We start from the raw sequence: 57,671 nt of genomic DNA on the forward strand, positions 1-57,671 counted from the left end.
AACCGCTGAAGGCATCTAAGCGGGAAGCCCCCCTCAAAACAAGGTATCCCTGAGGACCGAGGTAGACCACCTCGTCGATAGGCCAGAGATGTAAGTGCGGTAACGCATTCAGTTGACTGGTACTAATGGTCCGATAGGCTTGATTTGATCCAGTAAAAGACAGACTTTTACCAGACACATCAAAAGCATACACACAACACAATACAGTCGTACATGACTTGGACACCAACGATATCAAGTGAAACCAACCAGGGTGCTCAAGTAGCCCCCCGGGCGGTAGCACAAATATCATGAGGCCGTTTACTCGGTTTGGTGATCATAGCGCGAGTGAAACACCCGGTCCCATCCCGAACCCGGAAGTTAAGCACCGTAGCGCCGATGGTACTGCATCTTAAGGTGTGGGAGAGTAGGTCATCGCCAAACCTAATAAACGACCTCAAAACGTATCTCTCTACGATGATAAAAGAATACCTTCAGAACAAAATAACGTCCTGAAGGGCGACAGATCTCAAAAACCAACCGGTCAAGAGATCAAGTAGGCCTCAAGTAGCCCTCCGGGCGGTAGGCCAACTAAAAGCGTCGCGGGATGGAGCAGCCCGGTAGCTCGTCAGGCTCATAACCTGAAGGTCGTAGGTTCAAATCCTACTCCCGCAACCAATAATGTCGAACTAGCCACCTTCGGGTGGCTTTTGGCGTCTTGGGCCACCCCAGATCCGACGACAAGTGATCCCTAAGATCACGTAAGGAACCTCCTCACCTCGACACGCTCAAAAATACCCGCGTGCGCACAATCAATCACAGACCATGGCTACGGCATGGTTTGGCATGAGCCGTCTTGCTTGGACGCCTTCTTCGAAACTTCGAGCCCGTCATGCCGCCATGGGGGCGACGGATGTTTTTTTCGCCGGTCGGTAAGGCGTCTCGAGCGGGGTAACCTGGTAATTGTCCCTTCCGGCCTGATCGGTAAGTTCGCCATGAATATCCCCCTCATCCCCAAAACACTGCTGGACCACTTCAGAAGAGAGGAAGCAGCGCAGGTCGGTAGGGTTTATCCGCGCTTTGGTGGCGGCAATTGCCGTTTGACAGTGGTGCAACTGGGGGCCGCATGGGCGGGGGGGCATCACCCGCCGCCTCGCTTCGATAATGTGGAATACTTCCGTATAATCGTCACATCCCGGCAGAGCTTTCGCTGCTTCAGCGATCATTCATGAGGTTGGGCGGATGCCCGATGCCAGATGATCGCTGTTTTTACACCGGGATATTAGCAGCAAGGCTTGATTAGTTGGCTTTCGAGTGTATAACCGAACAAGTATCGAATATCCGAACTATGGCATTGAAGCTGACTTAATTGGAGGATCGCATGTCCAATCCGATGGATTTAAGTGGACGAAATATACTTGTGACGGGTGCTGCCCAAGGCATTGGTGAAGCTGTGGCGCGTATGGCGCACGGCATGGGTGCCAAAGTGATCCTCAACGACATGCAGCAGGACAAGCTGGACGCCATTGCCTGCGATCTTGGTGATAGAGCTGAAGTGCATGTTGGATCAGTTGCGGATTATGACTTTGTGCAGAGCATGGTGGCCTCGGCGGTTGCAACAAACGGTGCCATTCACGGGCTGGTCAACAACGCCGGTATCGTGCGCGCGGCGATGGCCAAGAACATGACGCAGGAGACCTGGCAGCAGGTGATAGATGTCAACCTGAGTGGCGTGTTCTATTGCCTGCAGGCGGTGGGCCAGCACATGTTGCAGCGTCGTGAGGCTGGGGATACTTCGCCCGCGTCGATCGTCAATATCTCGTCTGATGCCGGGCGGCGCGGCACCATTGGTCAAATCAACTATGGTGCGGCCAAATCCGGCGTGATGGGCTTGACCATGTCGTCAGCACGCGAGTGGTCGCAGTTTGATGTGCGTATCAATTCGGTGCTGTTTGGCGTGGTGGAAACACCAATGACTGAAGTGATCCGGTCAGACAAGTTCCGCGACGGGGTGATGGCGCAGGTGCCGATGGGTCGGTTTTCAAAACCCGAAGAAAGCTGCCAGCCAGTTTGTTTCCTGCTGAGCGAGGCGGCAAGTTACATCACCGGCCAGCATTTGTCGGTGAATGGGGGCTATACCATTGGCGTTTGATTTCTCTGAAACACAACAGATGATCCGCGACACCATCGCCAAGGTCTGTGAGCCCTTCGACGATCACTACTGGCTGCAACGCGACACTGACGGGCAGTTCCCGGATGAGTTCTGTGACGCCATTGCAGGTGCGGGGATGTTGGGCATCGCCATGCCTGAAGACTACGGCGGTTCGGGACTTGGCATCACTGAGGCGGCGACCATGGTGCAGGCGATCACTGAAACCGGGGCAGCCAATGCGGGATTTGCCTCGATTGCGATCAATATATTCGGTCTGAACCCGGTGGTGGTCTTTGGCACCGATGAGCAAAAAAAACGCTGGTTGCCGCCGATCATCAGACGCGCGGACACCGCCTGTTTTGCGGTCACCGAACCGAACACCGGGTTGGATACCACCCGGCTGAAAACCCGCGCGGTCTGGGACGGCAAACACTATGTGGTGCATGGCCAGAAGACCTGGACCTCGACAGCGCAAAAAGCCAACAAAATGCTGCTGATTGCCCGTACTCACGAGACCGAGCGCCCGATTGATGGGCTCAGCCTGTTCTACACCGATTTCAATCGAGACCATATCGAGGCGCGGGTGATCGACAAGATGGGCCGAAAATGTGTGGACAGCAATCAGGTCTTCATCGACGGCTTGAAGATTCCTAAGGAAGATCTGATTGGTGAAGAGGGCAAGGGTTTTCGCTATCTGCTGCATGGTCTGAATGCGGAGCGCATCCTGATCTCAGCCTCGCTGGTCGGGATTGGCCGTTGCGCGCTGGACCGCGCCGCAACCTATGCCCGCGACCGCGAGGTGTTTGGCCGTCAGATCGGCAAGAACCAGGGCATCCAGCATCCGCTGGCCGAAAGCTGGGCTGAGTTGGAGGCGGCCAATCTGATGGCCTTCCGTGCTGCGGAACTCTACGATTCAGGTCGTGAATGCGGCAAGGAAGCCAATGCTGGCAAATACCTGGCAGGTGAGGCGGCGTTTAAGGCGACCACCAATGCGGTGATGACCCATGGCGGCATGGGCTATGCCAAAGAATTCCATGTGGAACGCTATATGCGCGAGGCGCTGATCCACCGGATTGCCCCAGTCAGCCCGCAATTGATCCTGTGTTATCTGGCCGAGAAAGCGCTTGGCCTGCCAAAATCCTATTGAGGGAAGCATCATGAGCAGATCAGCAAAAGCCTATATCGCGGGCATCTATGAGCATCCCACCCGCAAAGCCGTAGACAAGACGGTGCCTATGTTGCACGCCGAAGTGGCCCGTGGGGCGTTGGCGGATGCGGGATTGACCAAAGACGACGTCGACGGGTTCTTCTGTGACGGTTCGGTGCCTGGCTTGGGCGGCATGGTTTTGGCTGAATATATGGGGCTGAACCTGAAATACACAGATTGCACCGAAACTGGTGGGTCATCTTACATCATCCACGTGGGTCACGCCATGGAGGCCATAGCTGCTGGCAAGTGTAACGTCGCTCTCATCACACTTGCGGGCCGTCCCCGTGCCGAGGGTCTTCAAGCCCTTGGTGCGCGGGCGCGGGGCGAGGACTCACCTGAACGTGGTTTTGAAGTGCCCTATGGGCCCATGGTAACCAATCTCTATGCCATGGCGGCTATGCGGCACATGCACGAATACGGCACCACTTCAGAACAGCTGGCCTGGGTCAAGGTGGCTGCCAGCCACCATGCCCAGCACAATGAACATGCCATGCTGCGCGATGTGGTGACGGTCGAGGACGTGGTCAATTCACCGATGATCTCGGACCCGCTGCACCGGCTGGATTGCTGCGTAATATCTGACGGTGGCGGTGCGCTGGTGGTGGTGTCGCCAGAAATTGCCAAAACTCTTGGGGATCGCTGTGTCAAAGTTCTGGGGCAAGGCGCTGGCGTAAAACACCTAAACGGTGGCCGCTTTGATCTGACATATACAGGCGCGGCGATTTCGGGGGCCATTGCCTTTGACGAGGCAGGGCTGACTCCTGCGGATATGGATTATGCCAGTATTTATGACAGCTTCACCATCACTGTGCTGGAAACGCTCGAAGACCTAGGTTTCTGCGAAAAGGGGCAGGGTGGTGCCTTTGTCAGCGACGGAAATCTGATTTCCGGTGTAGGCAAGCTGCCGTTTAATACGGACGGTGGGGGGTTGTGTAATAACCACCCGGCCAATCGCGGCTCGATGACCAAGGTGATTGAAGCGGTGCGGCAGTTGCGTGGTGAAGCACACCCAAAGGTGCAGGTGCCAGATTGCCAACTCGCCTTGGCCCACGGCACAGGCGGACAGATTTCTCAACGCACTGGAGCGGCAACGCTGATTATGGGGGTGAATGACGCATGAGTGCCAAGATGTATATCGATCCGACCATCACGATGGAATCCGAAGCCTATTGGCAGGCTGCCAACGAGGGCAAACTGCTGGTCAAACGTTGTGGCGATTGTGGTCAGGTGCATTTCTTCCCGCGGGCGATCTGTCCTGAGTGTTTCTCCAGCAATACAGAATGGCAGGAAGCCAGCGGCAAGGGGCGGATCTATTCCTATTCCGTTACGCGACGCGCCGAGGTGCCCTATGCCATTGCTTATGTGACGTTAGAAGAAGGTGTCACAATGCTGAGCAATATTGTCGAGGCGGACCTGAATGCGCTGGCCGTGGACATGCCGGTTGAAGTGGTGTTTGGCAAAACAAGAAATGGTCAGGCGTTGCCGCTGTTCCGCCCAGTAGAGGCGAGCACATGACGCGGCCTCTAGATGGGATCAAAATTGTTGATCTGACCAATATGCTGATGGCGCCTTATACCACACAGGTTCTTGGGGACATGGGCGCCGACGTGATCAAGGTGGAGCCGCCGGAGGGCGACCCGATCCGCAAGATCGGTCCCTATCGCAATCCCGGTATGGGGCCGATTTTCCTCAACACCAACCGGTCGAAACGGTCAATTGTTTTGGACCTGAAAACTCAGGACGGCCACGCCGCAGTGATCGAGCTGATCAAGCGAGCGGATGTGCTGATCTACAATCGGCGCCCGCAGGTGATGGAGCGGCTGGGACTGTCATATGAGGTGGCTAAAGCAGTTAATCCGCGCATCATCTATGCGGGTATTTTTGGCTATGGGCAGGAGGGTCCTTATGCGGCCAAACCCGCCTTTGATGATCTGATACAGGGGGCGGTGGCAATACCTGCATTGGCGCAACAGGCCAGCGGTGGCGATCCGGTTTATTCCCCGGCAGCGATTATCGATCGCGGAGTTGGGCTTTGGGCCGTCGGGCAAATCAATGCGGCGCTGTTCCATCAGTTGCGTACGGGGGAAGGTCAGCGCATCGACATGCCGATGTTTGAAATGATGGCGACCTTTGTGTTGGGCGAGCATTTCTCAGGGCAGACTTATGAACCCGCCATCGGCCCGCCGGGCTATGCGCGGCTGTTGTCTTCGGACCGGCGGCCTTATCCCACCAAGGACGGCTATGTCTGCGTGATGGTCTATACCGACAGGCACTGGCAGGCTTATTTCGATGCACTTGGCACGCCCGAGGTGTTTGAAGGTGACCCGCGCTTTGCCAGCATGACAACCCGTACCGAGAATATCGACAGCATTTATGCGGAATTGGCCGAGACCCTGCTGACCCGTTCCAGCGACGAGTGGCTGGCGTTCTTTGATGCGGCGGATATTCCGGCGATGCCATTGAATACGGCGGAAGATCTGATCAGTGACCCGCATCTAAATGCGGTTGGATTTTTCAAATCGGTTCAGCATCCCAGCGAGGGCAGCATTTACGATATGGAGGTGCCGTCGACTTGGTCGGCAACACAGCCCGCGCCAGACAAGCTGGCACCGCGGCTGGGCGAGCATTCCACTGACATTCTGCAGGAAATTGGTTTTGACGCGGAGCAGATTTCTCAAATGATGACGTCGGGCGCCACTGCGGCCCCGAGCAACTGACAGGACACCACATAGATGCGGATAATTCGATCCTGGCTGTTTGTGCCAGCTGACAGTGAGCGAAAATTGGCCAGGGGGCGGGAGAACCCAGCAGATGCGCTGATCCTTGATCTGGAAGATGCGGTGGCGGACGACCGTCAGGAGATCGCCCGCGAGTTGGCGCAGGCTTATTTGAAGAAACATGAGAACCGCAGCCGGCAGCAGCTCTGGGTGCGGGTCAATCCGCTGGATCATGACTTCTCGCTGCTGGATCTCGCTGCGGTGATGCCGGGCGCGCCGGATGGGATTGTTCTGCCCAAGGTGAACTCGGCCGCTGACATCAACCGGCTGGCAGAACGATTGGCGGCGTTGGAAGCGTCCAATGGCATTGAGATCGGTGCCACCAAGATCCTGTCGGTGGCAACTGAAACCGCAGAGGCGCTGTTGACGTTTCATACCTATCTGCAAGGGGTCAGTGACCGGCTGGTGGCGCTGACTTGGGGCGGCGAAGATCTGGCGGCTGCGTTAGGAGCCTCGACAAACCGGCATCCGGCAACGGGCGACTATGACTATCCGTTCCAGCATGCCCGCACCATGTGCTTGACCACGGCCCGCGCGGTGGATGCACAGCCAGTTGGTGTAGTGGTAACAAATTTCCGCGACGACGAGCTGCTGCGCCGCGACTGCGTATATGACCGCCAGTCGGGGTTTATCGGCAAGATCGCCATTCATCCTGCTCAATGCGAGGTGATCAACCAGGCCTTTACCCCTACGGAGGCCGAGGTCGAGTGGTCGCAGAAAGTGGTGGCGATATTTGAGCAAAACCCTGGGCTGGGCACCATCGGACTGGAAGGCAAGATGCTGGATATGCCGCATCTGAAACAGGCGCGAAACCTGCTGGAGCTGGCGGCGCAGATCAAGTTGGTTGGAGGATAAACCATGGCAGGCGCTTTGGATGGAGTTCGGATTGTCGATCTAACTACTGTTATTCTAGGTCCCTGGGCGACCCAGATGCTGGGAGACATGGGGGCAGATGTGATTAAGGTGGAAACCCATGTTGGTGATACCACCCGACACACTGGCGACCGGCGTAATCCGGAAATGGCGGCATTTTTTATGGCCACCAACCGCAACAAGCGCTCGGTGGTGTTGGACCTGCGCCAGGAGGAGGGGCGCGAGGCGCTGTTCAAACTGGTGGGCACGGCAGACGTCTTTGTGCACAATATGCGCCCATCGATCGCGACCAAACTGGGGCTGGATGACGAGAAGTTCCTGAAAGCCTACCCCAAGCTGGTCTACGTCAAGACCTATGGCTTTCGCGGTGACGGGCCGATGGCCAATAAACCGGCCTATGATGATGTGATTCAGGCCGCCAGCGGAGTGACCGACTTGAATACGGTGATTTCTGAAGGCGGCGAGCCTCGATATGTGCCGACGATCATGGCAGATAAGACCAGCTCGTTTCATGTGGTTTCGGCGGTTTTGGCGGCGCTGTACCACCGGGAAAAGAGTGGCGAAGGGCAGGTGATCGAAGTTCCGATGTTTGAGGCATTGGTGGATTACCTGATGGTTGAGCATATGAATGGCGCAGCGTTTGATCCGCCGATAGCGGATATGGGCTATGCGCGGCTATTGAACAAAATGCGTAAACCATACAAGACACAGGATGGGTATCTTTGCGTGCTGCCATATACCGATCAGAACTGGCAGGACATGTTCAAGATTGCCGGGCGTGAAGATCTGATGGAGGATCCGCGTTTTGTTGATCTGGCGACGCGGACACGCCATTCCGGTGAGATCTACGGCATACTAGAAGACTTGGTGGCGACGCGCAGTACTGCAGAACTGGAGAAAACGCTAAATGCGGCGGCAATCCCAGTGCAGAAAGTCAACACAAAGGAAGACTTGCTGAGCGATGAGCAGCTGGCGGCGACAGGGTTTTGGCAGTTTGCTGATCACCCAACCGAGGGGCGTATCCGCCTTACCGACCCGCCGGTGCGGTTTTCCAAGTCACCCAGCTCGATCCGCCTATTGCAGCCGCGCCTGGGCGAGCAGAGCGCGGAGGTGTTGGGCGAGGCGGGCTTCAGTGAGGAAGAGATTGCCGGGATGTTTGCCGCCGGTGTGAGTAAGGACGGGCGTTAAGCCGGTTCTCCCAGTCAAACCTGCGCTAGGGGAGGCGTGAAGCGCCTTCCCGTGGGAATGTCAGGCGCTGCCCGGCATAGCCGGGCACTGGCCATTGCCAATTTCAGGCATTAACTGACAGCCCGCTTCCATACCAGCACATGCTCATAGCGGGTGCCGGATTTACTTGTCTCCACCTCAGTGCGCAAAGTCATAAGATCTCCTTTGCGGTCCACATTGCGGATCAGCTTGCGGCCAATCCAATGCGGCAACGAGGAAAAGCTGACCTGATGGGCGATCCTGCCCTCGGCAAAGCTCCATTTCCCGCCATAGGACAGGCAGGTCTCGGCAGCAGCAGGCCCGTTTTTTGCCGCAAAATCAGCGCGCATCAGAAAGGCGCACATAAAGCCGTCTTCGGCATAGATAATCTGGCCCTCTGCGTCCTCGCCCATGGGGTAGCCCGAGGGGGTGCCATTTTTTAAGGCGGTCCAGCTTTGCAGCTGCCAGGTGCCGGTGAACGGGGGGGTACTCATGAGCGATGTCCTTAGTTGAGGATAAAAACGAGAACCGAAGATGCTGTCAGGACGTAGAGTGTGAAGGGCAGGTTCCATTTCATGCCTACGTCCAGAACCGGGCGATTGATGCAGCGGGCAGTCAGGCGAATGGTGGCGCCAAAAGGGGAAATGCCAGTCGATAGCGCCCAGGCTGCAGTTCCAGCGAAGGCCAGCGCATAAGGCGTGAAGGCAAAGCCTGACAGCCGGGCCAAAATCTCAATGCTGACCGAAACCGTGATGATTGGGTTGAGGCCGATGGGGGCGGTGAAGGTGATCAACCACATAGTCAGCACAAGTAGCCATGGTTCGGTAATGCCCAGGCCGGCGATGAACAATCCCAATGCCTGAGTGTCGATTTGTGTTGGCAGTACCACCGCAATAAAGCCGGCTGAGGCGAGTATGGCGATTTCGGAACGGGCGGTCACGATGTCGGGCAGCACCTGCCGATGCAGGCGCCTCTTGGTCAGGATCAAGGCCCCCATCGGCCCGGCGCGGCGGTTTTGCAGGGCAATCCAGCAAAGACCGAATAGCGGCACGCAGATCAGCAGGGCGGCAATGGGGCGGATTCCTGTCGCTGCGGCCAAGGCAATTGTGATGAGTAACACGCCAAAGGTCAGCGAGATCAGTGGGATCAACGACAGCAAGATGCTGCCCAAGGGGGCAGTCGCTGGAGCGCGTGGTGGTTGACGGTACGAGACTCTATCCAGGATCCAGCCAAATAATAAAAAACCCGCAGCTGTCGAAATGCCAAGTGGGAAGAACTGATACCAATCTAAATTGGGCACGGCTGACACCACCACAACCACGGTCACCGTGGTTGGTGCCCAAAGAGTGACAGCGGCAAAACCTCGTATCAAAGCCATGGTCATGCGTCGAAGTCTGATCTCTCTGATATGGGCGGGGTCGTTTGTTGGGCTGGCGTCAATGCTGCGCTGATTCATAGTGCCCAACAGGTTGATGGTGCCCACGCTTAACAGGAGTGCAAAAATATGTGCGCCAAGACTGATCATTGCATAGCGGCGACCAGGAGGTTGGCTGACGATGGTTTTGCCGCTGTCGAGCACCATGGCTGAGCCCATCGCAGCTGTGCGGAGAATATCGAGAGCAATGACAAACAGAGTGAAAAAGGCACTGCGTTGAATGGCGCGGTGCAATATGTCGGTGGTCAGCGTGCCACGCAGATAGTAGTAGGCACCGAGTAACAGGGCGGCGAGCACAGTGGCGCGAGCAATCCCCGCCATTGGGCGCCACTGCAGGACGGTGACAGTCAGCAACGCTGCACCAGCCAGAGGCGCGGCGGGTTGCAAGCTATGAAACTCAGCGCCGATGGCAAAACCACTGACCATAAGTAGTAGTGTGGCGCTGAGCATATCGCGGCGCTGCGTCATGGGCTGGGCCGGGTTTGATGGGCCGAGCGTTCAAGGGGCTCGCGATGCTGTGGTGCGGCAATTGCAGTCAATTCTTTGGCCCGCTGGGAAACTGTTTTACCGCGTAAATCAGCCACGCCATGCTCGGTGACCACCAGATCAACATCGCTGCGGGCGGTGGTAACTTGGGGCCCGGTTAGAGTGGCGGTGATACGGGTGCGGTCGCCGTTGGAGGTTGTAGAGGGAAGCGCAATAACTGACAGGCCATTTTCAGAATATGTGGCGGCGTGCATGAAATCCGGTTGCCCGCCGATGGCCCCTAGATACCGACTGCCGACCTGCTCCGCGTTGACCTGCCCCAGAAGATCAACTTGTAAAGCCGAATTGATCGCGACCAGATTGTCCAGCTGCGCCAGGACGGTGGCACCGTGCGTTTCATCGGTTTGCACCATGCAGAATTCGGGATTGTCTTGTAGGAAACGGGACAGTTTAGGCCCGCCGATGGCCACCGCACCAACGCCGATGCCGGGACGGTGGGCCTTGCGGCCATTGGTCAGCGCGCCAGAGTGAGTGAGATCGATAACTTCGTCGGTAATCAGGCCAGAATGTATTCCAAGATCGCGATGGTTGTTAAGGGCCCGCAGAATAGCCGAAGGTATGGTGCCGATGCCATATTGCAAGGTGGCGCCATCAGGGATGTACTCCGCCAGGTGTTGAGCGATGCGAGTTTCAACCGTACCCGGAGTGGGAGTGGCAAACGTGGGCAAAGTGTGGCTGCTGCGGATCGTGGCGGTGACTTTGCTCTCGTCCAATGGCCTGTCCATGCGGACCCAGGGCACTTCCGGATTGATCTCGGCCAGCACCACCCTGGCATGGTCGATCATGGTCGGCAGAACATCGTTACACCACCCCAGTGAGTGGCTGCCATCGGGACCCGGTGGGCTGATCTGAATGAACAGAACATCGGGCCGCAGGCTGCCACGGCGTATCAGTCCTGGCAATGCGGAATAACGGCATGGGATTATTTGCAGCAATCCCGCGTTGTGCAGTGGTGCAAGGCCGCCAAGCGCGCCATAGCTGAGCAGCGAAATTGCATCGCAGTGCTGCGGTTGCAGGTCCTCAGTTAAGGTTAGGCCAACAAAAGCACGGGTAGGGCCAAGGTCGTGGCGCTGCTCCAGATATTTGGCAATTAAGCTGCGCGGCTCACTCATGGCCTGCCCCCAAGAGACAAGATCCCCTGCGCGGATGAACTTTGCTAGGTCCAGCCGCTGCGGATCCATTGGCTCCAGGCTCATGAGGTGCCGCTGCCTTGCTGGAGCGACACTGCGCCAGAGTGATACAGCGCTCTGATTTCACTCGCGTCAAAGCCGAGGTCGGTCAGGATTTCGGTGCTGTGCTCCGACATTTTGGGCGCGGGGCCGTGGGTGGGCACCATATTGCCATTGGCAATGACAGGGAAAGGGACGGCAGGGCCATACTCCGTGTCTCGATGCAAACCGCGTGCTTTGGCCTGCGGGGTTTGGATTGCCTCAGTATTGCTGACGCAGATTGCGGCAGGCACGTCAGCTGGGTCAAACAAAGTAATCCAGTCTTGCGCGGGACAGGTGGCAAACATGTTGTCGAGGAGTGCCATCAGCGACTGGTGATTTTCCAGGCGCAATGCTTCGGTTGCAAATTCCGGACCACCAAGGGCAGGGGCGATGTCGGCGGTGACGGCAACCAAGTTGTGCCAGAACTTTTCCTCGACCACGGTCAATGCAATCTGCTTGCCGTCGCCGCAAAGAAATAAGTCATTGGCAGGATAGAGATGATCAATCGTGTCGTCGTTGGCGATAAAGCCAAAACGCAGAGCGCTGGAATACAGCACCGCCTCGTAGAGGCTGAGATCCAGTGTCTGGCCTTTTCCCTCTCGCAGCGCGGCAAGAATGGCCACTGCAGCAAAGGCGCCGCCCGCAATGTCGGCGATCGGTAGGGACGCTCGGCTGGGTGGCTGGCGTAACTGGCCGCGATAAGCCAAGGAACCGCCCATTGCGAGATATGCCAGATCATGCCCGGCCTTGGTTGCACATGGGCCGGTTTGGCCAAAACCGGAAAGCGAACAATAGACCAGATCGGGATTGGCGGCGTGGAACACCTCGGGCCCGAATCCGAGGCGTTTGGCGACTCCGGGGCGAAAGCCTTCGATGGCGACATCGCCATAGCGGGCCAGTTTCTCGATTACAGGGGCCGCATCGGGGGATTTCAAATCCAGTGCGATGCTTCTCTTGCCGCGATTGGCACCGTCAAACATGTGGCTTTTCATATGGCGCGCATAGTCCCCGCCTGGTGGCTCTACCTTGATGATCTCAGCGCCCAAATCGCCCAGAATCAACGTGGTCAGAGGCCCAGGCAGTAACATGGAGAAATCGATAACTCTGAGCCCTTTGAGTGGCGCCCATCCATTGTTTTCGGTCAGTTTTGGGTTGTGTTTCGTATTTTCGAACATCTGCCTGCGCTTTCGAGTTGGGCGGTATTTGCATGAATTCCCCCTGTTTTTCAGGTTTGTCGATCTTTGATGGAGGTTGGCCTCTGTTTTTTTGCTTTCAAATTTCTCTTGCCATGAAGGTTATTCGGATAATAGAACTAAATTCGAAAATACGCAAATAGCGAAAATAGGGTCTTGTGTAACGCCAAACACGGTGGCGCAGGGCGGCGGGAGGAATGCAAATGTCGGGATTGTGGTTTGAGGAGTTTGAAGAGGGGCGAGTCTTTGAGCATGCGTTGTCGCGGACCATCACGGAATACGACAACATGCAGTTCTGCAACGCGACGTTGAACACCCAGCCGCTGCATATCGATTTTCACTTTGCCGCCGAGACCGAGTTTGGCCAGCCGTTGGTCAATTCATTGCTGACGTTGGGCTGTGTGATCGGCATGACGGTGACAGAGACCACTTTGGGCACGACTATTGGCAATCTGGCGATGACCGATATCAATTTCCCGCGTCCGGTGTTTCATGGGGATACCATTCGTGCTCGGACCACGATCAAATCGGTCCGTGAAAGCAAGTCCCGACCCAATGACGGTATTGTGGTGTTTTTCCACGAAGGGCTGAACCAGCGGCGCGAAGTGGTGGCCACGTGCCTGCGCACGGCGCTCATGCGCAAACGCCCTCTTGAGGCTGCGTAATGGATCTGCAGTTCAGTGATGAGGATCTGGCGTTTCGCGACGAAGTCCGCGCCTTTCTAAAGACCAACTTGCCAGCCAATTTGCTGGACAGGTCTGACCGAGGCTTACATCCGATCAAGGAAGATATCGAAGCCTGGCAAAAAAGCCTTCACAAGAAAGGTTGGATCGCACCCAATTGGCCGGTGGAGTATGGCGGGACAGGTTGGTCGCTCACCCAGAAATACATCTATAATCGGGAGTATTTCCTGTCCGGCGCACCGCAGACAATCGCTTTTGGTCTAAATATGGTTGGCCCGGTTATCTATACCTTTGGCACTGAGGCGCAGAAGAACGAGTATCTGGGGGATATTCTGGCAAGCAACACCTGGTGGTGCCAAGGTTATTCCGAACCCGGATCGGGGTCAGATCTGGCCTCGCTGCGCACTAAGGCTGAGCGCGACGGTGATGACTACGTGATCAACGGGCAGAAAATCTGGACCAGTTTTGCCCAACATGCTGACATGATGTTCTGTCTGGTGCGCACCAACACCGAGTGCAAGCCGCAGGAGGGTATCAGCTTTATCCTCATTGACATGAATACACCGGGAATTGAGGTCCGCCCAATCATCGGGCTGGATCAGGATCACACATTGAACGAGGTGTTCTTTGAAAACGTCCGGGTACCTGCTCAAAACCTGATCGGGGAGGAGAATAAGGGCTGGACCTATGCCAAATACCTGTTGGGCCACGAGCGCAATATCATCGCTCGGGTCGCGCGCAGCCAGTATCAGCTTGCCCGTCTGAAGAAGATTGCGAGGCTGGAGCGCCGTGGAACCGGTCTCCTGATTGAAGACAATGATTTCCGCCGCCGCATTGCCAAGGTGGAAGTCGACTTGATGGCGCTGGAAGCAATGGAACTGCGCTATCTCTCGCAGGATATCGCCGGCAAGAAGTTGATGGCTGAACCTTCTGTCCTGAAAATTCGAGGGGCAGAGATCGCACAGGCGATCAAGACCCTGACGGTTGAGGCGCTTGGACCATACGGCATGGTTTACGAGGCCGAAGATCAGCTCACGATGCGCAATGACGGGCCGTTGGGGCCAGACTATGCGCATGGAGCCATGGCAGACCACCTCTATCAGCGCGCCGCCACGATCTACGGCGGCACCAACGAAATTCAGCGCAATATCATTGCCAAATTGATACTGAGGTAAGTGGCATGGACTTTGAACTTTCTGCTGAGCAGGCAATGCTGAAGGACAGCGTTGAGCGCTTTATTCAGGACAACTACGCATTTTCCCAATGGCAGGCGCTGGCGGGATCGGACTTGGGCTATTCCGCGAACAACTGGAAGACATTTGCCGAGATGGGCTGGTTGATGCTGCCTTTTGCAGAGGAAAACGGCGGGCTGGGCGGTAGCGTGGTGGATGTGGCCGTGGTGACCGAAGCGCTGGGCGCAGGCATGACATTGGAGCCTCTGATGTCTTCGGTACTGCTGGGTGGCAAGTTGGTCGAATATTTGGGTGATGAAATCCAAAAGGAAGCCATCTTGGGGGCGGTCGCTGAAGGCACCAAGACGTTGGCGTTGGCCTATGGTGAACCGGCTGCGCGTTTTGATCTTTCGTTTGCTGAGACCCGCGCCAGGAAAAGCGAAGCAGGCTATGTGCTGATTGGGCGCAAATCCGTGGTGTTGCACGCGGCTTCCGCAGATGGGTTGATAGTGATTGCTCGCACAGCTGGCGAGGCTGATGATGTCGCAGGGATCTCAGCCTTTCTGGTTGAGCCAGACGCGCCGGGGTTGCGGTGTCAAGACTATCCGTTGGTAGACGGTGGCCGGGCTTCGGATGTTTTCCTCGCGGATACTCCGGCGGAACTGCTGGGTGAAGAGGGGACGGCGCTAGCAGCGCTGCAACGGGTCATTGACGAAGCCACCTGTGCGGTGTGCGCTGAGGCGGTTGGTGCCATGGGGTGGGTTCTGGAAGTTACCAAGGACTACACCGCCACCCGCAACCAGTTCGGCAAGGCGATTGGCGACAATCAGGTCATTCAGCACCGGCTGGTGGACATGTTCACTGCCGTGGAAGAGGCCAAGGCGATCACGGACATGACTGTGATGCGTGTGGCGGAAGGCGCTGAAAATGCCTCTGCACAAGTCTCAGCAATGAAGGCCAAGGTGGGCGAAGCAGCGCGCTTTGTCGGGGCGCAGGGGGTGCAGCTGCATGGCGGCATCGGCATGACCGATGAATACCCGATCGGACATTATTTCAAACGGCTGATGGCGCTTGACGTGATGTTTGGCGACACCGCCCATCACCTAAATCGCTTTGCCGAGACAGTGTGAGGGATTGGTCATGAACGAACATCTGCAATCCATCGCGGACGGGGTCCAGTCAGTCTGTAGCCAGTTTGGCGATGATTATTGGTTGGCCCGCGACGAAGACGGTGTTTTTCCGCATGCGTTTCACAAGGCTCTGGCCGAGGCAGGATGGCTGGGCATCACCATGCCCGAGGAATATGGCGGTGCCGGACTGGGCGTCAGTGAAGCCGCCATCATGATGCATACCATTGCCAAATGCGGCGCGATGACCGCCGCCTCGGGCATTCACATCAATATGTTTGGCCCGCACCCAATCGTGGTTTACGGCACTGACGAGCAGAAAGCCAAATGGATCCCACCGTTGGTTCAAGGCAAGCACCGGGTCAGCTTTGGGGTCACAGAACCCAATGCCGGCCTAGACACCACTTCAATCACGACCTTTGCCGAGAGAGTCGATGGCGGCTGGGTCGTAAACGGCCGAAAGATTTGGAATTCCACCGCGCAGGTGGCGGACCGGATCATGCTGCTGGCGCGTACCGAAAAGCGTGAGGATGTAAAAAATCGGACCGACGGGATTTCGCTGTTCTATACCGATTTCGACCGCTCCAAAATCGAGGTCAAGCGGATCCCAAAAATGGGGCGCAAGGCTGTCGATTCCAACATGATCTTCTTTGACAACCTGTTCATCCCCGATGGCGATTTGATCGGGCAAGAGGGACGCGGGTTTTATCAGATCCTGGATGCAATGAACCCCGAGCGCATATTGATTGGTGCCGAGGCAGTTGGCATTGGCCAGGACGCCCTGCGCCGGGCCAGCGGCTATGCGGCGGAACGCGAGGTCTTTGGGCGCCCGATTGGCCAGAACCAGGGCATCCAGCATCCGTTGGCGGAAAACTGGATGGAGCTGGAAGCCGCTTGGCTGATGGTGATGAAAGGGGCTGAGCTTTATGACTCTGGCCAGTCCTGTGGTGCCGAGGCCAATGCGGCCAAGTTCCTGGGCGCCCGCGCCGGATATAACGCAGCGCTGCAGTCGGTGCTGACCCATGGCGGCATGGGCTACGCCAAAGAATACCATGTGGAGCGGTTGTTGCGCGAGGTGCTGATCACCCGCATCGCGCCGGTATCTGAACAGTTGATTTCATCCTTTATCGGCGAGCGCGTGTTGGGCCTGCCGAAATCTTATTGACCGCAGTGACAGGGGACGCACGTGGGACTTTTGCAAGATAAGACAATCATCGTGACGGGTGCTGGGCGCGGTGTCGGGAAATACATCGCGCTGATGGCCGCAGCTGAAGGCGCCAATGTGGTGGTCAATGATTTGGGTGCGGGGGTCAGCGACCAAAAAGCCGATACTGGACCCGCCGAAGAGGTGGCATCTGAGATACGGGCGGCAGGTGGCCGCGCGATTGCCGATACTCATTCGGTGGCCGATTGGGATCAGGCCCATGCCATCGTTGAAAATGCGCTGGACAATTTCGGCCAGCTCGACGGCATCGTGAACAACGCCGGCCTGTTGCGTGACGGTATTTTTCACAAGATGACCAAAGAGGATTGGGAAAATGTTATTTCCGTCCACCTGAACGGATCCTTCTTTGTCAGTCGGGCAGCTGCGGCACATTTCAAGATGCGGGCCACAGGGTCGATTGTTCATATGACCTCGACCTCCGGGTTGGTGGGAAATCTTGGCCAAGCAAACTATGCAGCGGCCAAGATGGGAATTGCCGGGCTCAGCCGTTCGATCTCGATCGATATGGCGCGGTTTGGGGTTCGGTCGAATTGTGTTGCGCCTTGGGCCTTTACCCGCATGACCGGCTCGATCCCCGAGGATAATCCTTTGTATCAGGAACGCGTGGCAATGCTGGACAAGCTGAGCCATGGGCAGAAGGTGGCGCCGCTTGCGGTGGCCTTGTTGGCCGATAGCGCAAACGGGATCACTGGACAGATCTTTGGCGCGCGCGCCAACGAACTGTACTGCTTTAGCCAGCCGAGACCGGTTCATACGGCACATGAAAGCACCGGCTGGACGGCGCAAGCAATTGCCGAAACGGCTTTTCCTCAAATGCAGCGCAGTATGACGCCAGCGGATACTTCACCCAGCTATTTCAACTGGAACCCGGTATAAGGAGCGTGCTCATGACTGATCATTTGCTTGTCGATCATCAGGACGGCATCACCACACTGACCATGAACCGTCCCAAAGTGCTGAATGCGCTGTCGCTGGATATGCGCCATGCCATGTTCGACGCGGTGGACGAAATTGAAAATGACCCCAAAGTCCGCTGTGTGGTGCTCAAAGGCGCTGGTGGCAACTTCATGGCCGGCGGGGACGTCAAAAACTTCGCCGCCGAGATTGCGCCAATGCCGCCAGAAAAGCGGAAGGTCTACTTTGAACGCCGTGTTCATTCGTTGCATCCAATGATGTTTCAGTTGCAACGGATGCAAAAGCCGGTGATTGCCAGTGTCGAGGGGGCTGCCGCCGGTGCGGGCATGTCCTTTATGATGGCTTGTGATTTGGCCATCGCAGCCAACAATTCCATCTTCCGGTTCTCATATTCAGCGATTGGCGCAAGCCCTGATGGCAGTGGCAGTTATAACCTTCCTCGTCTGGCTGGAACACGACGGGCGATGGAACTGGCACTTTTGGGCGACAAAATTGATGCAGAAACCGCGCTCCGTTACAACTTGGTGAACTTCCTTGTTGCTCCAGAAGATATCGAGGCCGAGACCAACAAGCTGGCGACCCGTTTGGCCAGCGGGCCAACTCAATCTTACGGGCGCATCAAGGAACTGATGTACGCCAGCCATGCCAACAGCATTGAAAGCCAGTTGGCACTGGAAGCGCAAAATTTTGGTCTATGTGCCGCCACTGATGATTGGGCTGAAGGCGTTACCGCTTTCGCCGAAAAGCGCATGCCTGTTTTTAAGGGGAAATAGGTATGTTCGACTTTTCCGGAAAGAATGTGATCGTGTCGGGAGGCACCAGCGGCATCAACCTTGGGATTGCAGAAAGCTTCGCTCTCGCTGGGGCGAATGTTTTTGTGTTTTCACGCAGTGCTAGCAAAGTGGCTTTGGCTGTGGACCGGCTGAGGGCGCTGGGCGCTCAGGCCGACGGATGTGCAACCGACGTGCGCGATTTTGATGCGGTTTCTTCCGCGTTTTCTCAATGCACAGATACCTTCGGAAAACTGGATGTGGTTGTTTCAGGCGCCGCCGGCAATTTTCCCTGTTTGGCAAAGAATTTGTCTTCCAATGGGTTTCGCGCGGTGATGGAAATTGACCTTCTGGGGACCCATCACGTGATGCATGCGGCCTATCCCCATTTGAAAAAGCCGGGCGCATCAGTGATCAACATATCTTCCGCCCATTCCGCAAACGCAATGATTGGTCAAAGTCATGTCTGTGCGGCCAAGGCAGGAATTGATCAGATAACCCGCTCTCTTGCCCTGGAGTGGGGCCCGGAAGGAATTCGGGTGAATTCAGTTTTGCCCGGGCCAATCGAAGGTTCAGGTGGCATGGCAAAGCTATTTCCAACCAAGGAATTAATGGATGCAAAGTTGGCCTCTATTCCGATGAGAAGGTTGGGGCGCAACGAAGAGATTGGCAATCTATGTTTGTATCTGTCCTCGGATATGGGGACCTATATCACCGGTGGTACCATTCCTTGTGATGGCGGCTCTGAGTTGAACATTCAGCCCACACGCTATGAGGGCTACTTGAATGAGGACAGCCCCGCGTGACACCTGTGGCTCCGACATTGACAATGACACCTCTGCCGTTAAGGTGGTTCGTATATAGGGACAATATACTTAAATACGAACGGGAGACTGTTGTGACTAAAGCTGCCACACGTATGGAAGGCCCGATGGTTTTGCCTCGAGCATTTTCGTTGTTACGCCTGCTGGCTGAAGTGCCGCACGGTATGAATCTGTCAGATATGGCCGCGCGCCTAGATATGCCAAAGAGTTCGTTGTCTTCAACGCTTAAAGCGCTGACTGACCAAGGGTTTTTGGCTCGAAAAGGGGCGCTCTATTTTCTCGGGTCAGAAGCTTACGCGTTGGCTTCGACAATTTTGGCGGGTCGGACCATCCGTCAAATTGCACGCCCTTATCTGGAGCAGACTATGGAGGAGACAGGCGAGACGGTTTTGCTGTCTCAGTTGGACCCCGACCAGAAATTTGCCTCGTATATCGACACAGTTGAATCAGACAAGTCCATTCGCTTTTCTGTCCCACTTGCCGCTCGGCGCGCCTTGTATTGTTCGTCTGCGGGGCGGGTCTTTCTGGCGTTCATGACTGATCGGCAACGAGCCAGCTACTACGACAGTGTTTCCTTGGAGCGAATGACTGACAAGACGGAAACGGATCGTGTCGAATTGGAACAAGTGGTCGCGGAAATTCGTCAAACAGGGGTGGCCATCACCATGGGCACCTACTCGGCTGATGCAGCTGGTTTTGGAGCGCCAATTTTTAACTCGGATGGTGCTGTTACCGCGGCTCTGACCATTGGCGTACCCGTGTCGCGCGCCGAAAGAGACAAACAAAAATACATCGACGCCGCAATCAAGACTGCCGCGAATATCTCAAAAACACTTGGATACAGCGGAGGAGGGAAAAGCTGAAAACGATCTTCGGAGACGTGTAAGCGGACAGTAGGAGGTTTGGCTAGCACACCCAAATCGGTGTCGTCGGGAGGGCGACAGTGGGCTCTGAAATGGAGGCGGTGTCAGTGACACCAAAAACCAAAAAAAGACATACTCTTAGGGAGGAGACTATGATGGAATTCATGAAGATGGGAATGGCTATTGCAGCTGGTGCCACAGCTCTCGCGTTAGCTTTGCCTGCGTCTGCCGAAATGAACTTGAATTTTACCGATCAGAGCGCCAATCGCGGTGCTCGTGCGGAAGCAACAAACTGGTTTGCTGAAGAGTTAGAGAAGCGCACCAATGGCGAAATCAAGACAGAAATTCATTGGGGAGGAGCCTTGCTGAAAGCCAAGGCAGCAACCAAAGGGATTGGCGATGGCGCGGCTGATGCAGGATTTATTATTGGTGTCTACAATCCAGGCTTACACCCCGGTTTCCTGCTGGCGGATCTGCCGACGAAGTATAGTGATCCTTGGTCTTCAACCCGCGCGTTTTATGAATTGAACACAAAAAACGAAGCCATGAAGGCTGAGTGGGATGCGCTTAATCTCCATTTCGTCGCAAACATCACCACTGGGCCGATCCAGATGGTCTGTAAGGACAAGGCTGTTGCCTCAATCGATGATTTCTCTGGATTGAAGGTTCGTGGTATTTCGGTCTACGGGAAAGTTGCGAAAGACTTGGGTGCTATTCCGGTGAAAATGACAGCCTATGACACCTATCAGGGACTCGATACCGGCCTGATTGATTGCACCATGTTTTACAGCTACGCAATTCCTGCCTTCAAATTGAATGAGGTGGCCACCGATGTAACCATGCTCGACTGGGGTGCATTGATGGCGTTGGCCGTGGTCATGAACAAAGATACGTATGAAGCGATGACGCCGGAGCAGCAGGCTGTCGTGGATGATCTTGGTTCTGAGATGGTCGATGTCTACGCAAAGAACCTTTCTGCGGCTAACGGAGAGGCCATTGATGACCTGAAGGCTGACGGCAAAATATCATTCAGCAGTTTTGAGGATACTCAAAAACAGCAACTTCTTTCGGCATCCAAAAGCTACCTGGACGATTGGAAAGGCAAGGCAAGTGCCGCTGGTATCGATGCAGATGCAATGTTGGCTGACTATATGGAAATGTTGGCAAAATGGGACGCTGAGCGGGAAGCCAAGGGCTATCCCTGGTCACGCTAATGAGTGGCTCCTCAAATTCCGTATCAGCATCCGGTCCCCGGATGCTGGTATTGGTTGAAAAAATCTCGCTGATCATTGCCAGTGTGGCCATCTTGGCCATTTGCGCCATCATCTTTTCAGGGGTGCTCACTAGGGCGATATTCAACTGGTCACTTCCGGACGCCGAGATCATGGTCCGGGAACTGATGATCGCAGCAATGATTTTGCCTTTGGCATATGTGACCGCCAACCGTGCACATATTGCTGTCGATGTCTTTGTTAATTTGATGCCGAATTGGGTCAAACCTTGGGTCGACTTTTTGGGATCAGTAATCGGATTTTTGGTTCTCCTGCCCATCGCATACGGAGGCTGGAAAGCGTTCAACACCGCGTGGTGGGACGGAAACTACTTCTATGGAGAGTTCGACCTGCCCGAGTGGCCAGGAAAGCTGGCGTTTTGTTTTGGCTACATCGTTTTTGTGGTGCGCCTTGCTTGGCTTGTTTTCATCGATTTTAAGTCTTTGTTTCGATCGGAAGATTCCGAAATAAAGCAATAAAACAAAGGGTTACACCTCATGGATCCTACCACGATTGGCATGGTCGGCTTTGCCGTTGCGCTTATTTTGATCGCGCTGCGCGTCCCAATAGGTTTTGCCTTGGCCGGGCTTGCGATTGTCTGTACCTACCTTTTCTTTGGCTTCAAATACGGAGACGAGTTTCAGGCTGCAAAGGCGATCCGCCCCACAATGTCGCTGATTTCGTCCAATGTTTTTGAGTTTTTGCACTCATATCCGTTGAGCATGGTGCCGCTATTTATTGGCCTCGGGCACATCGCTTATCACGCGGGGATAACCACCGAAATCTATTACGCAGGCCGCGTTTGGCTGGCAAAAGTGCCCGGAGGTTTGGCGATGGCTTCGGTCATGGGCTGTGGTGGGTTTTCTGCAATTACCGGGTCGTCTGTGGCATGTGCGGCCGCAATGGGACGGATCTGTATCCCGGAAATGCTGCGATACAAGTATTCTATGCGGCTTGCGACATCTACAGTGGCCGTGGGCGGCACATTGGGGTCATTGATCCCGCCTAGCGTGCTGTTCATTCTCTATGGCTTATTTACAGAGCAGTCCGTCAACAAGTTGTTCTTGGCCGGTGTGTTGCCGGGCATCCTGTCACTTTTGGGTATGTTGCTGGTGATTTTTCTATGGACTCGCAAAAACCCTCAGGACGCGCCCATCCCCGAGGAGGATATCAGCAATCGCGAACGCTGGATGGCTTTGGGGCGGGCGTGGCCAGCGATTTTGTTGTTTGCTGTTATCATTGGCGGAATTTATGGCGGGATATTTACAGCCACGGAAGCGGCGGCCGTGTGCATGAGTTTTGCAATTGGCTATGGCGTGTTGTCCCGCAAGCTTAAGTGGAACAAGTTTGTTGAAGCAATGCGGGACACAGCCCTGCAAAGCGCGTCGATTTTCTTTATTGCCGCCGGGGCGAAGATGTTTGTGGCCTTTGTGTCCCTTACTGGATTGACTCGAGAAGTTGTTGGACTGACCGAGTATTACCAAATGGCTGACTGGTCGATTCTGCTGACTATCGTGGTGTTGTATTTGATAATGGGTATGTTCCTGGATCCGCTCGGTATCATGCTGTTGACTCTGCCTTTTGTTGTTCCGTTGGTCGAAGGAATGGGGCTGGATTTAATCTGGTTTGGCGTGGTCGTGGTGAAATTGTTGGAGATTGGCTTGATCACACCGCCCGTTGGGTTGAATGTGTTTATCATCAATTCGGTCGTGGGGCCTGAGGCGCCAGTGCACAAAATCTTCCGCGGGGTGATTAACTTCCTTGCCGTTGATGTTCTGGTTTTTGCCCTGATCTTATTGTTCCCCGTAATCTCGCTGCTGCTGCCCTACAGCCAATGGTAAATGAGATGAGTATTTCCGAGCCCAAAGGGGCATTGGACGGCGTTCTTGTCCTGGATATGACCGCTGTCGTCATGGGGCCATACTGCACGCAGATTCTCTCGGATTTAGGGGCGGATGTAATCAAAGTCGAGAGCCCGGAGGGTGATATCGCGCGGGAGATTGGCCCTGGCAAGCGCAAGGGGGCGTCCGGGCTTTTTGCCACTCTCAACCGGGGCAAACGTAGTATCGAGTTGGATCTCAAACGGCCTGAGGCTGTTGACGCGCTTCTGGACCTGGCCCAAAACTGTGATCTTTTTGTCCATTCCACCCGCCCGGCGGCTATGGCGCGGTTGGGGTTGAGTTACCAGCGGCTGGCCAAAATCAATCCGCGCCTTGTCTACATGAACCTTGGCGGGTTTGGCAAAAACGGGCGCTATGCCGGGCAGCCGGCTTATGACGATGTCATTCAGGGGATGACGGGTGTGCCGCTGCTTGAGGCGCGTGCCTCGGGCAACGAACCGCGCTATTTGGCCAATATCATGGCGGACAAAGTGTCTGGTATCACGGCGGCCTATGCGGCGCTGGCGGCGCTTTATGCGCAGCAATCCAGCGGGCTTGGGCAAGAAGTCGACGTCTCAATGTTCGAAACCATGTCAGCTTTTATGCTGACCGAACATATGACCGGTGCAGTTTTTGACCCGCCAAGCAGCGAGCCAGTGTACAAACGGCTCATTGCCCGCGAACGCGTGCCGTTTAGAACCGCTGATGGATATATTGCGGCGACAATTTACACCAATAAGCAGGTGCACCGCTTTTCCGATCTGGCGGATCGGTCGGATCTGAAGAATGATCCGCGGTTTGTTGATGTCGCTGCGCGTCTCACTCACGTGTCTGAGTGGTGCCAGGCTGTGCAGAATATTCTAACTGGCAAGACCACCACGCAATGGCTCGCATTGCTGAATGCTGCAGAGGTGCCTGCTGCTCGCATCAACTCGACCCAAGATCTGTTACAAGATCCGCACCTGCTTGAGGTTGGGTTCTTTCAAAGCGTGCAGCACCCGATTGATGGGACCATGACCTTTCCGGGGCCAAGCTGCCAGTTTTCAAAAACACCTGCTGCCATTCAGGGACCGCCGCCGGAGAAGGGCCAGCATACCGAGGCGGTGTTGCGGGAATTTGGCGTGCCGGCCAAGCTGATTGAGCAACTGTTGATGGAGCAGCAACTCCAGGGAGTATCCTGAATGGCCGTATCATTCGCCGAGATGCTGGACCGCCATGCCGCGCGGATGCCCGACCGGGTTGCGCTGATCTGCGAGGATCGGCAGACCACGTGGTCCGAGCTTTGGCAGCGGTGCCAAGCCATTGCTGGCGGCCTGTGCAAGCTGGGGTTAGAGAAGGGTGACCGGGTGGCCTTTCTGGGGCTGAATTCCGACTGGTTTTATGAAGGCTATTTTGCCCCCTCGTTTATGGGAGGTGAATCCGTCGCGCTGAATTACCGGTTGTCAGTGAACGAGTTGAGCGACTGCATGACAGACAGTGCTGCCAAGGTGCTGATTGTCGATCCTGCCCGTCTAACGATGGCGCGCCAGATCTGTGCTCGTTTGGGTGGCTCCGTCATTTTGATAGTGATCGGGACTGAGCCAGAGGGGAAAGAAATATCTTACGAGAAAATGATCGCAGCCGCACACTCGATTGATCAAAAGATCGGGGCTGGGGATGACACGCTCATTATCTACTATTCGGGGGGGACCACCGGCAGAGCCAAGGGAGTGATGTTGAGTCATTGGAACCTCTTTGCCAATTCGACGGGCCATGCACAGGTGTATGATGTGTGTTCTGAAGAAACCCATCTGCTGACGGGCCCGATGTTTCACCTTGGTGCCGGGGCGCGGGTGTTTTGCAGCGTCTATGCGGGCTGCACCATGGTGATCCAGCCCAAGTTCACGCCGCTGGGGTTTTTGCAGATCATCCAGCAGCATCAGGTCAATGCCACCATGTTCATCCCGGCGATGATGCAAATGGTGCTGGACCTCCCGGAGTTTGGTGATTTTGACCTTAGCAGCTTACGACAGATGAGCTTTGGTGCTTCGCCAGCCAGCGAAGAGTTGTTGCGTCGGATCGTGGCGGCTTTTCCACAAGTGGCAATTTCACACGGCTATGGCATGACCGAAGCTTCACCGGTTCTGGCTGCACTGGGACCGGAATATCATCGCGCCGATTTTGCTGAAAAAGGCAAGTTGGGGGCCGTGGGCAGGCCGGTGCCTCATTGCGACTTGCGCATCTTTGATGCAAATGACCAGGAACTGCCCGTGGGAGAGATTGGAGAGATCGTCGCGCGCGGACCCAATGTGATGAAAGGTTATCTGAACCAACCGGAGCTGACAGCGGAAACCCTGCGCGGAGGCTGGCTGCATACCGGTGATGCGGGTTATTTTGATGAGGATGGCATCCTGTGGATTTCGGGCCGGATCAAAGACATGATCATTTCGGGTGGTGAAAACATCTACCCAGGCGAAGTCGAGAATATCCTGTCGATCCATGACCAGGTTGCCGAAGTTGCCGTGATCGGAATCCCGAATGATAAATGGGGCGAGGCGGTACATGCAATTGTGATCCCGGCGGCAGGTACTGCCCCTGACCCGGCAGAGCTGGTTGCCTATTGTCGCGCCAATCTGGCGACCTATAAGTGCCCGCAAACGATCAGTTTCCGGCACGAGCCTTGGCCACTGTCTGGGGCCAACAAGATACTAAAGACAGAACTGCGAAAACCCTTCTGGGGCAGCTGAAGACAAGGAAAGCCGACATGAATCCCGCTGAATGGCTGCTGCGCACCGCAAAATTGAAACCGACCAACCCAGCGCTGTATCACGGAGAGGACTTGGTGGCTGATTACGCTGAATTTGCTCGGCGTGCAGCGGCGATTGCCGGAGCTCTGAGCCAGCGCGGCATTGGTACGGGGGACCGGGTGGCGGTGCTGATGAAGAATTGCACCGAGTATTTGGAGACGATGTATGGCATCTGGTGGGCCGGGGCGGCGGCGGTGCCGATCAATGCCAAGCTGCACGCCAAAGAAGCGGCCTGGATCATGGAAAACGCTGGCGTAAGATTAGCTTTTGTTTCGGCAGAAAACGGTGCGGAACTGGATGCAGCGACGCCGACTTGTGTGATGGAAACCATTGTTGCGCCAGGCGACAACTTTTCCGCGCTCTATGAGGCACCACCGCGTGAACTGCCCGCTTCGCTGGACCGCGATGACATGATTTGGCTGTTTTACACTTCAGGCACCACCGGGCGCCCCAAGGGGGTGATGATTACAGCTCAGAACATGTCGGCAATGGTGTCGGGTTATACCGACGGCATCGGGCCTCACAGCGAGCAAGACGCCACGCTTTATGCAGCTCCGATGAGCCATGGCGCGGGCATCTACAATTTCATGCATGTGATGTCGGGTGGGCGGCATATCTGTCCGGTGTCGGGCGGGTTTGATGAGGCTGAAGTTTTTGAACTCGCTGCTTGTTTTGAACGAGTCTCGATGTTTGCCGCGCCAACGATGGTACGCCGTATGATTGACCACGCGAAGGCCGGCGGCGCGACCGGGGACGGTTTGGATAATGTCATTTATGCGGGCGGACCAATGTATTTTGCCGACATCGTAGAGGCTGTAGAGGTCCTGGGACCGCGGTTCGCTCAGATCTACGGGCAGGGCGAGTGCCCGATGGCTATCACCACTTTACCCAAGTCTTATGTAACGGATCGCAATCACCCACACTGGCGCGAGCGACTAACCAGTGTGGGCTTTCAGCAAATGGTTAGTCGGGTGCGCGTGGTAGACGAACGCGGGCAGGAAGTTGCCACGGGAGAAATCGGTGAAATTGTCGTCAAGGGCGACGCGGTAATGAAGGGGTATTGGAACAACCCTGAGGCGACCGCAAAGACTATCCGTGATGGCTGGCTTTGGACTGGCGACATGGGCGCGCTGGATCAGGATGGGTTCCTGACCATGCATGACCGGTCAAAGGATATGATCATTTCCGGAGGATCCAACATCTATCCGCGAGAGGTCGAGGAGATCTTGCTGAGCCATTCGGGTGTGGCCGAGGTGGCGGTGATCGGGCGCCCGCATTCGGAATGGGGGGAAGTTGTTGTGGCTTGTGTCGTTGCAGAGGTGGGGCAAGAGCTGGACTTGGCGGCGCTGGATGCGCTGTGCACCGACAATATCGCTCGCTTTAAACGCCCTAAAGACTATGTGGTGATGCAAGAATTGCCTAAGAACAACTATGGCAAGGTGGTAAAAACCGAGCTGCGCGAGATGGTGGCTGCAATCCCCTAAAATTCTACAAAACACTACAATGAAAATTCCCCCGTCCTTCAGACAGAGCAGCGTCCGACCGCCTCCATGGGCGGACGCCTCGCTACCACCCGCGGCCAGACACAGTCCTCAATCCTGTACGGCCAAAATGGCACAGCCTTACCCCTCGCGACCACTCATCAACCGCTGTGGTGTATACTCAATCACCGCGTCACCGCGTTGATTAACGATGCGGTTCGAGGTGCGCACCAGCCCGCGCGAGGATTTTGAAGTCTTGCGCGCCTCAACCACCTTGATCTCGACATGGATGGTATCACCCACCACAACGGGCCCGCGCACGTTCATTTCCATGTTCAGAAAAGCCAAACCGGTGCCCTGGCCTGTCGCATTCAGAACCAATCCTTCGGCCAATGACAGCACCAGCATGGCCGGAGCGGCGTGGCCTTGCATGGCGCTATGGGCTTTGCGGTATTCTGCGTCCAAGAACAGCGATTCCAACATGCCAACGCAGGAAACAAAATTTACCACATCACTTTCGGTGATGGTGCGCCCATAGGTCTTGTATCGCTCGCCAACTGTTAGCTCGTCCCAGTGGAAACCTGTGCCAACCAATTTCATGTCCCGTACTCCTTAGTCGATATAGTCTATCTCATCAGCTGGAATGTGGCGCCAAATGCTGTCTTGATCCTGCTCTTCCAGGTAATGCGCGCCCATCGAAACGCTGCGCGCGGTCAGCAGAAACATCTGCGTGGTGCGCCAGTCAAAGCCCAGATCAAGCGCGATACAGCCGCATATGCCATCGATGTTGAGTGGTACAGCGCGTCCCCCTCGTGCTTCTTCTAGCGCGTCCCCCATCAGTTCGGCAAAGCGGCAATAGGTGCCAAACACCCCGTGCTCCTTGGCCAGGTCCATCACCCGGTCGGCACGCGGATCGCGGGTGTGCAGCGGAATGCCATAGCCGGGAAGTCGCTCGCCCGCCTCGTGGATCTCGGCCACGATTTCTTTGGCAATACGGGTCAAGGTGGCCTCATCCGGGTTGTCCAGGTGACCCAGTCGATCGACCATGAGTTTGGCCATCTTTTCGCCCAGCGATCCCATCCGTTCGCCAAAAGCGTTGATGCCGCCGGAAATCGCCTGCTGAATGGTGGTGCCGTATGAAGCATAAAGCCGAGGGATCAGCGAGGGCGGTGCAATGCCGTGTTCCATGCAGGCCACCAGCAGCGCGTCCAGCACCAATCCCTGCTCGCGGGTGGGCCGGTGCCCATTGAGCAGCAGGAACATGGTTTCGGCAAAGGTGGAGTTGCCAATCAACTCGTTCAGGCTGTGCCCACGGATCATGGTGTCTTCGGTTTCACTTTCGTTGACCACCCGGCTGATTGAAGTGGACCATCCTTGTAATGTGCGCGTTTTCATCTCGCGTCCTTTCAAATGTCTAGATGTCGTCAGTGCCTTCTCCCAAAGCGGGGGCAGAGCGGCGGAACGCCGGGCGTTCTCCGTCAAAACTCAGTGGCAGGCCAACCAGCGGAGGTGCCGCGTCGGGCGCCTGTTGCACAATGCCCGAGGCCAGGGTGTGCTCATGGTTAAGGGCCTCCTGCAGGGTCTGGATTGGCGAGGCCGGAACCGAAACCGCGCGCAGCTCACGCCACCATTCATGGCGGGTGCGGGTGATGAAACGGGTTTCGAGCAGTTCCAGCAGCAGGTCATCATTGGTCACCCGCGCGTTGTTGTCGGTAAAGCGGGCATCTTCGGCGAGCTCGGGGCAACCCAAAACGCTGCACAGTTTGGCAAATTGCGCGTCGGTGCCAACTGTCAGCATCAACATGCCGTCAGCGCATGTAAAAGCACGGTTGGGGGCCAGCAATGGCCCCTTGAGGCCGGTGCGTTTGGGTTCCCGCCCTGTGGTTAGAAGAGCCGAAGTGCTGACGGTCTGCCAGGCCATGGCTGTGTCAAAGATCGAGGCATCGACGATGCAGCCTTCGCCGGTTTTTTCGCGTTGTAGCAGCGCGGACAGAATGCCAATTGCGGCCCACATGGCGGTGCCGATGTCATTGACTGAAAAGCCAACTCGGGCGGGCGGGCCGCCTTCGTTGCCTGTGGCCTCCATGATGCCGGAAAACGCCTGTAACAAAGCCTCATAGCCGGCGGCATCTGCCAGCGGCCCCTTGGCGCCAAAGGCTGAGATGTTGCAATAGACCAGTTTGGGGTTCAGCGCCTGGCAGTCGCTGGCGCCAAGGCCAACCTTTTCGGCCACGCCCGGCCGCAGGTTTTGAAACACAGCATCGGCCTTGGTCGCAATCAGGGTTTTCAACCGGTCGAGATCTTCGGCCCGGGTGAAATCCACCGCTAAAGAGTCCTTTTGCCGATTGACCGCATGGAACATCGCGCCGGATCCCTTGTGCACCACATCGCCCCAGCTACGTGCGGGTTCACCGGTTTCGGGCGGTTCCACCTTGATCACCCGCGCGCCCATATCAGCTAGAATGCGGCCGCAATAAGGGCCAGCTAAGGCCGAGCCCATTTCCACGATCGTGAAACCTAAAAGAGGGAGTGTCATGTTGGTAGCCTCACGAGAAATCGCTGCTCCCCTTCGAGGATCAGCTCGCGCCGTTGATTGTGGACGGTTGAGCGCACCGTGACGATGCCAGTTGTACGTTGACGGGTCAGTTCGGTGATTTCCAGCGCTGGATAGGCGGTATCACCCAGGTACAGAGGTTTCAGGAATTTGCTGGATTGATCCAAAAATCCAATCATGTTGTCACCCAGAACATGCGGAAGGCTGCCAGCACCGGGGGCAGTCTGGATCAGCGCCTGAAACCCATGGGCCAGCAGGCCGGGGTGGCCGCGTTCGCGGCAGTATTCCACGTCATAATGGATCGGGTGATTGTCGCCTGAGGCCAGTTGGAAAGCGGCAAAATTGGCGTCGCCTATGGTGCGAGAGGGGATCACAAAACGGTCGCCGACTTCTAACTCGTCAAAGCTCTTGTGAGCGCACATCTCATGCGCCATGGGATCGAAACCTTCGTCCATGGCCGCACTCATAATTGGCCCTCACTCAGCATGGATTGGATTTCTGAATGAGAGAATCCCCAATCCAGCAACGCTGTTTCGTTGTCTTGGCCCTTGGCAGGGGGCGGAGATGGCATTTGTGCAGGTGCATTGGTGAAGCGCGGGGCGGGGACGGGTTGGGTCACACCATTCTCGGTCTCAAATGTTCCGCGTGACAGGTTGTGCGGATGCACTGGAGCCTCAGCCATGCTGAGCACCGGCGCAAAACAGATATCGGTGCCCTCCATCAACGCACACCATTCCTCTCGGTGCTTTCCGGCAAATATCTCTGCAAACTGGCGGCGCATTTCAGGCCACAAGTCTTGGTCGTGGCGGTCGCCGAAGTGGTCCTCGGGTAGCTCCAGTGCCTGCATGAACAGTGCCCAGAATTGCGGCTCAATCGCACCCAGGGTGATCCAGCCCCCACACTTGCACTCATAAACGCCGTAGTAGGGCGCGCCGCCGTCCAGCCGGTTGGATTGGCGTTCATTTTTCCAGCCGCCCATTGCTTGATAACCATAGACCGGTGCCATCAGGGCGGCGGTGCCATCGCTGATGGCCGCATCCACAATGTCGCCTTGGCCAGTCATTTTTACCCGCAACAGGGCACAGACAATTCCGTAAGCCAGAAACATTCCGCCGCCGCCAAAATCGCCCAGCAGGTTGAGAGGAGGCATCGGTTTGCGGTCGGCCTCGCCCATGGCCCAAAGCGCACCGGACAGGGCAATATAGTTAAGATCATGGCCAGCGGCCTGAGACAGTTTTCCGTTTTGTCCCCAACCGGTCATGCGGCCATAGACCAGCGCCGGGTTGCGAGCGTGACACACTTCAGGACCTAGCCCAAGCCGTTCCATCACGCCGGGGCGATAGCCCTCGATCACCGCATCTGCCTGGTCGATCAGTTTCAGGGCCACGTCGGTGGCGCCTCCGGCCTTGAGATCCAGAGTAATTGATTTGCGACCGCGCGCCGGAATGTCGCGTTTCGGATCTGCAGGTGTCAGTCCGCCGCCGCGGCGCTCAATTCGCAAGATTTCGGCCCCCATGTCTGCCAGCATCATGCCAGCAAAGGGCCCCGGTCCCAGCCCGGCAAATTCAACAATCCGAATTCCGGTCAGCGGGCCCATCAGTCCGGTGCTTTCTTTTGTTCGCTCAATGCCACCAACAGATTTTCCCGCACCCGTTCCAGCATGTCTGAGAACTGTGCGATCTCTGCCTCGCTCATGCCGACAAAGGTCAGTTGACGCAGCTCGTCTGCCCGTTGATCCATGATACGGCCCAGCGGATAGGCGGCCGGGGTCAGGCAGATGCATTTGGCGCGGCGGTCGCCGGGCACCGGGCGGCGTTCCACCAGCCCTGCGGCTTCGAGCCGGTCCACCAGCCCGCCAAGCGTCACAGTGCCGATCTTCAGGGTTGCTGCCAGTTCTGACTGGATCTGCTCATCCTTTTTGAACAGCTGCGACAGCACCGAGGCTTGGCTGGTGGTCAGCCCGTGAGGGCCAATTAACCGGTCATACAGCTGGGTGCGAAAGCGGGCGATGTCCTGGATGACAAAATTGGATTTGACTGGGGGATTGGGCATTTAGTTTGAAACCTCGGCGCGACCATTGTTCAGCACAACCACATCGCGTTCGACCACTTTAGTACAGAAGGAAATTACATCGCCGTCTTTCCACATCTCGGTGCGCAGGGTTTCACCGGGATAAACCGGCGAGGAGAACCGCAGTTTCAGAGATTTGAATCGGCTGTTGTCGTAGTCGCAATAGGTGCGCAGAATGGCATGCCCGGCCACTCCCAGCGAACAAAGCCCGTGCAAGATCGGTTTTTTGAAACCAGCTGATTCAGCAACAATTGGGTTGGCGTGTAATGGGTTATAATCGCCCGACAGGCGATAAAGTAGTGCCGCTTCGGGGCGGGTTGTGAAATCCCAGGACATATCCGGCTTGCGGTCGGGCAGGGTGTGTGGCTGCGGCTGTGGCCCACTTGGCCCGCCAAATCCACCATTGCCACGTGCAAAAGAAGTGCCTGACAGGGTGGCATACATCACACCTGTGTCATTATCGACCAGATCGCGCTCGGTGAATATCAGCGCGCCCTTGCCATCGCCCTTGTCCAGGACCTCGGTCACACGGGTGGTGGCAAGTAGAGTTGCGGCGGGAGGCAGGGGCTTGTGTATGACAATCCCCTGTTCGCCATGCAGGATCTTTTTCCAGTCTATGCCGGTATTGGGGTCTCGGGCCCAGAAACCGGGTGTGGCCAGTACCGCTGCCATCGTGGGGACAGCCTGAAATTCCATCTCCTCAAAGACATATGGTAGCTGCCGCATGTCCATCGGATCCTGGGCAAACCCAACACCCAGCGCGTAGATGGTAGAATCTTTGACTGTGTAGCTGTGTTCGACCTCTTCAAAAGGCCAGTTCATGATGTGATCGTAGGTAAAGGTCATGTGTTGGCCTCCTTAGACCGGATCCCAGTTGAAAATTTCGGGGCTGCGTTCGAGCGGGTACATGGTGCTTTCCAGCGCCGGGAAGGCATGGTTGAGCACGGTTTCCGGGGTCCAGCCCTCGGCGGTTTGCATGCCGCGCAAGGGGCGCGACTGGCCCATCAGGAAAATCTCGTTGCTGCGCACGCAGATCACCTGCCCATTGATGTGCTGTGCCTGGTCCGAGGCCAGCGCCACCACTGGCGGGGCAATTTTGTCGGGTGTCATGGTTTTCATCCGCTCAACCCGGACGCGGTCGGCTTCGGAGTTTACAGGGATGGTGCCGACAAGTCGGCTCCAGGCAAAGGGGCCGATGCAGTTCGAGGTCACGTTGTAGCGGGCCATGTCCAGCGCGATGCATTTGGACAAGGCCACAATGCCCAGTTTTGCTGCGCCATAGCTGGCCTGTCCAAAGTTGCCGATCAATCCACTGGTCGAGGTCATGTGGATCATCCGGCCGCTTTCCTGTTTTCGGAATACAGTGGCGGCATGGCGGGCGACGTTGAAGGATCCCTTCAGGTGCACATCCACCACTAGGTCCCAATCCTCCTCGCTCATCTTGTGAAAAATCCGATCGCGCAGAATGCCGGCGTTGTTGACAACGATGTCCAGCCCGCCCAATTCGTCTTGTGCTTGTTCAACCATGCCCTCAGCGGCTTTAAACGAAGAGACCGAGTCATAGTTGGCGGCAGCCTCGCCGCCCATGGCTTTGATGTCGCGTACCACTTCAGCTGCAGGGGATTGATCGCTATCCTCGCCTTGAGCACTGCCGCCCAAGTCATTGATCAGCACTTTGGCGCCGCGTTTTGCCATCAATAGTGCAATTTCACGCCCAACACCGCGGCCAGCGCCGGTGATTAGCGCTACTTTGCCCTCTAGCAATTTTTGTTCAGACATCTTCCCTCCAGCCGGTTACGTGCATTTTATGTGCTAGATAATAATTAGCTAGACAATAATAAGCATGCGAATAATAATCAAACAAAATGTGACTCGGTCAAGACCTGAAGTGGAGGGCATCGATGCAAACCGGAATTCTTGCCTTTGGTGGTTATGTGCCGCGTGCACGGTTGCAGCGGCAGGTGATCGCGGCGGCGCACAGTTGGTTCACGCCTGCGCTGAAAGGCTTGGGCCGGGGCGAGCGGGCCATGGCGAACTGGAACGAGGACAGCATCACCATGGCGGTCGAGGCCGGCCGAGATTGTCTGGGCGGGCAGGGGAGTTCCGGTCTGGATGCGGTCATCATGGGCTCGACCAGTTATCCGTTTAAAGATCGTCAAAATGCCGGTGTTGTCGCGGATGCCCTGACGCTGGGGTCGGATTTGATGACGCTGGATATTGGCGGGTCTCAGCGGGCGGGCACATCAGCCCTGATGGCGGCCTTGCAATTGGGCGGGTCAGCTTTGGTGGTCAGCGCCGAGAAACGCCGTACCAAGCCGGGCAATCCGCTGGAATTAACAACAGGGGACGCTGCCGCCGCGTTCCATGTCGGGCAAGGCGATGTAGTGGCTTGTTATCTGGGTGGGGCCAGCCGAGCTGTGGATCTGGTGGATCACTTCCGAGGGGAAAACGGTGAGTTCGATTACACCTGGGAAGAACGCTGGGTCCGCGACGAGGGATATCTGAAGATCGTGCCTGATACCGTGGCCAAGGCGCTGCAGAATGCGGGCGTGACCATCGATCAGGTCAGCACGTTTTGTTTCCCGGTGCCCTCGGCGCGGATCGCATCGGCGGTTGCCCGTAAGGTCGGGCTTGCGCCCGAGGCCCTGGCCGACAATCTGCAGGGCTCCTGTGGCGAGGCTGGGGCGTCACACCCTTTGGTGATGCTGGCCCATACGCTCGATAACGCCGATCCCGGTGACATCATTCTGGTTGTTGGGTTCGGGCAGGGCAGTGATGCGCTGCTGTTTCAGGTCACCGATGCGATTCGTGGCCAGCAAGGGAAGGGCGGAATTACGGGGTGCCTGAAACAGGGGTATCGAGAAGAGAACTACCATAAGTTCCTTGCCTTCAATCAACTGATTGAGATGGAGCAGGGTATTCGTTCCGAAGTGGACAAGAATACGGGCCTGACCACGCTATATCGCAACAAGGACATGGTGCAGGGACTTATCGGTGGGCGCTGTACAAGCTGCAATACCAAACAATTTCCCAAGTCCAACATCTGCGCCAACCCGGAATGCGGCCGGTTCGACTCTCAAGTGCCCGAACCTTTTGCGGATAAGTCTGCAGCGCTTAATTCCTTTACCGGAGACGGACTGACATTTTCGCCAAACCCACCGCACTACTATGGAATGGTGCAGTTCGAGGGCGGCGGGCGGTTGATGAGTGACATAACCGATGTCACCCCGGACGCAGAGCTCAAAATCGGCATGTCCATGCGCATGGTGTTCCGGGTCAAGGATTATGACCACCAGCGTGGATTCCGTCGCTACTTCTGGATCGCAACACCGGCTTAAGGGGCAGTATCATGGCTACAGGTATTAAGGACAAAGTTGCCATTCTGGGTATGGGGTGCTCGCGCTTTGGCGAACGTTGGATGGACAATGCCGAGGATCTGATTGTCGAGGCATACTCCGAGGCGCTCGAAGATGCGGGCATCGAGACCAGCGAAATCGGCGCGGCCTGGCTGGGCACCGGCATTGACGACCAGCACGTGGGCAAGGGCGCTATCCCGCTGGCGACCACTTTGCGGCTGCCCTATATCCCGGTGTCGCGGGTTGAAAATTTCTGCGCGTCTGGCACCGAGGCGCTGCGCGGGGCGACCTATGCAGTTGCTTCGGGGGCCTGTGATATCGCGCTGGCAGTTGGGGTTGAGAAGCTGAAAGACACCGGCTACGGCGGCTTGCCGCAACGCGGTCGGGGCACAGTGAATGATCTGTTCTGGCCCAGCCTGTCTGGCCCTGGGGCCTTTGCGCAGCTGGCCAGCGCTTATTGTGCCAAACACGGGGTGGATGCAGGCGATTTGAAACAGGCAATGGCGCATATCTCGGTCAAAAGCCATGCTAACGGCGCCCGCAACCCCAAGGCGCATCTGCGTAAACCCATTGATGTGGAAACCGTATTAAGCGCACCCATGGTTGCGGATCCGCTGGGGCTTTATGATTGTTGCGGGGTCAGTGATGGGGCAGCCTGCGCTATTGTCACCACGCCAGAGATTGCCCGTGCTTTGGGCAAGAAGGACCTGGTCACCGTCAAGGCACTGCAACTGGCGGTGTCGAGTGGCGCTGAGGCGCAGCATAATTCTTGGGATGGCAGCCATCTGGTGACCACCCGAAAAGCCGCCGCGCGCGCCTATGCCGAAGCGGGCATTTCCAAACCCCGAGACCAGATCAGCCTGTTCGAGGTGCACGACTGTTTCTCGATCACCGAGCTTGTCACTATGGAAGACCTGTTCATCTCGGGTGAAGGGCAGGCGGTGACGGATGTCATGGATGGTTTCTTTGATGCCGATGGCTCTGTGCCCTGCCAGATCGACGGCGGCTTGAAATGTTTTGGCCACCCGATTGGCGCCTCGGGCATCCGCATGGTCTATGAAATGTATCTGCAGATTTTAGGGCGCGCTGGGCAGCGTCAACGTAGCAGGGAGCCAGTTTTTGGCATGACCCACAATTTGGGAGGCTTCCCGCATCAAAACGTTGCCTCGATCACCATTGTTGGTCGCGAAGGCGCCTGACCCCGTACTCAAAAAGGACTTAGAGATGACCGCATATCGCAGCCGTTGGATGACCGAGGAATTGGAAATTTTGCGTGAGCAAGTTGCGCGTTTTTATGCCAGCGAAATGTCGCCAAACGAAACGCGTTGGCAAAAACAAGGCCATGTGGATCGCGCCTTTTGGAACAAGGCTGGTGATGCCGGCATCCTCTGCGCCTCGGTTCCGGAAGAGTACGGCGGGGCAGGTGGCGATTTCTACCACGAGGCAGTGATCATCACCGAGCAATATGCGGGCACCGGGGTGTCCGGTTGGGGCAATAGTGTACATAGCCAAATCTCAGCACACTACATTCTGAATTATGGGACCGAAGATCAAAAACGGCGCTGGCTGCCCAAAATGGCGACTGGAGAATTGGTCTGCGCCATCGCCATGACTGAGCCTGGGGCTGGATCGGATCTGCAATCGATCCAAACAACCGCGAAAAGGGACGGTGATGCGTATGTCATCAACGGATCCAAAACCTTTATTACCAATGGCCAACTCGCGGACCTCGTCATTGTGGTTTGCAAGACAGATCCACAAAAACGTGCGAAGGGTATCTCGCTAATTGTGTTGGAAGTGGACGGCTTGGCCGGTTTCCGACGCGGGCGCAATCTCGAAAAAATAGGCCAAAAAAGCGCGGACACCTCTGAACTCTTTTTTGACAATGTGCGAGTTCGGCCGGAAAATCTGCTCGGCAGCCAAGAAGGGCAAGGGTTCTATCAGCTGATGCAGCAATTGCCGCAGGAGCGACTTGTTTTGGGGTTAAAGGCAGTGGCAGTTATGGAAAAGGCTCTGGAGCAAACCGTAGAATATACCAGCCAGCGCATGGCCTTTGGTGGTACTTTGCTTGATTTACAAAACACCCGATTCAAATTGGCCGAGGCAAAAACGATTACCCACATTGCCCGTGTCTTCATCGATGATTGTGTCGATCGATTGGTAGCAGGAACGCTGGATGTTGAAACTGCCGCAATGCTGAAGTGGTGGTGCAGCCAAATGCAATGTGAAATTGTGGATGAGTGTCTGCAGTTACATGGTGGCTACGGCTATATGGCAGAATACCCGATTTCGCAGATGTACGCCGACGCGCGAGTGCAGAAAATCTATGGCGGAGCCAATGAGGTAATGAAAGAGCTGATAGCTAGGGGCTTCACAAAGGGGGCTGCTTGAACTGTTACCGGACCCAACCGTAAAAGCTTTCGCTGGATCATTCTTTTCTGCACCCAAAATAAACTCCGGTGCGCGAAGAGCCTTTGCGGCGGATTTGCTGGTCTTTTGCGACCAGTCTATCCGTGGTGGTTGTGATGAAAACAGGCAGCAGAGATTTACTGGGCGTGTTTAGGTGCCTGCCGATCCTGGGCACTAGTATTCGACTATGATTCATCAAGGAAACGGGTCTGGCGGGAAGGTGTGTCGCACGTTTTGAAGGGCGGCAGACGGAGTATGCCGGGAGTGGACGTAGGGCGGATGGCTAAGGCCCTCCACGATCTGAGAGCTGGATGCCGCACTCGATTTTGGGCTAGTAAGCTCAATCCTTGGACCGGCGAGTGAAGTGCAAAGCGATCGGGTCGTACCTACCGGCTTGTAGGTTTGCAAGTAATGCTCCTCGCCGTCGATGACTGCTCTGGAAAGCTCATTCGATTTTTCAATGCCCGCGCTCTGTGCAAGGTTAAGTTTGGCACACTGCTCAGCGGATGGCTAAGATCCGTCCATCATGACAAATAGATAGAATGTGTATCACACATTGCAATTGAGTGCCGTTCGGTACCGGCGGTTGCAAGCTCCCGCAACCAATACTGTCGAACTAGCCACCTTCGGGTGGCTTTTGGCGTCTTGGGGCCCCCCCAAACTCAGCAAACCAATTCAATGTCCAAAGCCCCAGCGTCGTTGGGCACAAGCCGAATGCGCTCTAGCAGAGACCGTATGATGGTCGTGGCCTCTGCTGAGGTTGCCGGATCGCTCAACGCCGCCGTGAGGCTGGCCACTTTGTCGCGATACACCGCGGACAAGTTGGGTGGAGTATGACCAGAGAAGTGGGTTCTGCATTGGCCAGGTCAGCTTCTAGTTCACATTTTCGGCCTCCAGCGTGTCTATTTTGGACCTCATGCTCACATGGAACATGCCCTGAGTAATGGCGTTCAAGGTACGGTCGAGCTGGCGCGTGACCAGCGCCAGTTCCTGTTCGGTCTTTGCCGTATCGACAGTGCTTTGTGCAGACAGTCGGTTGTGTTCTTCCTGATCGGCTTTGACAAACCCGACGGTCAGGTCAGGGTGAAGAAGAGTGCAAAGCATCAACAACGTCAGGCACACGTCACAAAATGGGCACCTCTGCTGGGCCGTCCCCCGATCGGAGGGAAACGCCTCATAGGCGAAATCGGCGTGAGAAAGCCCTCCCATTTGTCGTTGTTCCTAGGTCTGAAGAGGGGGTGGTTAGTAAGAAAATTAGACAGAATCCGGTTTCTGTGGTCTACTTCACGGGTCTGCAGGGTTTGCCTTGTGCCCGCTGTATTTAGGGTAGTGAGGCGTATTTTCAATTGGTGGCCCTGGCAGGTTCGGTTGAATTTGTAGGTGAGGTACTTTTGATGAGAGTTTTTCTACTATCAACATCAGCGGTAGCGCTCGTTCTGGCGGGATGCACCGAAATTTTGCCACCAGACGGGGACGTGGAAAGTGTGCGGGTCCCACACAGTGAAGTCTCTGATTCCTCAAGTAACTCGAGTTCATCCAGTGGCAGTCCCAGCAGCTCTTCTTCAGGAAGTTCGAGCTCGGGTTCGGGAAACTCCAGCAGTTCTGGTTCCGGAGACAGTAGCTCCAGTGGGAGCAGCTCTGGTGGTTCCAGCGACGATGACGACGATGACGGCGGATCTGGCAGTTCCGGCGGCGATGATGGCGGCTCTGACAGCCCCGGCGGGTGGAGTGGCTAATGCCTATGCGAGGCATATCGGCCATAAGACAGAGAATGGCCCCGCTTGCCTTGGCCACGTATTTGTCCGCAATTGCCACAAGTGCTGTGGCCCAAAGCGAGCCAAACCGGCTGGCGGTGGTGATTGGCAATCAGGATTATGTCGGTATCGACGATTTGGCCAACGCCAAGCGCGACGCGGAGCGGTTTTCGGCGATGCTGCGTGACTTGGGGTTTACGGTTTTTGACGGCTACAATCTTGACCGGCAAGGGTTCGAAGACTTGCTGCGTGCGTCGATTTTGAATGTCACGGAAGGGGCGGAGATTGTCTTTTTCTACGCTGGCCATGGCATTCAGATTGGCCGTCGCAACTACCTGTTGCCCACGGATGTGGCTTTTGAATCGGTTTACGATTTGCCGGTGGAGTCTGTGACGCTTGATCGAGTGATCGAAGTGCTCTCGGCGCGGGGCAAAGTGCATGTGGCCATCATAGACGCCTGTCGCGACAATCCGTTTCCGAACAAGGTTCTGGCCGGGAATTTGGACGCCAGCCTGTTTGAGACAAAAACGGGATTTGACGTTTTCCAAACACCGCTGAATTCTCTGGTTGCCTTTTCTACCGCTCCGGGGATGGTGGCGTTTGACGGCAATGGCAGTGAAAACAGTCCCTATACAGCGGCCATCGTAAATGCGGTGAGTGCCGAGCCAGAACGCGATATCCTTTCGGTCTTTGCGCAGGTCAGGAAGGCGGTTTATAACGCAACCGACGGCAAACAAGTGCCGTGGGAAAGCTCAACGTTGGTGCAGCCATTTCATTTTGGACGCACAGTTGAAGCACCGGTTGTCGTGACTTCGGAGATGGTTGTGCCGACCCCAGACAGTGGCGGCAGTACACGACAGGTCACAGCGCAGGATTTCCCGTCTGAGGTGACGTTGCCGGTGTCCTACGATCGGCAGATTGATTTGGGGCCAGCGCTGGCAGTTGCGTTGGGACAATCTGCGCTGCCGTCGATCTCGGTGACAACTGTGCCCAATGACGGTTTGGTCTCGGTGCGCGCGGACGGTTTGATGTATCGTCCGGTGCTGAGCGAGCGGCGCGCCACAGAGCGATCTGCGTTTTTGCGAGATCAATTTTCGGTCACGGTGCAGACCAATGGTGCCGAAGTTCCTGTTTCTGTGTTGTTGGAAATGGAGGTCAACGCCTGCGATCTCGCGGCGGGTGATGCGTTGGACCCGGGCAGCGTTGGATTTTACCGGTTGCCCAATGAGATAGAAGTGGATTATGCGCTGGAGGCGTGTCAGGTGGCAGTGGAGGCCTACCCTGATGAGGGCCGGTTTTCCTACCAACTGGGGCGGGCTGAGCAAGCGGCGGGGCGGTTGCACAAGAGTTTTCTGAGCTTTCAAACCGCGGTCACGCAGGGGCATATTCGGGCCTTGAACGGCACAGGGCGATTTTTGATATCCAAGCGGATCGATCATCAAGCCACGGGCATTCCGCAAAATGCGGCAGGCGCTTTGGCGCTTTATGAGAAAGGCATTGAGGCGGGCGATCCGTTTGCGATGCATTCCAAAGGCCTGCATTTTCTGCGCAACGGCCAAGACGCGATAGAGCGCGAGATGGGATTTGAGTTGTTGGACCGGGCGGCAGAGCTTGGTCACACGTATTCAATGAATGAGTTGGGCATCTACTTCCTGGCAAAAGATACCGACCATTTCCTGCCGGAACGTGGTTTGCGCTATTTACAAGCCAGCGCCGCGCGTCAGGACATCTATGGCTTCTACAATCTTGGCTATGTTGAAGCCAACGGGTTGAATGGGGCCAAGGATCTTGATGCCGCCTATCAGTGGTATCTGAAGGCCAGTGACGGGGGACATCCATTTGGTCCGTCCACATTGGGGCGCATGATCCGGAAAGGGGATGTCCCTGGACAAGGCGATGCGGAAGCTCTGGTGTGGTACGATGAAGGACTGTCACGCGGTGACGGCTGGGGAGGTGTAAATGCGGCGCGTATGGTTTTGAAAGGCGAAGGCGCCGCAGCCGATGTGCCGGCAGCTCTGATCCGTTTTGCCAAGGCGAGCCATCTCTCCAACAAGAAAGCGGCTGAGGCGGCGTTGGAGGGGTTACAGGGGCAGCCAGCGGACGACTTGGCCAAAGCCACACAGTTGCTTTTGCGGGACATGGGCGCCGATGTTGCAGTGGATGGCGCGATTGGACCAGCAACACGGCGTTTCTTGGCGGCCATGGCTGCCGAGGCCAATCTGCAATCCCCTGCGAACAACCGATTGTCCGAGCTGGAGACAGCCGCAAGAATCTATTGGGCGAAAAGCCCGACCCGCCCCGATTTGTTTTGAACGGCACCAGAGAAATCCGGCTGGAAGGGCTTAACTGAGGGCTTGGAATTCCACGCGGCGGTTTTCCTCGGCGCGGGTGTCATCCGCATTGAACGGGAAACGTTCGCCCATGCCTTGAGTTTCCAAACGCGCGGGGTCGATGCCACAGTTGTCCACGAGGTGACGCGCCACTTCTTTTGCGCGCAGGATTGAAAGGCGCTCATTGTACTCCTCTGTTCCGGAGGTGTCGGTGTGTCCGACAATCCGTACCAGTTTGATGTTGCTGCGCTGAAGCACCTGGCACATCTTTTCAAGCTTGGGCGCCTCGTCGCTGGACAGGGCCGCGGAGTCAAAGCCAAATTTGATTTGCAGATTGACCTGCAACTCGGGATCCAGCTGACCAAACACCAGCGGCGCATTGGGATCGCTTGCGGCTTGTACCACCTGCGCACCGGTTTGCGTGCCATCTTGAGTGCCGGTCTCTGTACTTGTCTCAGTGGACAAATTGACGGCCTCGGTTGTGTTGTTTGCGCCCTCATCAACAGTGACCAGTTTCAAGCCGCGGGTGGCGCCCATTCCGTTGGTTTCAGCCTCCTGGAAGACTTCGCGCTGGCGCTCAAAAAGAGACATCAGTTCATCGACGCTGAGATCCTCTTGCGCCGACAACGGAGACGTCAAGGCGACGATTGAAAGGACCACGGCAAAGGGTTTAATTCTAAAATTCGGCATGTGAGCCTCATTGGAAAAAGATTTTGTGCATGATTTATGCTAGGCTATACTGGCCTTGTTTTCAATTCAGCCTTTTTTGAAGTGCCAATTTTGACTATGCCCCCTCGCTCCGGCGCAGCGCCGTGATGTGGTTTGAAAACAGCGCAATCGCGTAGCCGGGGTGTTGGCGATGACCGCCTGTGGGAGAGTTATGTGAGTAAAGCCACAACTGTTATCCCCCGAATGATGCCCGCCCAACCGGTGTTTATTGGTGCGGGGTTGACCCATGTTGGGGTGGTCCGAGAGCGCAATGAAGACTCGATTTTGACCGACCCGACCGGCGTTCTTTGGGCTGTTGCCGATGGTATGGGAGGCTACAGCTTTGGTGATGTGGCCTCGGACATGGTGATTGATGCGTTGTCGGAGGTGAGTGACCACGCCTTGGCCGGACCTGCCTTACAGGGAGCGTTGCGTGCAGCAAATGCGCGGATTCATCACGAGGCCCGGACACGTGGCAGCATGGGGGCAACGGCGGTGGCGCTGATGATCCAGAATGCTATTGCCACCATCGCTTGGGTTGGTGATTGCCGGGCGTATTTGTTGCGGGGGAGGGCGTTGCGTCTTTTGACCCATGATCACACGGTGGTGCAGGATATGGTGGACCGTGCCCTGATTGGACCGGAAGAGACACACAGCCATCCGGAACGGCATGTTGTGACCCGCGCGGTAGGGCATATGGCTGAGTTGCAGGTGGACACCATCGCCGTGCCTCTGGTTCCGGATGACCGGGTGATGTTGTGCTCGGACGGATTAACTGGGTGTCTGAGTGATCAGGAAATCACCGACCATATGGCGCGCGCGGGCTCTCCGAAGATGTTGTGCACCACGCTCTTGACGGCCTCTCTGGAAGCAGGGGCCGCGGACAATGTGTCTGTGGTCTCTGTTTTTGCGGAGAGGGGGTAAGCGATGCGGGATGGCACGCTGATAGGCCCAATCATTATTGCCATTGGCCTGCTGGTGGCGGCCATCGCTTTTGCTGTGGTGGGAGCGGTTCTGGAAACTGCGGACGGTTCAGCTGAGATGCGCCTGTCACGCAGCGAAGCAGATATCGCGGCTATGGAACGTGAGATTGACGGTCTGAAAAAGCAGATCACGGACTTGCAGGAAGAGCAAAGGCGGCTCGCAGAGGAACAAGCTCTGGCGATTGCACGAGGCGGCGCGGTGGCGCCGACTTCGCTCGAAGTGTCCGCAGGTGACATTACGGGGGGCGGGGATGAGAATTTTGGCCCCAGCATTGAACGGATGACCGAAGTCGGGACTCTGGACAAAATGGCGTTCAACCTAGGCATCAGCCAGCCACGCAACCGCATCATGTTGGAAATTCTGGGCCACCCTCGTTCCAGTTACACGCAAGATTGTGCGCCGGTGACACAGGAGAAACTAAGGGCATTGATGGAGACCCGGCAAGTGGGGCCGATCAGGGTGACCATGATCCGTCCTGCATTGGCGTCGCTGGAGCGCATCATGTCCAAGTTGGCAACTTCCGAACCAGAGGTGCACGAGGCTCTAGGCACGGCTGGTGCCCTCTGCGCGCGGCTGGTGCGCGGCTCAAAACGATCGGTGTCAAACCACAGCTGGGGAACGGCGATTGACCTGAAGCTTGAAGGCCGGCTGGACGGGTTTGGCGACGGTGGCACGCAGTTCGGATTGATCCTGCTCGCCGAGCTGTTCAACGAAGAAGGCTGGTACTGGGGAGCGGCCTATAACCGTGAGGACTCGATGCATTTTGAAGTGGGCGTGGAGACATTGCGGCAGTGGCAGGCAGAGGGGAAACTTTGAGCCATGGCGCAAGCTGGGCCGGAAAATGCCAACACTGTGAGCGTGTATCATCATGCGGCCAGGCCTGTTCTGGACTGGATCGACACGGTGGGCCGTCGCGTACGGCAACCGGTGGGAGAACTCGTCACTGAAGCTGAAAGAGAGTTGGTCGAGTTTGAAGACCGGTTGGCGCAGGCGCGGGTACAGGGCACAGCGATCAAACCGGCGCGCTACGCTCTGGCAGTTTTAATGGACGGGCGCGTCCGCCAGACCCCGGGCATTGATCTGGGCGGATGGTCGGTTCTAGCGCATCGGCAACTTTTTGAGGGACGTGACATGACCGTGGCGCGGATCCGAGACTTTGCGGAAACCGCCGCACGTCAGGGCGGAGACTATGCTGATCTGACAGGATTTCTGGAGCAGATGGTGACTTTGTCTCAGGAACGCAGACATGGTCATAAAGTGGCAGCTTCCAGCGGTTGGGGCTGGAGGATTGTCGGATTTGCAGTGCTTCTGGCCGTGGCACTGATGAGTTATTCAGCATTTATTGAATATCGATTTCACAGGGATTTGCGGGCCGGATTTGACGATGAGGTTCTTCAATTAGGTTTGGATCGTGCGCAGTCGGGAGGCGAGCTGGTCACACGATTGGATCAGATGTGGGCGGCGTTGGAGCGAATGCAAAAGGCCGCCGAGCGCGCGCCTCTCAGGCGCAAGTTGCGCCTACCCATGTTGGACAGTGAGACCTATGCACAAAAAACGTATGCGGAAGTGGTCGTCCGGCAAGTGCCGCCAGCAATTGCCACCGCCATTGAAACGGTTGTGGCCACCGAAGGTGACAGTTTGGTGCTTTACGACGCGCTGCGGGCTTGGGTCATTTTGTCTGGCGATGATGAGTGGCAGACTCCGTGGTTGGCGGGGTGGTTGCGGGATCACGGCAGCAATTTGGGGTTGGATGGGTTGGCGCGCCATGTCGCACCTTTGGCTGGTCCCGTAGAAGGGTTGGCGCCCAAAGATGCAGTCCTGATGGATCAGGCGCGGGAGTTTGCAGCCGAAGTGGCGGAACCAGACCGTGCGTGGTTGGAGCTTAAACGGGCGACGCAGACTGCCGCGCTCCCGGCTTGGCACCCGGAACGTGCGGTGCCGCAACTGACAATCGTTTTGGTGCGGCGCACAGGACAGCCGGTCTCCGATCCGATTTCCGGGATTTTTACAGCTGAGGGGTGGCAGCACGCGCGCAACTTTGGAATTGGCGTGGCGGTTCAAAAAGCGCGGTCCATTGGGTCAAAGGTCACTGGACAAGCGCTCACACAGAACAACCAAACACCCGATTTGTTGGCCAATCGGTTGCAGAGGGAAACCATAGCAGTTTGGCAAGGTTGGCTTGCCGAATTGCGGGTGCGGCCGTTTTCGGATCGCAACACCGCCATCATTGTATCCGGCGCGCTTAGCCAGGCCGACAACCCGCTCAGTCAGGTATTGCGCGCTGTGTTTGCTGAAGCGGGTGGCGGCGACCGCAGGCGCAGCCATGAGCAACAATTGGAGCTGGCGCGCACCTTCGGTCCAACCATTCAATATCTGGATCAGGGGCGCATGGTTGAAATGGCGCGGCTGTTTTCCTCGTTGAATGTGGCGCTGGGCGCGGCTGACAGCAGTCAAAGACAAGGCAATCAGCGCCTGATGTCAGTGCAGGATCGGGCTCGGTCGATTGCGGCGCTCAACGCAGCACCTGCCATTGTTGCGCAGCTTACTGAAGATGTCCTGGTGCAATCAGGCATGCTGGAAGCATCGGATGAGGGCGGAAATGCGCTGACCCGAGCCTGGCAGCGCAATGTGTTTCCTCTGTGTCAGCAAGCAATTAAAGGCCGCTATCCGTTTGGTGCGGGCGCTGATGCGGAGCAGACGGATGTGGTTGCAATGTTTGGTCCCCAAGGCGTGATGGCCGGATTTCTGGCCGCGGTTGCGGGACCTTATCTCGAGACAAACCAGAGCCCATGGCGTTGGAAACCTGAGGCGCGGTTTGCCGGAGTCACACCGGAAAGCGCGGCCTATTTGGAGCGCGCGGCGGTGATTTCCGAGGCTCTGTTTGATGAAAGTGGCGCGCTGCGTCAGGAGGTCACGCTCAGTGCGCTGGCCGAATTGGGGCAAACGCTGGTTGCCATTGGCGGAGAGGCGCGGCCGGTGCGGGCACAGGGGGAGCCTGTCACGTTGGTGTGGCCGGGGCCGCAACCCGAGATCGGCGTAGAAGTGAGCTTTCGCGACAGCACGGATGCCGCGCGAATACAGCAACCGGGCCCGTGGGGGCTGCTGCGGCTTGTGGACGGCGTTCGCCTGCGTCTGCGAGACGAAGGGCAGCGGGCTTTGCTGGATTTGCGCACGGAGTCAGGCCGCGTTTTTTTGAGCCTCGCGTTTCGTGACAAAATCAATCCGGTTTCGGCGCGGCGCGCGGTTCTTGAGTTTCCTTGCCCACCGGCATTGTGAAACGTGTCGCTGGGCTGAGAGGAAACCATTTCGGATTGGGCCCATATTGGCCTATGATCGGTTGCATACGAATTTTGAATCAAGATCTTTTTGTGACCAAATTGACGAGGGGAGGCGCCTGATGGCGATCGACCGCATTGCTCGATTGACCACTCCGTTGCCCGAAATTGAGGGGCAGCCGGCGTTGATCTTTGGCCAAATGACCGGGCGGGATTGTGTTAGCCACTGTTTTCAGTTTGACGTTTTGGCCTTTAGCACCGACCCCAATATTGCGTCGGATGATCTGTTGGGGCTGCCGGTCACGGTGGACGTGACCACCAACGAAGATGACCCAGAGATGCGGCGCTATTTTCATGGAATCGTCGATCAGTTTCGGTTTGAGGGAAACGATGACGATGCCTTGTTTGCCTATCGACTGATTTTGCGGCCGTTTCTGTGGATGCTGTCAAAAACGTCGGACAACCGCATTTTTCAGGAAAAAACCGCTGTGGAGATCATCGAGCAGATCCTTGGCGAATACGGTTTTGGTGACTACGAGTTACGCCTGTCGGGCAGTTATGAGACGCGGGAATACTGCGTGCAGTTTGGCGAGAGTGATCTGAATTTCCTGCAACGTTTGATGGAATTTGAAGGCATCTGCTATTTCTTTGAATTCGAAGAAGGCGCACATAAGCTGATCTTTGCGGATGCAGACAGCAACGTTGTGGACTGCCCTGAGGCACCGGATTTGCGCTTTGAGCCCAACGTGATGGCAGGCACCGAAGGTATCGGCGTGATCAGTGCCCTGATGCGCGAAGACATGGTGGTCACTGCCAAACACGCACTGAACGATTACAATTTCGAGACGCCTTCGACGGATTTGTTATCAGCAGACACTGTCCCGCCCAAACACGCGCAGGCCGACTATGAGCGCTACGACTATCCCGGCACCTATGAGGATGCCGGCGGCGGTGGTAATTTATCCAAAGTACGGCGAGCCGAAGATCAGGCTCTGCGCCATCAGGCCTTTGCGCATTCTACAGCCAGTATGCCCTGCTCTGGCCATCGCTTTAAGCTTTTTGACCATGCACGCGACGCGGAGAACATCCCATTTTTCATTCTGGAGGCCAAATATAAAATTTGGGACGGTCAATATATTGCGGGTGGAGAGATGGATCAGGATCGCGGCTTTGAGGCGCAGTATATACTGGTGCCATCTGACAATGAGTTTCGGCCAGCGCAGATTACGCCAAGACCGGTGATGAAAGGGCCGCAGACTGCAATCGTGGTTGGCCCTGCGGGCGAAGAAATTTACACCGATGAATACTCGCGCGTGAAAGTGCAGTTTTACTGGGATCGTGAAGGGAGACACGACGAGAATTCGACGTGCTTTATTCGGGTCAGTTCCGCTTGGGCAGGGTCTGGTTGGGGGTTTATCCAAATTCCGCGGATTGGGCAGGAAGTCATTGTGGATTTTCTGGATGGCAATCCAGACCGGCCAATCATCACAGGGCGGGTTTACAATGCTGAGCAGATGCCGCCCTACGCTTTGCCGGGCAATGCAACCCAGTCCGGCTGGAAATCCAACACGTCGCTTGGCGGCGGCGGCTGGAATGAACTGCGTTTTGAAGACAAGGCAGGTGATGAAGAGGTCTATTTTCAAGCACAAAAAGACCACAACGAGTGGATCAAGAACAACGAGACCCGCAATGTCGACAATGATTTTGCCGAGACCGTGGGGCATGACGCCAAACAGGATGTTGTGAACGACCGGGATGAGACAGTTGGTAACAACAAAACCACGAAGGTTGGCGTTGATCGCACGGTCAATATTGGCAACAACGACACCGAAACCGTGGGTGCGGATCGTAGTCTGACGGTGGTGGCAAATGAATCGATTTCGGTGGGGATAAACTCGACAGAAAGTATTGGGTCTAACCACACACAGACCGTTGGTGCCAATCAAGCAGTGACTGTTGCGGTCGCCCGCGCTGATACTGTGGGGGCCTCTGAAGCGCGCACCGTTGGCGGGCCGCAAACCAACACAATTGGGGCAACACGTTCGGTCTCAGTTGGGTCGACGCAGAGCCACAGTGTGGGGTCAACGGACAGCTGGGAAATCGGCGGCAATCAAACCGAGAAGATCGCCAAGACCCAAGCCAGCGAGATTGGTAAAGACCAAGACGTCAAAATTGGTGAAAACATGGTGGAAGCGGTTGGCAAAGACAAATCTGCGACCATTGGTGAGAACCTGAATGTTGAAGTTGGCAAAAAAATCTCGATCAAGGCTGGCGATGAAATCACGTTGACCTGTGGCAAGGCCAAGTTCCAGCTCAAGAAAGATGGCACAATCGTTTTGGAAGGCAAAGACATCAGCCTAAAAGGCAGTGGCAAGATTGTTGGCAAAGCGAGTGGAAATATGACGCTCAAAGGCAGCAAAATCGACCTGAACTGAGACGCTAGCTCAGAAAGATCAGAACATTTCGCTGAGGGCCTGATCCGGATCTTTGGGTGCGTTGTTGTCCCGCCAGAGCGCAGGGGCAGTAATGGGTGTCTCAGAGGGCGCGGGCTTTGACACCGTTCGCAAAGCCTCAAACAGCGCTTCTACCTGGTCTTCATGCCAAAGCGGATCAATCACGGCCTCTGCCCAAGCGTTGGCTGTGGTTTGGCTCGCCCCGTTGAGCGCCACGCAGGCAGCCACAGGAAAGGCGCGTTTGTGCGCATCCAGTGACGGAACAACACACAATAGCAGTGGCCCTGAGGGGCCTGTGATCACCGCGCGAATGCCGCCTTTGGGCCAGCGTTCGGGGTGATGGGCTGCTCGGCCGAGTTTGGTGGTCAAGAAGCGGTCCAGCACGCCACGCACCCCCGGCGATAGGCCGCGCGCTACAAAATCCCCGGCGCCCGGCACTTTGCCAAAAAAACCGGTGGTTGGCTGGTAAGAGGGCGCATGATCAGACACCACTTAGAAACCACGCGGGCAGGTGAACCCGGAGAAGAGTTGCAGATCAAACGGGTTCTCTACTGAGTTGGCGCGCAGATCATAGCGTGCAGAAAAGCCGCCAGCGCCCAGTGACAGTCCAAAGACTTCGGGGAGGGCGGTTTTGGACAGACGGCCCTTGCGCAACAAGCGCAGCAGCGCCCAGCTTCCAGTCTCTGATGTGATCAATTCGGAAGACCCATCCACCGGCGCAAAGGTCAGCGTGATCATATTGGTGCCATCCGGCCCCGGCCAGGTCATAGGCATGGGCCGTGTGGCGGCATTGAAATAACTCAACACCTGTCCGTCCACATTCAGGGTCACGCGTGAGGCATTGCCGTTCAGGTCTTTGGGTTCCAACGCAAAGGCCACGACAGGGCCCGCGCCACCCGGGAAAAGTGCATCGCGCATTGAACGGGCATTTTCAAACGGTTTCAGCAATTCGGCATCCAGACCAAAATCGGCACGCCATTGCCACGGGCGCACTGCTGTGTCGATGTAAGCACCGAGGTTGTCGTTGGTGAAGCCATCAATCAAACCTCCGGGGCCAAACAGGCGCGAGAAGTCGAGTGTGTTCACGTCAATTGCGCTGGATTGATCAAACGGATACCGGCCAGCGGTTGCCGATTGGCAAAACGGCAAAACATCGGCCCGCCAGCGGGCATTAAGTTGCGCCAAGACCGCGTCTCGCGTGACGCTGATGGCATCCCCCGCAATCCCCGCAATCCACTGATCAATCGGGTCCGGTAGGGCGGCGGCTTCATTGGCAATTGCGCCGGTTAGTTGCGGCAGCCCTCCACGGGCCAGCAGTGCAGATTGCGGATCAGGACTGGCGGCGACGGTTTGCAGTTCATTCGAAAGTGCAGACAGAGCCACCACAGCGTCATCCAGTGATGGTGGCACGCCGTCCACCTCCTGCACAGTGCCGCGAATGGGGGCGAAGTGGTCCGACACTGGTGTTCCAGGCGGCAGTTCCGCGGGGCCACCACTGCTGCTGTTGCCAACGCCGGACTTGCGCGCGATCTTGCTGCTTGATTTCACTAGCTTGCCAATTTTACCCAATTTGGAAGCTGCTCTAAGGCCTGCCTTTTTGGCAGCTTCGCCGCCGTCACCTTCGGGCGCAATGTAAGCCAAGTGGGTCTCGGCCACGACTGAGAGCAGCAGGCGTTTTAAGGAGGAATCGACGGAAGAGAGATCTTTGAGATTGGCGCGCGCCTGATTGAGGTCGCTGATTGGAGTCAGGCGAATGTCGCGCAAGAAACTGTCCCATTGCGCAACGTAGTCATCATAGTAGAGCTTGAGGATATCCTTCTCCAGCGTGTTGGTGTTGGCCTCCGCACTTTCCGCGCAACCTCCGGCAAAGACCGCGCGATCCAGTAAGGCCTGTGCGGCAACTTCGGGCAGCAGCGGCAACACACCTTCATGAAAGCCTTTGTAGGTGAATGCGCCGGGCAGGCCGACACGCAGGGTTTTCTCCGACAAACGGGAGAACACCTGTGTACCTTTCGGGCCGGTCTGCTCTGCTGGGATCCAGTCCGGCAATCCTGCCAGTGATGGTTCCGCCCGCAGCGCGCGATAGGCACGCACCGCCAAAGGAATGGTGCAGATCGACTTCAGCGCCGTGGCTATCAACGCGGGATCGGCTTCAATTTTCACCTCTTCAACCGCCATCCGCTCCAGCGCGGCGAGCTGGTGATCCACAGATTCATCCGTAGGAAAGGGATCAATTGGGGCATAATCCGGCAGAACGGTCTGCCACCACACGCCAAGGAAGTCGACATCATAAGGCGCGCGCCCCGTGAGCATCTGATAACTTTTGAGCCCGCCAAGAAGGAACTCGGGATCGCGGGAGTGCCGCCACATCGTGGCTTCGAGCATTGCGACCATGCGCGGCTCAAGGATGTTTCGCAGGGTATGATCGTACGAAATACGTTGCACTTGCGCGAGCTCGGGCACTGCAGTGGGCCCAAGGGCGGTCAGAGGGCTTGTGGCCACTTTGGTCGTGGCCAGCGCGGTCTCATTGGCAGCCTCAAGCGCGAGGTTTAAGTCCAGAGGGTCGGTGGGCGCCTGCCGTGCGGCCACGTTGGAGAGGCGGGCCGACAAGGAGGTCAACTGACGTTCCTGATCTCTGAGGCCGCTTTGGTAGCGTAGGAAGGAAAACAAAAACAGCGTTCCCAGCAGAACCGTTAGGAGGGCTGTGCCAGCCAAAGCACCGCGCCATATCCAGCGCCGGCGCTCTTCGGCGCGGGGATCAAACTGCCCGAGTCCAGCCTCAGGGAAGATCAGGTCGGTTAACATGTTGCGCAGGAAGAACGAGCGCTTTTCGCCATGTGCACGGTGTTCAGGTGGGGGCGGGGCCATACCCAAAGAGCCCGCGATGCCTGCCAGCATCTGATCGACGGGGGAGCCTTCTTGCGTCGCGGAGGTGAAGTAAAACCCGCGCAGCCAAGGACTGTCTTCATAGCGGCTTTCGCCAAACACGGCCTCGATCAGCACTTTAAGTGGATTGGCTACCTGCTCCATCTGGCTGGGGAAGCGGAAGACTTCGGCGCGCGCCGCCAGTGGCAGGTCGTCGGACATGCGCGAGAGCAGGCGGTCCTCCAGCGCTTCCTGCAGCACGGTGGACTCGCGTTCCACGGTCAGTGTGTCGACCCGCTCTGTGGTGCCCAACGTGGCGCCCCAGACCTGTTCGCGCTCCCGTGAGTTAAGATCGCCGAAGTAGCTTTCAAACCCCTGCACCAGATCGGTCTTTGTGATCATCAGGTAGACGGGCAGGTTCATGCCCAACTCTTCGCGCAGCTCAGACAGGCGCTTGCGGATTTCGCGTCCGTGTTCCCGGATTGAGGCGTCGTCGCCAAAAAGTTCCAGCACTGACAAGGTCAGAATGACTCCATTGAGCGCCCGACGGCCGCGGTGCTTTTGAAGCAAGTTCAAAAAACCTTTCCATTCCGCGGCATCCGCATCCGGATCAGATTGTTGCTGCACATAACGGCCGGCCGTGTCGATCAGTACCGCGTCTTCGGTGAAAAACCAGTCACAGTTTCGGGTGCCGCCAATGCCTTTGAGATCATCAGAAAGATCGATGGGGAAATGCAGGCCGGATTGGCGCAGAGCGGTGGTTTTGCCCGTGCCAGGTGGACCAATGATCAGGTACCACGGCATGTCGCGCAGGAATTTGCGACCACCTAGTTTAGAGCGTTTGAGTTGATCCAGAATGCCCTGAAACTTTTCCTGCACTTCCGCGATGTTTTCTTCTCCTGGTGCGGAGACGGCTTCGGGGGCTGGGGTTGCAAGCTCGGCAACAAAGGCGCGGTTGGCGCGGGCGGCACGCAGTTGACGGATCAGCATGGAGACCAACCACAGGATGATGATCAGCCCGATCACAATCAGGCGTGTGGTGTCAGAGGCCAGAGGTGCGCTTTCCCCAAAACTGATCAAGGGGCCATAGAACCAGATCAGCAGGCAAAGCAGCACAATGCCAATGAGCGTCCAGAGTGTGCGGGAGAACAGGATGCCCAAGATTTTTTTCAGAAACCCCATGCTGTCAGACTTTCTTTTGCAAGATGATTTCGACGCGCCGGTTGCGGGCGCGGCCTTCTTTGGTGGCGTTGTCGGCAATCGGGTCGGCAGCGGCCTTGCCTTCGGAAGAGATCAGCGCCGCGGGCACGCCAGCAGCGATCAGCATGTCGGCAATCGTTTTGGCGCGGGCCTCGCTGAGGCCTTGATTGGATTGGAACGGGTTGCTGCGCTGCACAGGCACGCTGTCCGTGTGACCAACCACGCGGACCTGTCCAATAACTTCCTGATATTCGATGAGGACCTCGGCCATAGAGGCAACGAGGTCGTTGTATTCGCCGTTCAGGGTTGCCTTGGCTGAGCGAAAAACTTCTGGGCTGGTGGATTGCACGACGATCACCGCGACGGCTACATCTTCGCGTCCCGTCAAGGCACGTGCGGTGTCCTTGGGGGCGGCCTCGGCGAAGAGTGGCAAAAGTTCCAGGAGCAGGGGTTCAGCCGCGATCGGCAGCACGGGCTCTTCGACGGTTTCGATAATCGGACGGAAGATATCAGCGCGGTCAGGCGGGGGCAGGACCGAGGCCAAGGTATAGAGCTGTTCGCCTTTTGCCGACAGACGCATGCCCAGGCCAACATAGATCAGGGTGATAACCGCAATTCCAACCAGACCTATGGACCACAGCGGCACCACAAATCTCTTGGGTTCGTCAGAGGCCTCAACCCCTTGCCAGTTCGGCGCAAGCAGGGTGTCTTCGGCTTCTCGATCGCGCAATAGGCGGCCCAGTTGGCTGCGCATTTGGGTCAATGCAGCTTCGCCGCTGCCGGAGACACGGTGCTTACCGCGAAACCCCAGTGAAAGGCAAAGAAACACCAGCTCCAGCAACTCGGGGTCCCGCTCCGGATACCGGATCAGATCTTCGGCGAGGTCAAAGAAGCGCTCGCCCGCATCGACATTGCCGTAAAGTACTGCGACCAAAGGGTTTTGCGGCCAGCCAGAGCTCACCCCCCAAGGGGTGTTGAGCGCGACATCATCCAACAATGCAGCGACAAACCAAGCGCCCTGATCGGCGCGGGTCAACGGGACGCCAGCGGAGACCGCATTGTCACGTGCATAGGTCAGGTTGTCCTGCAGGCGGCCGCGCAGCATGTCCGGGGCTTCTGGCGCGGTGGCACGTTCCAGTTCCGGTGCGAGTCCCAGAAGCGGGGCGTAGGCTTTGACAAAAGGGTTGTCGTTGGCGCGGCTGTCGCGCAAGCGGGCTTCAAGGCCAGGGCCGGTTGCACGCGGCTGTGACTGTGCTGCTTGGTCGGGGTGCGAGCTGCGCCGAACGGGTCGCACTCTTGTGCGGCCAGCGTCGTTTTCCAGTCCAAAGGGATCATCACCATTCATAAGATCACCGGTTCACCGCGTAACAATCAATTTCAGGCTCTTTCTCCAGTTGCCCAGCAACACCCAAAACAAACCCTGGAGCTTCGGCCAAAGATGCGAAGTGCTCTGAGGTGCGATCAAGCTCAAGGCAGAGGCGTTCGCCGTCATAGGGGATTTCGCGGGGTTGGCTGTTGAGCGGTTTGAGCGGGATACCGGTTAATTTGGAGGTCCAGAGTTTGTCAAAGTCATCCGCTGCACCAACCGTGGCCTGATCGACAAATATCTTGCGCAGAAGCGCATCTGAGATGTCGCCGCCGATGCGCAGCACAATTCGATTTTTCTTCAACAAGGCGGGATTGTCGATGCGCACTGTCCATATGTTGTCGGAGTGGCGGCTGACTTTAAGTGGCCGTGCTTTGGGTTCGACATGCTGAAGGCTCAAAACAAAGGAACGTAGGGTTTCGGCCAGATCGGTAAAGGACGGCTGCGGATCAAGGTGTTGATAGGGGGGGATCTCGCCAAGACGGCGGGAGGAGGCCGCATAGGTGGCCAGTTGTCCAGCAATACCAGAGAGCTCGAGGAAAAGCTGGGAGGGGTGGACATTGTTCTGTTCGGCCAAATGCGCAAGGCGCTGCCGGGCACGATTGGCGGCTTCGAGAATTAGGAGGTTTTCCATCGAGGCACCGGAGCCGCCAAGCACCATCGAGCCATGGGCTTCGCTTACACGATCCAGCCCAGTGACCAACTCCTTGAGCAGTTGGGAATACCAATCGACCGCCTCAATACGAACCGCCGGCGCAAGGAACAGCGGATCAAACGCCACGGCGCCTTCAGCGGTGAGCCCGTCGATGCGGGCAATTGGCAGCGTGGTGTAACCGGTGGTTTCCTCCCCCGGAAGGATCAGGCGCGGCGCTGTGCGAGCGACCTCAATATCAGACGGTTCCGCACCATTTCGCACGGCGTCTCGGGCGGTGATCATGGTGCCGCGCCAGCGCATGCCGGAGGGCTCTGCATGGGCCGGATCCATATCATTTGCGCCAGCCGCCTCGGCTGGCAGGGCGAGATGCACCAACCCCGAAACCGTGTCGGCGCTGACGCGCACAGGCGCGATCTGACTGGTGTGATGGGGCGCGGACAGAAAGGTGCCATCAGGCAAGATGCCGTCAGCCTCCAGCAGGGCGATCTGCCCGGCCTCGGCAGCCACCGGATCCAGTTGCAGAGCCACGAAGCCTGCGGATTGCAGAGGCGCGGCGTCCACCGCGCGCCGCACCAGCCATTCTGTGTGGCGGTCTTGCTGCTGAAAATGTTGGGTGCGCAGAAACAGCCCTTCGGACCAGACAACCCTATTTCTGTCAGTCATTCACGTGTCCTTTACACTGAAGTCAAAGAAATGCCGCCGGGGCCGACATTGATCAGGACACCCTGATTGCCGGACGGAGCGTTGATTTTGGTGCGCACAGTTTTGCCTGTCGGGTCCCGAAAACCGCCGGTCACGCCAATCACAGCGGTGCCGGGCTGGATCGCAATCACTTTTTCACCGGATCCGCCCGGGGCGAGAGTGATCTGATCGGTCCTGAGCAGTTCAGAGCCAAGCGCGGCTGACGGGTTTTGCAGAGCAAAGGCATCTGCGCTGTCAAAATTGCCGGAGCTTGACATTTGTAGGATCGAAATGGTGACTGGGCGATCGCTGCCATCGGGGCCGGGGTTCATACCGGCTTGAGCCTGAGCCGCAACGGTTAGGGTGGCGGCACCGCCGCCCATACATGCCGTCAGAATAAATCCGGCAGAGCCGGTGATCAGAAAACTGCGTCTTGAAAAAGTCATGTCACGATCTCCCTTGGTTTTCATATGCGTCTCTAAAATCCGCGCCAACTTCGCCGAGAAAGCGCTCTTCTGCGGCGCGGGCGATTTCGCCATAACGCTCAACATAGAGCTGCCACATCTTGGCGCTTGAGCCGCCGGCGAGCAGCTTTTCCATCAGGCCAGCGTCCTGCATCTCGCGCTCGATTTCGGCGGGATCAAAGCTGTCGATCATGCGGCGGAGGGCGGTTTGCAACGCAGTCCATGTGCGCACCTGATGGTCGTTCAAGTCGCGGAACGCCCAATTCACAGCGTCTTCAGGCGCAAGGTACCCTTCGCCGCGAGGTTGCAGTAGGGCGGCCAACCCCTCATCTGTGGTGGCCAAAAATTTCAACGGATTCACATTGGCGCTGGCGATGATGGTTTGAGCCACGCGCACGCGGTTTTTCTCCTCCGCACGGGTGCGCAGGAGAGCCATAACCCCTTCGACCAACGCACGCAGACAACGCCCGATGCGTTCCATTTCCTCCTCGGAGTCCGCGGGTGGCACATGTGCAGGGTCCAATCCCATGCCGCGAAAAAATGCGGCGCGCAGCGCGGCTTCTTTTGCTGTGGGAGCAGACGGTGTTTGTGTCGCGGTGGGCTGATGGTTGATGGTTTCAGGCAAGGCGTTTTGTGCCTGTTGCCTCTCTGGTTCGGGTGTTGGCGCTACTGACTGAGCCGTTTCCAGATCCCGCACCGGTGGTGCGCTTTGCGCCACCGCTTCACCGCTGAGCCCAAAAGGATCGCTTGGCGGCGGTGGGGCTGCAGCCAGAGGAGGCTGGCTCTCACTGCTTCTTTGGGGGGCGCCACGGGTTCGGCTGCGGCCTGTATCGGCGGTGACGTCAGGCTGCCAGAAATCGTTGTCGACGGGGGCGTCGGGTTTGCCAACCGGAGCATCACTGAAGTAGCTGCCAAATCCCTCGTTGTTGCTTGGGTCCGCCTGTGGGTCCGGCGGAGTTGCACGCGCG

Annotated in this window: 50 protein-coding genes, 1 tRNA gene and 2 rRNA genes (1 of these 53 running past the window's edge); 33 read left to right on the forward strand and 20 right to left on the reverse strand. The window is 56.8% G+C overall.

The features are described from left to right. The 10 genes from QZ517_RS02315 to QZ517_RS02360 form a co-directional block, all read left to right on the forward strand. Positions 1 to 147 (forward strand): 23S ribosomal RNA (locus QZ517_RS02315); the annotation flags it as partial. Between the two features lie 161 nt (positions 148 to 308). Then, positions 309 to 423 (forward strand): 5S ribosomal RNA (rrf, locus tag QZ517_RS02320). Between the two features lie 157 nt (positions 424 to 580). Next, a tRNA-Met gene (locus tag QZ517_RS02325) sits at positions 581 to 657 on the forward strand. A gap of 703 nt (positions 658 to 1,360) precedes the next feature. Then, positions 1,361 to 2,131: an SDR family oxidoreductase gene (locus tag QZ517_RS02330; RefSeq protein WP_294221483.1), complete on the forward strand. Its 771-nt coding sequence runs from the start codon at positions 1,361 to 1,363 to the stop codon at positions 2,129 to 2,131. Beyond that, positions 2,106 to 3,278 carry an acyl-CoA dehydrogenase family protein gene (locus tag QZ517_RS02335; protein WP_294221486.1) on the forward strand — a complete coding sequence of 391 codons (1,173 nt, stop codon included), beginning with the start codon at positions 2,106 to 2,108 and terminating at the stop codon, positions 3,276 to 3,278. Before QZ517_RS02330 ends, QZ517_RS02335 begins: the two co-directional genes overlap by 26 nt. A 10-nt stretch (positions 3,279 to 3,288) precedes the next feature. Next, a complete protein-coding gene (locus tag QZ517_RS02340) occupies positions 3,289 to 4,461 on the forward strand; it encodes a thiolase domain-containing protein (protein WP_294221489.1) in 1,173 nt (390 codons plus the stop codon). Beyond that, entirely contained in the window at positions 4,458 to 4,856 is a 399-nt protein-coding gene (locus QZ517_RS02345; RefSeq protein WP_294221492.1) for a Zn-ribbon domain-containing OB-fold protein, read from the forward strand. Before QZ517_RS02340 ends, QZ517_RS02345 begins: the two co-directional genes overlap by 4 nt. After that, positions 4,853 to 6,058: a CoA transferase gene (locus QZ517_RS02350; RefSeq protein ID WP_294221495.1), complete on the forward strand. Its 1,206-nt coding sequence runs from the start codon at positions 4,853 to 4,855 to the stop codon at positions 6,056 to 6,058. Before QZ517_RS02345 ends, QZ517_RS02350 begins: the two co-directional genes overlap by 4 nt. 15 nt (positions 6,059 to 6,073) lie before the next feature. Then, positions 6,074 to 6,973 carry a CoA ester lyase gene (locus tag QZ517_RS02355; protein ID WP_294221498.1) on the forward strand — a complete coding sequence of 300 codons (900 nt, stop codon included), beginning with the start codon at positions 6,074 to 6,076 and terminating at the stop codon, positions 6,971 to 6,973. Positions 6,974 to 6,976: 3 nt separating this feature from the next. Beyond that, on the forward strand, positions 6,977 to 8,179 hold the full coding sequence (locus tag QZ517_RS02360; protein ID WP_294221501.1) for a CoA transferase: 1,203 nt from the start codon (positions 6,977 to 6,979) through the stop codon (positions 8,177 to 8,179). 110 nt (positions 8,180 to 8,289) lie between these two features. On the opposite strand, the gene QZ517_RS02365 is transcribed toward QZ517_RS02360, so the two are convergent. The 4 genes from QZ517_RS02365 to QZ517_RS02380 are packed head-to-tail and all read right to left on the reverse strand — an operon-like array spanning position 8,290 to position 12,564. Beyond that, a complete protein-coding gene (locus QZ517_RS02365) occupies positions 8,290 to 8,691 on the reverse strand; it encodes a lipocalin-like domain-containing protein (RefSeq protein WP_294221504.1) in 402 nt (133 codons plus the stop codon). 11 nt (positions 8,692 to 8,702) lie between these two features. Further along, positions 8,703 to 10,100, reverse strand: coding sequence for a hypothetical protein (locus QZ517_RS02370; protein WP_294221507.1), 1,398 nt, complete (start codon positions 10,098 to 10,100; stop codon positions 8,703 to 8,705). After that, positions 10,097 to 11,374 (reverse strand): acetyl-CoA hydrolase/transferase C-terminal domain-containing protein, encoded by a 1,278-nt coding sequence (locus QZ517_RS02375; protein WP_294221511.1) that lies wholly within the window; start codon positions 11,372 to 11,374, stop codon positions 10,097 to 10,099. The genes QZ517_RS02370 and QZ517_RS02375 overlap by 4 nt, the downstream gene beginning before the upstream one ends. After that, positions 11,371 to 12,564, reverse strand: coding sequence for a CaiB/BaiF CoA-transferase family protein (locus tag QZ517_RS02380; RefSeq protein ID WP_294221514.1), 1,194 nt, complete (start codon positions 12,562 to 12,564; stop codon positions 11,371 to 11,373). The genes QZ517_RS02375 and QZ517_RS02380 overlap by 4 nt, the downstream gene beginning before the upstream one ends. A 221-nt stretch (positions 12,565 to 12,785) precedes the next feature. Between QZ517_RS02380 and QZ517_RS02385 the strand changes: the two genes are divergently transcribed. From QZ517_RS02385 to QZ517_RS02450, 14 genes are all read left to right on the forward strand, one after another. Continuing rightward, positions 12,786 to 13,247, forward strand: coding sequence for a MaoC family dehydratase (locus tag QZ517_RS02385; RefSeq protein WP_294221516.1), 462 nt, complete (start codon positions 12,786 to 12,788; stop codon positions 13,245 to 13,247). Then, positions 13,247 to 14,440, forward strand: a complete 1,194-nt coding sequence (locus tag QZ517_RS02390) for an acyl-CoA dehydrogenase family protein (RefSeq protein ID WP_294221519.1) — start codon at positions 13,247 to 13,249, stop codon at positions 14,438 to 14,440. The genes QZ517_RS02385 and QZ517_RS02390 overlap by 1 nt, the downstream gene beginning before the upstream one ends. 5 nt (positions 14,441 to 14,445) lie before the next feature. Continuing rightward, positions 14,446 to 15,567 carry an acyl-CoA dehydrogenase family protein gene (locus QZ517_RS02395; RefSeq protein WP_294221522.1) on the forward strand — a complete coding sequence of 374 codons (1,122 nt, stop codon included), beginning with the start codon at positions 14,446 to 14,448 and terminating at the stop codon, positions 15,565 to 15,567. Between the two features lie 10 nt (positions 15,568 to 15,577). Continuing rightward, on the forward strand, positions 15,578 to 16,729 hold the full coding sequence (locus QZ517_RS02400; RefSeq protein WP_294221525.1) for an acyl-CoA dehydrogenase family protein: 1,152 nt from the start codon (positions 15,578 to 15,580) through the stop codon (positions 16,727 to 16,729). 21 nt (positions 16,730 to 16,750) lie between these two features. Then, positions 16,751 to 17,665, forward strand: coding sequence for an SDR family NAD(P)-dependent oxidoreductase (locus QZ517_RS02405; RefSeq protein ID WP_294221528.1), 915 nt, complete (start codon positions 16,751 to 16,753; stop codon positions 17,663 to 17,665). An 11-nt stretch (positions 17,666 to 17,676) separates the two neighbouring features. Further along, complete coding sequence (locus QZ517_RS02410; protein WP_294221531.1) at positions 17,677 to 18,477, forward strand: enoyl-CoA hydratase; 801 nt, start codon at positions 17,677 to 17,679, stop codon at positions 18,475 to 18,477. Positions 18,478 to 18,479: 2 nt separating this feature from the next. Then, entirely contained in the window at positions 18,480 to 19,280 is an 801-nt protein-coding gene (locus QZ517_RS02415; RefSeq protein ID WP_294221534.1) for an SDR family oxidoreductase, read from the forward strand. Positions 19,281 to 19,393: 113 nt separating this feature from the next. Beyond that, complete coding sequence (locus tag QZ517_RS02420) at positions 19,394 to 20,161, forward strand: IclR family transcriptional regulator (protein WP_294221537.1); 768 nt, start codon at positions 19,394 to 19,396, stop codon at positions 20,159 to 20,161. Positions 20,162 to 20,313: 152 nt separating this feature from the next. Continuing rightward, complete coding sequence (locus tag QZ517_RS02425; protein WP_294221539.1) at positions 20,314 to 21,375, forward strand: C4-dicarboxylate TRAP transporter substrate-binding protein; 1,062 nt, start codon at positions 20,314 to 20,316, stop codon at positions 21,373 to 21,375. A gap of 41 nt (positions 21,376 to 21,416) precedes the next feature. After that, the gene (locus tag QZ517_RS02430) at positions 21,417 to 21,911 is read left to right on the forward strand and encodes a TRAP transporter small permease (RefSeq protein WP_294221542.1); all 495 of its coding nucleotides are present in this window, start codon (positions 21,417 to 21,419) and stop codon (positions 21,909 to 21,911) included. Between the two features lie 18 nt (positions 21,912 to 21,929). Beyond that, positions 21,930 to 23,273: a TRAP transporter large permease gene (locus tag QZ517_RS02435; RefSeq protein ID WP_294221545.1), complete on the forward strand. Its 1,344-nt coding sequence runs from the start codon at positions 21,930 to 21,932 to the stop codon at positions 23,271 to 23,273. Positions 23,274 to 23,278: 5 nt separating this feature from the next. Further along, positions 23,279 to 24,493: a CoA transferase gene (locus QZ517_RS02440; RefSeq protein ID WP_294221548.1), complete on the forward strand. Its 1,215-nt coding sequence runs from the start codon at positions 23,279 to 23,281 to the stop codon at positions 24,491 to 24,493. After that, a complete protein-coding gene (locus QZ517_RS02445; RefSeq protein WP_294221550.1) occupies positions 24,494 to 26,038 on the forward strand; it encodes an AMP-binding protein in 1,545 nt (514 codons plus the stop codon). 17 nt (positions 26,039 to 26,055) lie between these two features. Beyond that, positions 26,056 to 27,582 carry an AMP-binding protein gene (locus tag QZ517_RS02450; protein WP_294221553.1) on the forward strand — a complete coding sequence of 509 codons (1,527 nt, stop codon included), beginning with the start codon at positions 26,056 to 26,058 and terminating at the stop codon, positions 27,580 to 27,582. Positions 27,583 to 27,720: 138 nt separating this feature from the next. Here QZ517_RS02450 and QZ517_RS02455 read toward each other — a convergent pair whose 3' ends face one another. Genes QZ517_RS02455 through QZ517_RS02490 form a run of 8 tightly spaced genes read right to left on the reverse strand, consistent with a single transcriptional unit; the run spans position 27,721 to position 33,982 of the window. Beyond that, positions 27,721 to 28,179, reverse strand: a complete 459-nt coding sequence (locus QZ517_RS02455; protein ID WP_294221556.1) for a MaoC family dehydratase N-terminal domain-containing protein — start codon at positions 28,177 to 28,179, stop codon at positions 27,721 to 27,723. Positions 28,180 to 28,191: 12 nt separating this feature from the next. Next, a complete protein-coding gene (locus QZ517_RS02460) occupies positions 28,192 to 28,974 on the reverse strand; it encodes a citrate/2-methylcitrate synthase (RefSeq protein ID WP_294221560.1) in 783 nt (260 codons plus the stop codon). A 19-nt stretch (positions 28,975 to 28,993) separates the two neighbouring features. After that, positions 28,994 to 30,115: a CoA transferase gene (locus QZ517_RS02465; RefSeq protein WP_294221563.1), complete on the reverse strand. Its 1,122-nt coding sequence runs from the start codon at positions 30,113 to 30,115 to the stop codon at positions 28,994 to 28,996. Next, complete coding sequence (locus QZ517_RS02470; RefSeq protein WP_294221566.1) at positions 30,112 to 30,588, reverse strand: MaoC family dehydratase; 477 nt, start codon at positions 30,586 to 30,588, stop codon at positions 30,112 to 30,114. The genes QZ517_RS02465 and QZ517_RS02470 overlap by 4 nt, the downstream gene beginning before the upstream one ends. An 8-nt stretch (positions 30,589 to 30,596) precedes the next feature. Next, the gene (locus tag QZ517_RS02475; RefSeq protein ID WP_294221569.1) at positions 30,597 to 31,730 is read right to left on the reverse strand and encodes a CaiB/BaiF CoA-transferase family protein; all 1,134 of its coding nucleotides are present in this window, start codon (positions 31,728 to 31,730) and stop codon (positions 30,597 to 30,599) included. Then, positions 31,730 to 32,185 (reverse strand): MarR family transcriptional regulator, encoded by a 456-nt coding sequence (locus QZ517_RS02480; RefSeq protein WP_294221572.1) that lies wholly within the window; start codon positions 32,183 to 32,185, stop codon positions 31,730 to 31,732. The genes QZ517_RS02475 and QZ517_RS02480 overlap by 1 nt, the downstream gene beginning before the upstream one ends. Then, positions 32,186 to 33,049, reverse strand: coding sequence for a MaoC family dehydratase (locus QZ517_RS02485; RefSeq protein ID WP_294221575.1), 864 nt, complete (start codon positions 33,047 to 33,049; stop codon positions 32,186 to 32,188). 12 nt (positions 33,050 to 33,061) lie between these two features. Further along, complete coding sequence (locus tag QZ517_RS02490; protein ID WP_294221576.1) at positions 33,062 to 33,982, reverse strand: SDR family NAD(P)-dependent oxidoreductase; 921 nt, start codon at positions 33,980 to 33,982, stop codon at positions 33,062 to 33,064. A gap of 122 nt (positions 33,983 to 34,104) precedes the next feature. Here QZ517_RS02490 and QZ517_RS02495 point away from each other — a divergent pair, with 122 nt between their 5' ends. From QZ517_RS02495 to QZ517_RS02510, 4 genes are all read left to right on the forward strand, one after another. Further along, the gene (locus QZ517_RS02495) at positions 34,105 to 35,541 is read left to right on the forward strand and encodes a 3-oxoacyl-[acyl-carrier-protein] synthase III C-terminal domain-containing protein (protein WP_294221579.1); all 1,437 of its coding nucleotides are present in this window, start codon (positions 34,105 to 34,107) and stop codon (positions 35,539 to 35,541) included. An 11-nt stretch (positions 35,542 to 35,552) separates the two neighbouring features. Continuing rightward, entirely contained in the window at positions 35,553 to 36,758 is a 1,206-nt protein-coding gene (locus QZ517_RS02500) for an acetyl-CoA acetyltransferase (protein WP_294221582.1), read from the forward strand. 25 nt (positions 36,759 to 36,783) lie between these two features. Continuing rightward, entirely contained in the window at positions 36,784 to 37,950 is a 1,167-nt protein-coding gene (locus tag QZ517_RS02505) for an acyl-CoA dehydrogenase family protein (RefSeq protein WP_294221584.1), read from the forward strand. 732 nt (positions 37,951 to 38,682) lie between these two features. Continuing rightward, complete coding sequence (locus QZ517_RS02510) at positions 38,683 to 38,805, forward strand: hypothetical protein (RefSeq protein ID WP_294221587.1); 123 nt, start codon at positions 38,683 to 38,685, stop codon at positions 38,803 to 38,805. 36 nt (positions 38,806 to 38,841) lie between these two features. Here QZ517_RS02510 and QZ517_RS02515 read toward each other — a convergent pair whose 3' ends face one another. After that, positions 38,842 to 39,072 carry a hypothetical protein gene (locus tag QZ517_RS02515; protein WP_294221590.1) on the reverse strand — a complete coding sequence of 77 codons (231 nt, stop codon included), beginning with the start codon at positions 39,070 to 39,072 and terminating at the stop codon, positions 38,842 to 38,844. 667 nt (positions 39,073 to 39,739) lie between these two features. On the opposite strand from QZ517_RS02515, the gene QZ517_RS02520 reads away from it, so the two are divergent. Further along, the gene (locus QZ517_RS02520; protein ID WP_294221593.1) at positions 39,740 to 42,034 is read left to right on the forward strand and encodes a caspase family protein; all 2,295 of its coding nucleotides are present in this window, start codon (positions 39,740 to 39,742) and stop codon (positions 42,032 to 42,034) included. A 30-nt stretch (positions 42,035 to 42,064) separates the two neighbouring features. Here the strand turns inward: QZ517_RS02520 and QZ517_RS02525 are convergent, their stop codons facing one another. Then, positions 42,065 to 42,742: an OmpA family protein gene (locus QZ517_RS02525; RefSeq protein ID WP_294221595.1), complete on the reverse strand. Its 678-nt coding sequence runs from the start codon at positions 42,740 to 42,742 to the stop codon at positions 42,065 to 42,067. A 192-nt stretch (positions 42,743 to 42,934) separates the two neighbouring features. Here QZ517_RS02525 and QZ517_RS02530 point away from each other — a divergent pair, with 192 nt between their 5' ends. The 4 genes from QZ517_RS02530 to tssI all read left to right on the forward strand — a co-directional run bounded on the left by QZ517_RS02530 (position 42,935) and on the right by tssI (position 49,454). Then, positions 42,935 to 43,684, forward strand: coding sequence for a protein phosphatase 2C domain-containing protein (locus QZ517_RS02530; protein WP_294221597.1), 750 nt, complete (start codon positions 42,935 to 42,937; stop codon positions 43,682 to 43,684). Positions 43,685 to 43,687: 3 nt separating this feature from the next. After that, positions 43,688 to 44,560 carry a M15 family metallopeptidase gene (locus QZ517_RS02535; RefSeq protein ID WP_294221600.1) on the forward strand — a complete coding sequence of 291 codons (873 nt, stop codon included), beginning with the start codon at positions 43,688 to 43,690 and terminating at the stop codon, positions 44,558 to 44,560. A gap of 3 nt (positions 44,561 to 44,563) precedes the next feature. Next, positions 44,564 to 47,020 carry an ImcF-related family protein gene (locus tag QZ517_RS02540; RefSeq protein WP_294221603.1) on the forward strand — a complete coding sequence of 819 codons (2,457 nt, stop codon included), beginning with the start codon at positions 44,564 to 44,566 and terminating at the stop codon, positions 47,018 to 47,020. Positions 47,021 to 47,141: 121 nt separating this feature from the next. Beyond that, positions 47,142 to 49,454 (forward strand): type VI secretion system Vgr family protein, encoded by a 2,313-nt coding sequence (gene tssI / locus QZ517_RS02545; RefSeq protein WP_294221606.1) that lies wholly within the window; start codon positions 47,142 to 47,144, stop codon positions 49,452 to 49,454. An 18-nt stretch (positions 49,455 to 49,472) separates the two neighbouring features. Here the strand turns inward: tssI and tagF are convergent, their stop codons facing one another. The 6 genes in view from tagF to tagH are tightly spaced (at most 11 nt apart) and all read right to left on the reverse strand, a layout consistent with a single transcriptional unit that may run on beyond the window. Then, positions 49,473 to 49,961 carry a type VI secretion system-associated protein TagF gene (gene tagF / locus QZ517_RS02550; RefSeq protein ID WP_294221609.1) on the reverse strand — a complete coding sequence of 163 codons (489 nt, stop codon included), beginning with the start codon at positions 49,959 to 49,961 and terminating at the stop codon, positions 49,473 to 49,475. 3 nt (positions 49,962 to 49,964) lie between these two features. Then, positions 49,965 to 53,519 carry a type VI secretion system membrane subunit TssM gene (gene tssM, locus QZ517_RS02555; protein ID WP_294221611.1) on the reverse strand — a complete coding sequence of 1,185 codons (3,555 nt, stop codon included), beginning with the start codon at positions 53,517 to 53,519 and terminating at the stop codon, positions 49,965 to 49,967. A gap of 4 nt (positions 53,520 to 53,523) precedes the next feature. Beyond that, positions 53,524 to 54,882 carry a type IVB secretion system protein IcmH/DotU gene (gene icmH / locus QZ517_RS02560; RefSeq protein ID WP_294221617.1) on the reverse strand — a complete coding sequence of 453 codons (1,359 nt, stop codon included), beginning with the start codon at positions 54,880 to 54,882 and terminating at the stop codon, positions 53,524 to 53,526. A gap of 4 nt (positions 54,883 to 54,886) precedes the next feature. Then, on the reverse strand, positions 54,887 to 56,221 hold the full coding sequence (gene tssK / locus QZ517_RS02565) for a type VI secretion system baseplate subunit TssK (RefSeq protein WP_294221619.1): 1,335 nt from the start codon (positions 56,219 to 56,221) through the stop codon (positions 54,887 to 54,889). 11 nt (positions 56,222 to 56,232) lie between these two features. Then, positions 56,233 to 56,685, reverse strand: coding sequence for a type VI secretion system lipoprotein TssJ (gene tssJ, locus QZ517_RS02570; protein ID WP_294221623.1), 453 nt, complete (start codon positions 56,683 to 56,685; stop codon positions 56,233 to 56,235). A gap of 1 nt (position 56,686) precedes the next feature. After that, positions 56,687 to 57,671 carry the 3' portion of a type VI secretion system-associated FHA domain protein TagH gene (tagH, locus tag QZ517_RS02575; protein WP_294221626.1) on the reverse strand. 545 nt of this gene lie beyond the right edge of the window, so the window shows 985 of its 1,530 coding nt (coding positions 546–1,530); the start codon falls outside the window, past its right edge; its stop codon occupies positions 56,687 to 56,689.

It is taken from the genome of uncultured Shimia sp. (genome assembly GCF_913054185.1).
Classification (GTDB): Bacteria; Pseudomonadota; Alphaproteobacteria; order Rhodobacterales; family Rhodobacteraceae; genus Shimia.

Excerpts from the sequence above, each read along its gene's own strand:
- QZ517_RS02330 (WP_294221483.1), top strand. The coding sequence starts at position 1,361 with ATGTCCAATCCGATGGATTTAAGTGGACGAAATATACTTGTGACGGGT.
- QZ517_RS02335 (WP_294221486.1), top strand. The coding sequence starts at position 2,106 with ATGGGGGCTATACCATTGGCGTTTGATTTCTCTGAAACACAACAGATG.
- QZ517_RS02340 (WP_294221489.1), top strand. The coding sequence starts at position 3,289 with ATGAGCAGATCAGCAAAAGCCTATATCGCGGGCATCTATGAGCATCCC.
- QZ517_RS02345 (WP_294221492.1), top strand. The coding sequence starts at position 4,458 with ATGAGTGCCAAGATGTATATCGATCCGACCATCACGATGGAATCCGAA.
- QZ517_RS02350 (WP_294221495.1), top strand. The coding sequence starts at position 4,853 with ATGACGCGGCCTCTAGATGGGATCAAAATTGTTGATCTGACCAATATG.
- QZ517_RS02355 (WP_294221498.1), top strand. The coding sequence starts at position 6,074 with ATGCGGATAATTCGATCCTGGCTGTTTGTGCCAGCTGACAGTGAGCGA.
- QZ517_RS02360 (WP_294221501.1), top strand. The coding sequence starts at position 6,977 with ATGGCAGGCGCTTTGGATGGAGTTCGGATTGTCGATCTAACTACTGTT.
- QZ517_RS02365 (WP_294221504.1), bottom strand. The coding sequence starts at position 8,691 with ATGAGTACCCCCCCGTTCACCGGCACCTGGCAGCTGCAAAGCTGGACC.
- QZ517_RS02370 (WP_294221507.1), bottom strand. The coding sequence starts at position 10,100 with ATGACGCAGCGCCGCGATATGCTCAGCGCCACACTACTACTTATGGTC.
- QZ517_RS02375 (WP_294221511.1), bottom strand. The coding sequence starts at position 11,374 with ATGAGCCTGGAGCCAATGGATCCGCAGCGGCTGGACCTAGCAAAGTTC.
- QZ517_RS02380 (WP_294221514.1), bottom strand. The coding sequence starts at position 12,564 with ATGTTCGAAAATACGAAACACAACCCAAAACTGACCGAAAACAATGGA.
- QZ517_RS02385 (WP_294221516.1), top strand. The coding sequence starts at position 12,786 with ATGTCGGGATTGTGGTTTGAGGAGTTTGAAGAGGGGCGAGTCTTTGAG.
- QZ517_RS02390 (WP_294221519.1), top strand. The coding sequence starts at position 13,247 with ATGGATCTGCAGTTCAGTGATGAGGATCTGGCGTTTCGCGACGAAGTC.
- QZ517_RS02395 (WP_294221522.1), top strand. The coding sequence starts at position 14,446 with ATGGACTTTGAACTTTCTGCTGAGCAGGCAATGCTGAAGGACAGCGTT.
- QZ517_RS02400 (WP_294221525.1), top strand. The coding sequence starts at position 15,578 with ATGAACGAACATCTGCAATCCATCGCGGACGGGGTCCAGTCAGTCTGT.
- QZ517_RS02410 (WP_294221531.1), top strand. The coding sequence starts at position 17,677 with ATGACTGATCATTTGCTTGTCGATCATCAGGACGGCATCACCACACTG.
- QZ517_RS02415 (WP_294221534.1), top strand. The coding sequence starts at position 18,480 with ATGTTCGACTTTTCCGGAAAGAATGTGATCGTGTCGGGAGGCACCAGC.
- QZ517_RS02420 (WP_294221537.1), top strand. The coding sequence starts at position 19,394 with ATGGAAGGCCCGATGGTTTTGCCTCGAGCATTTTCGTTGTTACGCCTG.
- QZ517_RS02425 (WP_294221539.1), top strand. The coding sequence starts at position 20,314 with ATGATGGAATTCATGAAGATGGGAATGGCTATTGCAGCTGGTGCCACA.
- QZ517_RS02430 (WP_294221542.1), top strand. The coding sequence starts at position 21,417 with ATGCTGGTATTGGTTGAAAAAATCTCGCTGATCATTGCCAGTGTGGCC.
- QZ517_RS02435 (WP_294221545.1), top strand. The coding sequence starts at position 21,930 with ATGGATCCTACCACGATTGGCATGGTCGGCTTTGCCGTTGCGCTTATT.
- QZ517_RS02440 (WP_294221548.1), top strand. The coding sequence starts at position 23,279 with ATGAGTATTTCCGAGCCCAAAGGGGCATTGGACGGCGTTCTTGTCCTG.
- QZ517_RS02445 (WP_294221550.1), top strand. The coding sequence starts at position 24,494 with ATGGCCGTATCATTCGCCGAGATGCTGGACCGCCATGCCGCGCGGATG.
- QZ517_RS02450 (WP_294221553.1), top strand. The coding sequence starts at position 26,056 with ATGAATCCCGCTGAATGGCTGCTGCGCACCGCAAAATTGAAACCGACC.
- QZ517_RS02455 (WP_294221556.1), bottom strand. The coding sequence starts at position 28,179 with ATGAAATTGGTTGGCACAGGTTTCCACTGGGACGAGCTAACAGTTGGC.
- QZ517_RS02460 (WP_294221560.1), bottom strand. The coding sequence starts at position 28,974 with ATGAAAACGCGCACATTACAAGGATGGTCCACTTCAATCAGCCGGGTG.
- QZ517_RS02465 (WP_294221563.1), bottom strand. The coding sequence starts at position 30,115 with ATGACACTCCCTCTTTTAGGTTTCACGATCGTGGAAATGGGCTCGGCC.
- QZ517_RS02470 (WP_294221566.1), bottom strand. The coding sequence starts at position 30,588 with ATGGACGAAGGTTTCGATCCCATGGCGCATGAGATGTGCGCTCACAAG.
- QZ517_RS02475 (WP_294221569.1), bottom strand. The coding sequence starts at position 31,730 with ATGGGCCCGCTGACCGGAATTCGGATTGTTGAATTTGCCGGGCTGGGA.
- QZ517_RS02480 (WP_294221572.1), bottom strand. The coding sequence starts at position 32,185 with ATGCCCAATCCCCCAGTCAAATCCAATTTTGTCATCCAGGACATCGCC.
- QZ517_RS02485 (WP_294221575.1), bottom strand. The coding sequence starts at position 33,049 with ATGACCTTTACCTACGATCACATCATGAACTGGCCTTTTGAAGAGGTC.
- QZ517_RS02490 (WP_294221576.1), bottom strand. The coding sequence starts at position 33,982 with ATGTCTGAACAAAAATTGCTAGAGGGCAAAGTAGCGCTAATCACCGGC.
- QZ517_RS02495 (WP_294221579.1), top strand. The coding sequence starts at position 34,105 with ATGCAAACCGGAATTCTTGCCTTTGGTGGTTATGTGCCGCGTGCACGG.
- QZ517_RS02500 (WP_294221582.1), top strand. The coding sequence starts at position 35,553 with ATGGCTACAGGTATTAAGGACAAAGTTGCCATTCTGGGTATGGGGTGC.
- QZ517_RS02505 (WP_294221584.1), top strand. The coding sequence starts at position 36,784 with ATGACCGCATATCGCAGCCGTTGGATGACCGAGGAATTGGAAATTTTG.
- QZ517_RS02510 (WP_294221587.1), top strand. The coding sequence starts at position 38,683 with ATGCGCTCTAGCAGAGACCGTATGATGGTCGTGGCCTCTGCTGAGGTT.
- QZ517_RS02515 (WP_294221590.1), bottom strand. The coding sequence starts at position 39,072 with ATGCTTTGCACTCTTCTTCACCCTGACCTGACCGTCGGGTTTGTCAAA.
- QZ517_RS02520 (WP_294221593.1), top strand. The coding sequence starts at position 39,740 with ATGGCCCCGCTTGCCTTGGCCACGTATTTGTCCGCAATTGCCACAAGT.
- QZ517_RS02525 (WP_294221595.1), bottom strand. The coding sequence starts at position 42,742 with ATGCCGAATTTTAGAATTAAACCCTTTGCCGTGGTCCTTTCAATCGTC.
- QZ517_RS02535 (WP_294221600.1), top strand. The coding sequence starts at position 43,688 with ATGCGGGATGGCACGCTGATAGGCCCAATCATTATTGCCATTGGCCTG.
- QZ517_RS02540 (WP_294221603.1), top strand. The coding sequence starts at position 44,564 with ATGGCGCAAGCTGGGCCGGAAAATGCCAACACTGTGAGCGTGTATCAT.
- tssI (WP_294221606.1), top strand. The coding sequence starts at position 47,142 with ATGGCGATCGACCGCATTGCTCGATTGACCACTCCGTTGCCCGAAATT.
- tssM (WP_294221611.1), bottom strand. The coding sequence starts at position 53,519 with ATGGGGTTTCTGAAAAAAATCTTGGGCATCCTGTTCTCCCGCACACTC.
- icmH (WP_294221617.1), bottom strand. The coding sequence starts at position 54,882 with ATGAATGGTGATGATCCCTTTGGACTGGAAAACGACGCTGGCCGCACA.
- tssK (WP_294221619.1), bottom strand. The coding sequence starts at position 56,221 with ATGACTGACAGAAATAGGGTTGTCTGGTCCGAAGGGCTGTTTCTGCGC.
- tssJ (WP_294221623.1), bottom strand. The coding sequence starts at position 56,685 with ATGACTTTTTCAAGACGCAGTTTTCTGATCACCGGCTCTGCCGGATTT.